Genomic DNA, 57,671 nt, shown 5'->3' with positions numbered 1-57,671 from the left:
GGTTTGCAATTGTGCGCGGTTCAGATCGATCTCCATGGTGAAGTCATCGGAAGCGGCATAGGCCGGAGCAGAGATAGCAGCAGCGGCGATGGCGATGGTGGTAATCGTGCGGATCATGGCAGGTATCCTTCTTGTGAAATATTTGAGTGATTAGAGAAAATTCGAGGGTGAAAGTCCGGCGCTGCGGGGTGGCAGGGGAGACCAGAGGCTCGCAGCGCCGGGAGAGGCCGGTTAGTGAGCTTCGCGGCGGGCGAAGCGGCGGCGGCGGCGAACCAGCAGGTTTTTGCGAACCTCCGCTGTGACATCATTCGCCGGCCGGCTCCGGAGGGTTGCCTCGCCTGTGAACATGGCCAAGGCCATTACACCTGCTGGGGCGGCGGTTTCGATGTCGCTCTGACGGGCGCGGGGGATCATGATTTTAATTCCTTCTAGCTGGTTGGTTGATGTCCTTGGCAAGTCATCTCTGCCGCCGACACAAACAATCTAGGTCAGGAATTATCGAAAATCAATAACTTTTTATCGAAAAATAATAAATTCTAGTCTTTTCAAAGTATTGTGGTTTGTTGAATATCGATATGGTGCCGCATGGCAAGGGATCAAGGCCAATTAAATCGACGTCACATGAAAAAATGAGCCGGGATTTTTCGGCTCATTCCGGCTCCAAATGGGTTCTGAGGTCAATTCTAGAGATCGAGACTCATCTGGCGGGGGGCTGATCTTGGAGGATCTGGGCGCAGGCGAGAGCTGGGCCAAGAAGACTCAGCTGGCCGGAAAGGCCGCTCATGGGATGCTTCCCTTATACTCGGGCGAGCGGAATTTGTGCGCACGGCTTTAGGGGCGAACCGGCTGCGTGCCTCCCGGGCAGCGGCCATATGGTCCACCATGCGCATGGGATATGTCTGGCCTAGAATGATGCCAGCCTCTGCGAGTTCGGACTTGGGTGAATCCCAAGGCGCATGGATATGCTTGTCAGACAAAGCCCCAAGCTCTGGCAACCAGCGCCGGATGAAATTGCCGTCTGGGTCCAGGGTCAGCGACTGACGGACAGGATTTGGGACATAGGCACCCTTATCCACGGCAATGCCGGGAAGTTTTCGGACCTTCGCATAAAAAGAGGCCGGGTCAAAATCGACGCAGAGCCTGGCCAGATGCCGGGCAGGCTCATCCGGGTGAAGCCATAGATGTGATGCTGTAAAGGAGAGCAGCAGCCCAAGGAGGCGAGGGTCCAGCCTGCCAGTCTCTCGCAAGCATCTCATGCTGGCGTCCAGAAGGGGGAAGCCTGTCCGGGCATGTAACAAGGCCTCCAAATGGGCGTTTCCAGCCCCGGCTTTCTGGCGGTCATAAGGATCGCCGGGCAGGAAGTGACGGTGCCCGCTTACACTGGTGCGCTCCAATGTTGTCTGAACATCTATGCTGCGCTGTCGAAGCGTGTCCGCATAAGCTGCCAAGGACATGGCAAAAACGCTGTCACCATCTTCCAGAAGGGCGTGGTGGCTTTGCGCAATACCTTGCCAGACCTCTCTGGCAGACAAGGTGCCGAAGGCAAGATGAGACGAAAGGCCGGGATCGCACGCCATGCGCTGCGATGCGGAGAGGTTCGGTTTGCCGTAATTTCTGCCGGTGCCTGACAAAAAACGCCTAAGATTGAGCACGCCTTGCGTTCTGCCGCCGGACGGGCGGTCAGGGCAGACATCTGCTGCAAGGCCAAAATCTTCTGCGTCTGGCCAGTCTTCTGATAAGATATTATGGGCAGAAAGCATGTCCGGTGCGGCCACGCGTTTCTGTCGCATGCTGGCGTCCCAAAGCGCCTGCCAATTGTCTTTCCGGCTCGCAGTGGCAGGCATGCCAGGGGGTGTTTGAATGCGCAGGGGAATGCCTGCTTTCAAGGCCCAAGCCTGCACCTGGCGATCCCGCGTGAGTTCTGCCTCCCTTCCAGTAACGTCGTGCGCGTGAATGGCGGCAATGCCGTGATGACGGTGAAGCTGTGAGAAGACTTCCGCGGCTGGGCCGGTGCGCAGACACAGCGAGCTGCCGCGTTTGCGAAGAGCGCTGTCGAGATCAGCGAGGCTTTCGAGAAGAAAGTCAAATTGCCGTGCGGAAGTCTCGTGAGGCGTCCATATATTGGGATCAAAGATATAGAGCGGCAAAACGGGGCCTGATCCTGCGTAGGCCGCGGCCAGGGCAAGATGATCATGAACCCGCAGATCGCGCTGAAACCAGATTACCTGTAGATCACTCATGGAACAAAAATAGAACATTTGTCCATTCTTGTCCAGTTCTATTGAAAAATACGCAATTCGTTACGCTTTCGAAACGAATTCAACTCCTGGTTTCTTGAGCCCTGTTCCTTTTCGGCTTTCTTGGGAAGATGGGTGCTGATGGATATGACATGATGGAGCCAGAACGGCTCCGTATCAGAGAGGGGTTGGCGGAACCGCGACCTGACTCTGCGCGGGCGGATGAGGCTGCCAATGGCTTTCCGGACCGCTTTGCGGGCATGTCGGCAAGGTCCGGCTTGACAGGCTGGCAACGCCAGACGGCGCGTCGGATATTCAGTGTTCTCGGAATAGGGGCGCTGGTCGCGCCGGGCCTTGTCTGGGCCGGGCTCAGTCTGGCAGGGCTGGCACTCTTTTGCGCTATCTTGTTGTACCGATTTGCGCTGGTCATCTATGGGCGTGGCCGGGAGCCAGAGGCGGACTATGCTTCCGCGTCGGAATTGCTGCCCGTCTATACGCTGCTGATCGCGCTGAAGGATGAGGCTGCGGTTGTTCCGCAGCTGGCACGGCACATTTGTCGGTTTGACTATCCGCAGCATCTGCTGGATGTGAAATTGCTGATTGAAACGGGGGATGAAGCCACGCGCGATGCAATCCGGGCGCAGATCTGGCCAAAGGGCACAGAGCTGCTTGTTCTGCCCCCAGGTATGCCACGCACAAAACCGCGCGCGCTGAATTACGGCCTCTCGCGTGCTCGGGGGGCTTTCGTAACTGTCTATGATGCAGAGGATAGACCAAGCCCCATACAATTGATCTCGGCCGTTCGGCGGTTCACACATGACCCGTCGCTCGCATGTGTTCAGGCGCCTCTTGTGGGCATCCCGAAGACGCCGACCTGGCTGGCGCGGCACTGGGCGCTGGAATATGCGATCCAGTTCAATCGCGTGATGCCGGCGTTGGCGAGGTTGGGCGCTCCCATTGCCCTGGGTGGCACGAGCAATCACTTTCGCCGGTCCGCGCTGGAAGAGGTTGGCGGATGGGATGCGTGGAATGTGACGGAGGATGCAGACCTTGGTCTCAGATTTGCGCGTCAGGGCAAAAGCGTGGGGGTCATTGCCCCGCCCACACTCGAGGCGCCACCTGAAAGGTTTTACATCTGGCTGGGCCAGCGCTCACGCTGGCTGAAAGGGTTTCTGCAGACCTGGCTGGTATTGATGCGCAACCCGGGTGCGGCAGTACGCGAAATGGGGCTCGGCGGCTTTGTCTCTATGCAGTTGACGTTGGGCGCATCCATCCTGTCGGCCTTCACGCATTTGCCTTGGTTGATCTGGTGCCTGCTTTGCATCGCGAGCCCTGCGCTGAATCTGGGGCCGGTTAGCTGGTCTATTCTGGTGGCAACTTATGGTGTGGGTGCTGTCTCTGCATGCTTGGTTCCGCGCGGTGTCATGCGGCTGCGATTTGTTGATGTGTTGACGCTCCCGCTCTATTGGCCGCTGCAGTCTGTCGCCATGGCGCGGGCGGTCTACAGTCTGATCAGAACTCCCCATCATTGGGTCAAGACGCCCCACGATTAGCGCGTCGCTTCCACGGGACCTCACTGTAGACCGAGACCTTTGTGTCGTAGGGTTAGCGCTTGGCGGGACCGTATCCTGGGCTTAAGGTCCAAGGGTGTTCCGACGCCTCTTCAGGAGACCGCTATGGCTTATGATGAATCTGTAGATCTGGAGCAATTCCGTGCTGAAACGCGTGAATGGCTTGAGAAAAACTGCCCCCCTTCAATGCGCACCCCCATGAAGGACGATGAAGTCGTCTGGGGCGGCAAGCGCGAGACATTCAAGAATCCAGATTCCAAGATCTGGCTGGAAAGAATGGCCGAAAAAGGGTGGACCGCGCCGCAATGGCCGAAGAAATATGGCGGTGGTGGTCTCAACCCCGCGCAGGCCCGCGTGCTGCAACAGGAAATGAGCCGCATCAAGGCGCGCCAGCCGCTGTTCTCGTTCGGCCTCTGGATGTTTGGTCCCGCGTTGCTGGAATTTGGCAATGAAGAGCAGAAGATGCGCTTCATCCCGGATATCGTCCATGGCCGCACGCGCTGGTGCCAGGGCTATTCGGAGCCGGGCGCCGGGTCTGACTTGGCTGACCTGCAAACCCGTTGCGAAGACAAGGGCGATCATTACCTGATCAATGGCCAGAAGGTCTGGACCTCCTATGCCGACAAGGCTGACTGGATCTTCTGCCTCGTGCGCACCGACACAAGCGTGAAGCATGAGGGCATCAGTTTCATTCTGTTCGACATGGAAAGCCCTGGCGTTGAAGCTCGCCCGATCAAGCTGATCTCCGGCGAAAGCCCGTTCTGCGAAACCTTCTTCAATGATGTGAAGGTTCCGAAAGACCAACTGGTCGGTGAAGTGAATGGCGGCTGGCAGATTGCCAAACGCCTGCTTCAGTTCGAACGTTCTTCCATTTCGGCTGGCGGATTTGGCGGCACAGGCGGCTCTGGTATTCTGGGGCCGGAAGAATATGCCAAGCAGCATATTGGCACCGACAGCGACGGGTGCCTGCTGGATGGGGATCTTCGCGCGCGCATCACAGACCACAAAATGTATGCCAAGGCGTTCAGCTTGACCGTTCAACGTCAGGCTGAGCAGGCCAAGGCGGGCCAGGCGGTCAGCCATACGGCGTCGATCCTGAAATATGGCGCGGCCAAGATGAACCAGGACCGCCATGAATTGCTGATTGAAGCGCTCGGCACGGAAGGTCTCGGCTGGGAAGGCGAAGGCTTTGACCCAGCGGCCAAGAAGGTCACGCGTCAATGGCTGCGTTCCAAGGGGAACTCGATTGAGGGTGGCACCAGCGAGATCAACCTCAATGTCATTTCAAAACGCGTTCTGGGTTTGAAAGACCACAAATAGCCATGTCGCCAGCACACGCTTCCCTGATCTATCTGGGGCTGCCCTTTCTGGCAGGGTTTGCTGTTCCCTTCTTCCGGGGACGGCCCCTGTTTCAGTACAGCCTCTGGATCGCGGCCTCTGCATTGACCATCACTCTGACTTTTCTGTGGGTGAGTGGGGCAGGGGCGCGCGCAGACATGATTGATCCGCTTACTGTGACTGCCGCGATTGCCTTCTGGGCGATTGCTGGTCTGGTGGGGGTTCTGGTCGGCAGGGAAGCCGCTGCGGTGCGTCGTGACGCCAAGAACACAATGGAAAAACGTAAGGCTTCGGAGATATTCAGATGACATTCCTTCTGACAGAAGACCAGGAAATGCTGCGGGAAACCGCAATGACTTTCGCGCGTGAAGAACTGCCGATCACGCATCTGCGCACGCTGCGCAACAAAGGCGCCAACGGGGTAGACCCCGAAACCCGCCAGAAGCTCGCAGAGCTCGGCTTCTTTGGTGTGATCATTCCGGATGAGCCGGGGGGTGAACATTTCGGACTGGTCGGTCTTGGCCAGATCCTGGAAGCGCAAGGTCGCACGCTTGCTGCCACGCCTGTCATGCAGACGGCATTGATCGCGGCGAGTGCGTTGCAATTGGGTGGCAGCCCGGCACAGCAGGCTGAATGGTTGCCCAAGATCGCGGGCGGCGAAACGACTTTCGCGCTGGCCATGGACGAGAGCGCACATTTCAATCCGCTTGGGGTTGCCACGGAAGCCGAGCGCAATGGTCAGGGCTACACGCTGAACGGCATGAAGCGGTACGTGCCTGACGCGCATCATGCGGACATGCTGATCGTCGTGGCGCGTACCTTTGGTGAGGCAGGCGACCGTCATGGTCTCAGCCTGTTCCTGGTGCCAGCGGATGCAAAAGGCGTCTCCATTCAGGCGCTGAATACGGTCGATTCCCATGGCGCCGCACATGTGACGCTCGAAGATGTAATGGTGCCGGAAGGTGCGTTGATCGGTGCCGCCGATCAGGGCGCTGATGTGCTGGAGCCGGTGCTGGATCGAGCCGCGATCGGTCAGGCCGCCGAGATGCTGGGCAGTGCGCAGGCGGCGTTCGAGATGACGCTGGAATATCTGCAGAGCCGTAAACAGTTCGGCCAGCTGATCGGTTCTTTCCAGGGGCTGCAGCATCGCGCGGCGAAAATGTTCACGGAACTGGAAATGACGCGGTCCTGCGTCGCCGCCGCGCTGTCGGCCGTCGATGAGGGCAAGGATAATGTTGCCGAACTTGCCAGCATCGCAAAGGCCCGTGCCAGCGATCTGGTGCACCTCGTCTCCAATGAGTGTGTGCAGATGCATGGCGGTATCGGCATGACGGATGAGGCCGACCCGGGGCTCTATATGAAGCGGGCCCGTGTGCAGGAAGCCATGTATGGCTCTGCCAGCTGGCACCGGGATCGGTACGCTCGCCTGAACGGGTATTGATCGGTATTGTTCCGTACAAAGAAAAAGCCGGGAAGACGTTGTCTTCCCGGCTTTATAGTATCTGATGGGTGCTTAGCCTTTCAGCACAGACCCTTTCTTCAGGGCCTTGGCGATCAGGTAGTACATCACCGGACGATGCTTTGCGCGCACAGACTTGCCATACTTTGCAACGGCGTCTGCGATAGCGGCATCGGCTTTCGCCTCATCCGTGACGCCCAGCTTTTTCGCAATGAAGCCCTTCTTGACGCGGGCCAGTTCTTCCTTGTCTGAGGCGGCAATCGTGGCCGTGTCAGATTTGTAGATGGTTGGACCGGACGCTTTCACCGCTGCTTCGAGCAGGGCCATGTCAGAACGGGTCTCGCCAACTTTCTCTTTCAGATCGGCGATATACTTCTCCATCAGAACTTCTTTGGGAGAAGGGGTCTTGGCTGGCTTTGCGAGTTTCGGTGCTGCGGCTTTCTTCGGCGCAGCGGCTTTTTTGGCTTTGGTTGCTTTTGCCATGGGAGGGTCTCCTCAATGGGCCCGACAGACGGGCGTGATTTTCATTTACGCAGCTAACAACACGAATCACTTTGAAACGCGCCCTGTACATTGCCTTGTTTTTCCACAGGGTGCCAACCCTTTTTATCCTGATGGTCTGTGTTGTTATATATCCGTGTAGGGAGTATAAGTGTGATTTAGGAAGAATAGGGCTTTTTATGGTCTCTTTTTTCAGCTTGGTCATTCATTGACCTTGGGCCGCATGTAGCTCACATCACGCTGAGCGATAATAAAGAATGAGGCTGATATGTTCCGGTATGTGCCCTGGTTGGTCATCTGTCTAATTGCAGTTATCTGCGCAGTCTTTTGGCGAGACTACATATGGCTTGTCTATATGGGGATTCCGGCGGGGGCGCTCGCCATTCTGGGCTTTTACGACATGGTTCAGCGCAGCCATGCGCTATGGCGGAACTTTCCGGTCATTGCGCGTATCCGGTGGATTGCGGAAGAGTTGCGGCCTTTCCTGCGCTCTTACATTGTCGAGAGTGAAACCGAAGGGCGGCCTTTCAATAATGAAGAGCGCGCCATGGTCTATCGGCGGGCCAAGGACGTAACCTCTGTTGAGCCCTTTGGCAGTCATCTGGATATTGACCGGCCGCCGTATGAATGGCTCGCCCATTCCATAGCCGCGAAGCATACGGAAAATAACGACCCGCGTGTTCTGATTGGGGCCCCGGGCACGCCGCAGCCTTACTCAGCCAGCATTTTCAATATCTCTGCAATGAGTTTCGGAGCCCTTGGCGCACATGCGATTGAAGCCTTGTCGAAAGGCGCGGCCATGGGCGGCTTTTATCACGATACCGGTGAGGGCGGCGTCTCGCGCTATCACAAGCGCGGCGGCGCAGACCTCGTATGGGAACTCGGCTCAGGTTATTTCGGGTGCCGTGCCAAGGACGGCGGATTTGATGCCGTGCGTTTTGAGGACACGGCGCGTGATCCGCAGATCAAGATGATCGAGATAAAATTGAGCCAGGGTGCAAAGCCGGGGCATGGCGGTGTTTTGCCAGGTGAAAAGGTTACGGAAGAGATTGCCGAGGCACGCGGCATTGAAGTGGGAGAGACCTGTGTATCCCCGCCAGCACATTCCGCCTTCAGCACGCCGATTGAAATGCTGGAATTTGCAGCAAAGCTGCGTGAGCTGTCAGGCGGCAAGCCTGTGGGGATAAAATTCGCGGTCGGGAACCGCTGGGAAACCCTGGCTATCTGCAAGGCAATGCTGGAGACAGGCCTGCGTGTGGATTTCATGGTTGTTGATGGTGGGGAAGGGGGCACGGGCGCGGCGCCGGCGGAATTTCTTGATCATGTCGGGGCGCCGCTTCGGCAGGGTCTGGTGCTGACACGCAATGCACTCGTAGGAACCGGTTTGAAAGATGACGTAAAACTCGGCTGCTCCGGCAAGCAGATCAGTGCGTTTTCCATTGCCTCCTCAATGGCGCTGGGGGCTGACTGGATCAACACGGCACGTGGCTTCATGTTTGCGCTGGGGTGCATTCAGTCTCTCAACTGCCATAACAATACGTGTCCAACAGGAATAGCCACATCCGACAAAAGCCGTCAGCGCGGATTGGTCGTGGATGATAAGGCCGTGCGCGTCCGGAATTTTCACCACAACACAATGAACGCCCTGATGGAGGTAGTTGGTGCAGCGGGATGTTCACACCCCTCTGAACTGACACCCCGTCATATCATGCACCGTGTAACAGAGGATATCATATATTCCGCAGAGAGAGCATACCAACTGGTCAAACCTGGGGAGCTTCTGGATGCACCGGAAGAGACCTCATTGGCGCATGAGTGGGATATGGCGCAAGCGCATACTTTTGTCCCCAGGGGCTTGAGGGCTGCAAGATGAAGAACGTGGCAGTCTTGTTGGCCCTGGGCTGCGCGGCGCTTTTGTTTGTTGTCGCCGTGGTCGCGAAACAGCCGCGGCATGACCGGGATTGGCAGCCGCACCTCTCGCGTCTTCCGCATGTTGAGATGGGGGAGGGGATATTCCAGGTCAGTCCTTACCGGGACTGGTCATACCCTGTTGGGAGCGGCCCTGTGCAGATATGGAAGCGCCTGCCGTCGCATCGTATCGAAGATGTCCGCCGCGCCTGGTTTGTTGTCGAACCGCATCCCGGCCAGCCCCTTATGGCGCACACGCTGGTTCTCTTTGAGTTCGCCGACGGAGACCTGATTGGTCTGACGGTTGAGGCGCGCAAAGAGGCAGGGGAGAAATACTCTGTTGTTCGCGGGGCGCTAAACGGGTTTGAGTTGATCTATCAGTGGGCGACGCCACGGGACTTGCTGGCGCGGCGCGCAGTATACCTCAACAAGGAATTGTATCTTTATCCATTGGTGCTTAGCCAGGAAGAGGTTGAAGCCTATTTGACGGCCTTGCTTCAGCGTACCGAAAGCATTGAGACGCATGCGCGTTTCTACAATACGCTGACGTCAAACTGCACGAATGAACTGGCCAAGACAGCAGGGCTCGATTGGGATTTTGCCTTTATCCTGACCGGCAGGGCGGACGCGGCACTCTACAGAATGGGGCGGATTGAAGGGCGAGGGCCTTTCGAGTCGGTACGCCAGTCTGCGCGTATTGATCCGGCAGTTCGCACTTTGGCGGATTTGCCGGATGCAGCGTTCAATGCAAGGCTGCTTTCTGATCGCAGAGGTGGAACCTGATGCGCGCGCACCTATTACTTATCGTATGACCATTAATCAGGCACGTCTGGTGTTTCTGCAGATCAGTTTTGCCGTCTGCTTGGGCATGGTTGGCCTGATAGGCTAGCTTTCAAGGGACAGGATGGGTAATGACAATAGATGATGAAAAACAAGGATCACGGCTGATTGCCGTGTCCAATCGCACGGCAGCGGGCCAGGAAAGCCGGGCAGGAGGTCTGGCGGTGGCGCTGTGGGATACGCTGGCAGATACGAATGGCTTATGGATCGGCTGGAGCGGCCGGATCATCGACTATCCCAGCAACCGGGCAAAGTCTTCCCATGAAGATGGCGTTGAATTCGCGATAACGGATTATTCGCGCCATCAGTATGATGGCTTTTATCTTGGATACTCCAACAGCGTATTATGGCCGGTCATGCACAACCGGATCGATCTGGCTGTCTTCGATTCCGAATATTTCCGCTTCTATGTCGAGATCAACGAGAAGTTCTCGGACATTGTGAGACGTAGGGCGCAGCCGAATGACATGGTTTGGGTTCATGACTACCACTTCCTGCTGCTGGGGGACATGTTGCGGGAAGATGGCTGGAACGGCCGGTGCGGCTTTTTTCTGCATATTCCGTTTCCGGCACCGGAAGTCTTCCGCGCCATTCCGGAACACAGGCGGCTGGCGCTTGGCCTGTGTGCCTATGATGTCGTTGGCCTTCAGTCCGGAAAGGACCTCGCCAATCTGGCCCAGTATCTGGAAGAGGAATTTGGCGCAGAGGAAATGCCGGATGGGCGGTTCCGGGTTGAGGGCAGAATCGTGCGGCTGCTACATTGCCCGATCGGGATTGATACCGAAGGCTTTGCCCGCGCCGCGCTTGAAGAACCGGCGAAGAAAGCGGCCAATAGCTTGTCCAAGTTTCTGGGCGATCGCGACCTGGTGATCGGCGTCGACAGGATGGATTATTCCAAAGGTCTGCCGCAGCGCTTCGAAGGCATGGCCGAGCTGTTCGACCGCTACCCTGAAGTACATGGCAAGATATCCTTCACGCAAATTGCGCCGCCATCGCGCTCTGTTGTGGAAGAGTATGCGCATCTGCGCCAACAGCTGGATGCCTTGTCAGGGCGGATCAATGGCGACTATGGGGATCTGGACTGGATTCCCATTCGCTATCTGGCGAGAGGATATGAGCGGGAACAGATTGCCGGCCTGTATCGTCTGGCCAAGGCGTGTCTCGTGACGCCGCTGCAGGATGGCATGAATCTGGTCGCGAAGGAGTTTGTTGCCGCGCAGGATCCGGAGGATCCCGGTGTGCTGATCCTGTCCCAGTTCGCGGGCGCGGCAGAGCAGATGAAGGAGGCCCTGATTATCAATCCATATGACAGTGCAGCCATTGCAGATGCCGTGAAGCGCGCCATCGACATGCCGGTGGGAGAACGCCGCGAACGCTGGCAGAGCTTGTACCGAAACCTTATTGAGCAGGACATCAATTGGTGGCGCGAGAGATTTCTGGCTGAATTCGAGGCGATACCTGCATGAACAAGACAGATATGGCGCCGCCTGCGCTGGGCCCTGATGCCGCCTTGTTCCTCGATTTCGATGGAACCCTCACGCCACTGCAGGATGATCCGGATGCGGTGTTTCTGCCAGATGGCATGGACCACGTAATTCTTGAACTGGCGGAGCAGTTGAAAGGCGCGCTGGCCGTGCTGTCCGGACGGGATTTGACGGATTTGTCCCGCCGGGTGCCGGAGGGGCTCTGGCGGTTTGGCAATCATGGCCTGCGCTCAGCAGAGCCCGGCGAGGCACCTGATGAAAATATTGCCGAGGCACCGGCCGATCTGGTCTCGGCCATCCGGCAAAGCATTTCCGCGCATCAGGGCGTGCGTCTTGAAATCAAGGGTCCGGTTCTGGCCATTCACTATCGCGCCGCTCCCGACAAGGGCGACGAGTTGACGACGGAGCTGGCGGAGGTGCTTTTGGGCTTTGACGACTATTCCCTGCAATCGGGGAAAATGGTGCTCGAAGCCAAACCGAAAGGCGCCAATAAAGGCATCTGCCTGGAGCGAGCCATGTCGCTCAAGGATTTTGAGGGCAGGGTCCCGGTCATGATTGGAGATGATCGTACCGATGAAGACGCCTTTGCTATGGCCGGAAAGCTGGGCGGCTGGTCTGTTAAGGTGGGAGAAGGCGCCACCTGCGCAGACTACAGGCTGACGACCTACCAGGATGTCATTACTTATTTGAAGAAAGAATTGGGGCAACCATGAGTCTGGACCTTGGGGTTATCGGCAATGGTACGATTGCCGGCCTGATCAATTCACGCGGCGACTATCAGTGGTTTTGTCTACCCAGATTTGACGGGCAGCCTGTGTTCAACCAGCTTCTGGGTGGTAATGGCAGGTTCAATGTATGGATGGAGGGACTGGCCAAGCGTAGCCAGGCCTATGACCGCAACACGGCTATCCTGCGTACAAGGATGGAATCCGAAGACGGTGCGATTGTTGAGATCGTGGACTTTGCGCCGCGCTTTGAACACAAGGGCCGTATGTTTCGTCCGGCCAGCGTCGTACGCAGGTTCGAGGTGATTGCAGGCTCCCCGCAGTTGCGCATCTCGATGCGGCCGGAAACAGATTGGGGTGGGCGGCAGCTTCGTCCTATTCGCGGTGTTAATCATGTCCGCTTTGTGGATGACGAGTTTGCCTTCCGCGTGACAACGGACGCGCCGGTTTCCTACATCCTTTCTGAAACCACCTTCATTCTTGACCGCGACACGACCTTCGTTTTGGGGGCGGATGAATCCCTGACGGACTCCCCGGGTGTCATTGCCCGGGACTGGGAGGAGCGCACGCGGCAATATTGGGCAAAGTGGGCGCGCAGCCTGGCTGTTCCGTTCGAGTGGCAGGAAGAAGTTATTCGCGCCGCGATCACCTTGAAGTTGTGTGTATTCGAAGAAACGGGCGGTATTGTTGCTGCCCTGACGACTTCTGTCCCCGAACATGAAGGGTCTTCCCGGAACTGGGACTATCGTTATTGCTGGATCCGGGACGCCTATTTCACGGTGACGGCTCTGAACCGGCTGTCCGGTATGGGGACGCTGGAACATTATATGCGCTGGGTGCGAAACATCGTGGCGCATTCAAAGGGCGGACATATACAGCCTGTCTATGGGATCGGGCTGGAGGCGGACCTATCTGAGGATATGGCGCCGAACCTGCCGGGGTTCCGCGGCATGGGGCCGGTACGGCGAGGCAATCAGGCGGCTGAGCATGTCCAGCATGATGTCTATGGCCAGGTTCTGCTGGGCGTTGCGCAATCCTTCTTTGACAAGCGTCTGCTATCACAGCCCGGTATAGCCGAATTCGAACAATTAGAGCCTGTCGGCGAACGCGCCTTCGCGGTCTATGACACGCCGGATGCAGGCATTTGGGAATTTCGCACCATTGCGCATGTGCACACGTCTTCCGCGATTATGTGCTGGGCCGCGTGTGACCGGCTGGCCCGGATTGCGGAGAGCCTGGGCCTGGAGGCACGACAGGAATATTGGAGCGAGCGCGCGAACATCATTCATGCGACCATTCTGGAGAAGGCGTGGAACCCTGAGATCGGTGCCTTCACTGCGGCCTTCGGGGGAGAGGACCTGGATGCTTCGGTTCTCTTGATGGCGGAGATCGGTTTCCTGCCAGCTTCCGATGAGCGCTATATAGGCACGGTCAATGCGGTGGACCGGGATTTGAGAGAAGGCAATCATGTCTACCGGTATAAGGTGGAAGATGATTTCGGAAAGCCGAAGACTGCCTTCACGGCCTGTACATTCTGGTTCATTGATGCCCTTTACAGGGTTGGACGCGTGGATGAGGCGCGCGCCATGTTCGAGTCCGTTCTGGCGGCTCGCAACCATGTCGGCTTGCTGTCTGAAGACGTCGATCCGGAGACCGGGGAGCTGTGGGGAAATTACCCACAGACTTATTGTATGGTCGGAATCATCAATTCTGCCGCTTTATTGAGCAAGCCTTGGGCAGCGGTCACATAAGTCTGCACGTAAATGCATAGCGCATATGGATAGAACGCGCCGCAGAATGCTTTGGTTGAACCTATCTGACAGCTGTGCGTTGGTGAGTAGATGGCCGGGAGTGATGATATTTTTTTCGATGAGATGCATGGAAAGGGAGAGGGCATTCGTGCGCCTTACTCCGATTACTGTGCGTGGTTGGAGAACAGAACAGCCAACGCCCTTCTGAAGAAGTCGCGCGATGCGCAGACCTTCTTTCGCAGGACGGGCATTACATTCAATGTATATGGCGAGACAGAAGCGGACGAGCGCCTGATCCCGTTTGACCTTGTGCCGCGTATTATCGGGGCAGGCGAGTGGGCGCAGCTCACCCGCGGCATTGAACAGCGGGTGAAAGCGATCAATGCCTTCCTGTATGACATCTATCATCGGCAGGAGATTGTTCGCGCCGGGCGTATTCCGGAGCATCTGATTAGTCAGAATGATGCGTTTCTTCCGCAGATGATTGGTTTTGATCCACCGGGCAGCATCTATACGCATATTGTCGGTATAGATCTTGTTCGCACCGGCCCGAATGAATTCTTTGTGCTGGAAGACAATGCTCGCACACCCTCGGGGGTCTCCTACATGCTGGAGAACCGGGAAACGATGCTGAAGATGTTTCCCGAACTGTTCTCTCAGGTTCAGGTTGAGAGAGTGTCCGGCTATCCCATGGCGCTTCGCAAGTCTTTGGAGCGGTCGGCCCCGGCAGTAACGCGCGACCGGCCGACTGTCGCGGTTCTGACGCCGGGCATACATAACTCGGCCTATTTCGAACACGCTTTCCTGGCAGACCAGATGGGGGTCGAACTGGTCGAGGGGCATGACCTTAGGGTCGTAAATGGCCGGGTCGCTATGCGCACAACGCAGGGCTATGAACCAATTGATGTGCTCTATCGCCGGGTCGATGATGATTTCCTTGACCCGTTGAATTTCCGGCCTGATTCCCTGTTGGGTGTCGCCGGCATTATGGACGCCTACAGGGCGGGAAGTATTGCCATTGCAAATGCTCCGGGTACAGGCATTGCCGATGACAAGGCGATCTACTCTTACATGCCGGACATTGTGGAGTTCTATACAGGCCAGAAGCCTCTATTGCAGAACGTTCCGACCTGGCGCTGCGCTGAAAAGGATGCGCTCGCTTATGTGTTGGAGCATTTGGAAGAACTTGTGGTGAAGGAGGTGCACGGTTCTGGCGGCTACGGCATGTTGGTCGGGCCTGCGGCCAGCAAGAAGGATGTTGCGGCCTTCCGTCAGAAACTGAAGGCCAAGCCGGCCAATTATATCGCGCAGCCAACACTTGCGCTGTCCACAGTGCCGGTTCTTACGCGGGGCGGCTTGTCCCCTCGCCATGTGGATTTGCGGCCATTTGTGCTTGTCTCTCCCGAAGGCGTGAACGTAACACCTGGCGGGTTGACGCGCGTTGCCATGAAGAAGGGCTCTCTGGTGGTCAATTCCAGCCAGGGCGGCGGAACCAAAGATACTTGGGTACTGAAGGGAGACTAGACCATGCTGGGCAGAACTGCCGCGGGTCTGTTCTGGATGGCCCGATATATGGAAAGAGCGGAGAATACGGCGCGCCTTGTCGAGGCGGGTTTCCGTATGGCGCTGACCCGTGCCGAGGCGGGAGAGGAAGAGTGGGGCTCCGTCATAACGGCGGCCGGGTGCCGGGACGCATATCTGGAAAAGCATGAAGTCATCCGAGGGGACAAGGTTGCTGACTTTGTCCTCAGGGACCGGAGTAATCCTGTGAGTGTTCTGTCGACGCTGCACACGGCGCGCGAGAATGCGCGGATGACCCGCACGGCCCTTACCCGAGAAATGTGGGAGTCGATCAATGATTTCTGGATAACGGCAAAGGAAGCCTTGCGCCGGGCACCGTCAGAGGCTGACTTGCCGGAAGTGCTGAACCTGATCCGTCAGCAGGGCGCGCAGGTGCGTGGTACGACGGCGGGCACAATGCTACGCAACGACATCTACAATTTCATATTTTTGGGTGTGATGATCGAGCGGGCCGACAGTACCGCCCGTATTCTGGACACGAAGTATTATGTGCTCCTGCCGTCCAGCGCATCGATCGGGTCTTCACTGGACAATGTTCAATGGGAGATGATCTTGCGGTCTGCATCAGCAGAGCGGGCGTTCCACTGGCTGAATGGTGGCAATATCACCCCCATGGCCATTGCGGACTTTCTGATATTCGACACGCGCCTGCCCAGATCGCTCGCTTATTGTTATGATACAATCAGTTTTCAGTTGCAGGGCCTGTTCGCTCAATATGGGCAGAGAATGCCATCGCATGATCTGGCAGAGTCTCTTGAGGCCCGCCTTACTGCCGCGTCCATCAAGAACGTTTTCCATGATGGACTGCATGAATTCCTGACGGACTTCATGGGCCGCAACGGCGCCTTGTCTTACCAGATCGTGCAAGACTACAGGTTCATGGAGTGAAGCAATGCGCCTGACTGTAGATCATACGACCACATATACTTATGAGCGCGGCGCGAGTTACGCGCTGCTGCAGGTGCGCAAGCGGCCACAGAACCTGCCGTCACAATCCATACTGTCCTGGGATCTTGTTCTTGATGGTGCCCGCAAGGAAGTCAGCTATTCCGACCATCATGGAAATCTCGTTGATCTGGTCTCTCTCGAGCCGGGTGCGGAGCGCGTGGCGATCACCTACAAGGGAGAGGTCGAAACGCATGATACCGCTGGCGTCTCTGGCGCGCATAACCAGCTTATCCCGCTCTGGCTGTATGAACGGGCGACCAAGCTGACCACGCCGGGAAAAGAGATCCGCGCCTTGGCAGACCGTTTCCCGGATGCCTCTCCAAAGGATGTGAATATTCTGCACGAACTGATGGGAGCGATCGGCGAGGCCATTATTTATGAGACAGATACCACTGATGCCGAGACCAATGCAGAGGAGGCGCTGAAACTGGGGCGAGGCGTCTGCCAAGACCATGCGCATGTGTTCATCGCCACGGCGCGGCTGCTCGGGTTCCCAACGCGTTATGTCAGCGGCTATCTGATGATGATGGACCGTGTTGAACAGGAGGCTGGCCATGCTTGGGCCGAGGCATGGGTCGATGGGCTCGGATGGACAGGCTTTGATGTCTCAAATCGCATCTGCCCGGATGCACGTTACATCCGCGTAGCAACGGGGCTGGATTATAGAGACGCGGCGCCTGTGCGGGGCCTTCTATATGGGGCCGAACGGGAAAATCTCGTAGTATCCATCCAAGTACAACAGTAAAGTGACAGCTGGTTTTCTGCGGAGGGATTCGGAGTGACGTATTGCGTTGCTTTACGGCTTGATCGTGGCCTTATCTTCATGTCGGACACGCGCACGAATGCGGGCGTCGACAACATCTCCAAGTTTCGCAAGATGTTTACCTGGGAAAAGCCGGGTGAGCGTGTGATCACAATTTTGACTGCAGGGAATTTGGCAACGACGCAGGCTGTGATCAGCCTTCTGGATGAGCGCCTCAAGGCACCCGAAGATCGTGATCCCAGCATCATGGCCGCAACCACCATGTTTCAGGTAGCCAATCTTGTCGGCGAGACCCTGAAGGAAGTGATCCGCACACAAGGGTCTGATGGTCCGGAATCTGAATCTCCCTTTGGCGCGACCATGATTGTCGGCGGTCAGATTGCGGGGATCGGCCCGCGCCTTTTCCTGGTCTATCCGGAAGGCAACTTCATTGAAGCCAGTGACGAGACGCCCTTCTTTCAGGTAGGGGAGACCAAGTATGGTCGCCCAATCATTCTGCGCGCCTATCGACCGGAGATGACCTTCGAAGAGGCGGTCAAACTGCTCTACGTGTCTTTCGACTCTACACTGAAGGCGAACTTGTCTGTTGGCATGCCGCTGGATTTGCAAACGATCGAGAGAGATACGTGCAAGGTTGCTGCCCAGCGTCGGGTAGAAGAGAACGATCCGTACTTCTCGACTATATCCTCACGTTGGGGCGATGCCTTGAAGCTCGCCTTCAATTCCCTGCCGGACTACGAATTCTAGCGAGGACCTAGACGACTTCCGGCACATTCTGGCGGTAAAGTTTGCGGGCAAGCTCAACGCGGGCCAAGGCGTCCATGCCCTCGGTATCTGCTTCCAGCGTCGCATTAAGTAGCGGGCGGATGCCGATACGGTTCGCAATCTGGATGGCGAGGCCAGGCCGGGCGTTCAGCTCCAGAAGCAGGGGGCCTTTGCCCTTGTCCAGTACGATATCAGCGCCGAGATAGCCGAGCCCGGTCACATCATAGGCCTTGGCGGCCATTTCCAGCATCGCGTCCCAGTGCGGCACCGAGAAATTCTTCAGTGGGTTGGCCGTATCGGGGTGAATGTCAGTCGTCTTGCCATTTTGCATACCGCTCAGCGTCTTGCCTGTGACAAGGTCCAGACCGACGCCGACGCCGCCCTTGTGGAGGTTGGCCTTGCCATCTGACTCTGCGGTCGGCAGTCGCACCATTGCCACAGCAGGTATGCCGCGCACCACAATGATACGAATATCGGGGACACCGCCAAACGAGATCGGATTGAATATCTCGTCAAATTTTACGCGGTATTCGAACATCGCCACATCCGGCTGGCCGCTGAGGCTGTACATGCCGGAGAGGATATTGTTCACGTGGAACCGGATATCCTCCAGAAGGGCGCGCTGGCCATTTGACCGGCGCCACCCGCCGCGCATCGGTTCCATAAGAACCTGAATGCCGTTGCCCTGTGAGCCATTGGCCGGCTTGATAACCACACCGTCCGGCTTGTCCAGATAGGATTCCAGATGGCGCATATGGAACGGGTTGGCGATTACGCCATACAATTCCGGTGTGGGAATCCCCGCGGCCATGGCGAGCCGCTTGGTTTCCCGCTTGTCGTCCACTAGACGGATCAGGCGGCGCGGATTCAGTTCATTGACGAGGCGGAGATTCCGCTCGTTAATCCCGAGCAATCCGGCGCGCCGCAATGCTCGATAACGCCCAATCATTTGCGCGTATCCAGTTCGCGGAAGCGGATCAGCTCGCTGAGACGCAGGCCGGTATATTTGCCCATCAGCAGGCAGATCGCCATGATCACGAGGAGCAGTTCAGGGAAGTTGAACATGAAATATTCAACTGTCTCATTGGTCATCACGAGATAAGCAGCGGATGCGACGAGCAGGCTGCCGAGCCCTTGCTTGATAGCATCTGTCGCAGAGTATTCTTCCCACACAATCGACATGCGCTCGATTGTCATCGTCAGGATGACCATCGGGAACAGGGAGATCGAAAGGCCAATGCGCTGCCCGGTATTTGACATCAGCTGTGCCACGACAGCCATACAGATGACAATGAAAACGACCACTGTTGCCAATCTCGGTACAAGTAGCAGCTTCAGTCTCTCAAGATAGAAGCGGACGGCAAGACCCAGAGCAATCAGGGCCGTGAACAGGATGATGCCGTTCAGCAAGGCGGTTTCCCGGAAGGCAATCCCGATCAGCACAGGCATGAAAGTGCCAAGTGTTTGCAAGCCGATGAACTGGCGCAGGAAAACCAGCATCAGGATGCCGACAGGAATGGTTACGATCACCTGATAGACAAGCTGTGTCGTGATGGGCAGGCGGTTGAAGCCGAACCATTGCATCGCAGACCCTTCATCGCGCGCGACGCGCTGGGCAACATCAGATACGGCTGCGTTTACAGGCTCAATGCTTACCTGCAAGTCCAGATCGGAAATGCCTTCGGCGCGGATGAAGTCATCCGTTCCGTGCCAGATCGTGAAAAACTCTTCAGGATCTAGGCCTGGGAAATACCGATGGTCGGCACCATCGGCATAATATTCCAGCCAGTGGTGAATCTCGGCGCGGCGACGAGCCTGGTCCAGATAGATACCATTTGCAACGCGTGCCGGAATACCTTGGGCGGTCAGGACATCGCGGGCCAGAGCCAGTCGGCTAATGGAGGATGGCAGGGTAGGCGAGAGCAGGGCCTCGACCTCATCAACGTCTTCATCCACGAAGATCTCCTGCAGGACGAGATCGGCAAGGGATTCATCATCGGCAGAGCGACGCCGCAGATCGGTCGACCAGACCAGAAAGGCCTGACGTTCAAGATCATTCTCGGTTTCTGGCGCAGCGCGTTGCAGCTTGCGATGCATGCCTTCCGGCAGCGGCGTGCTTTCGGTCTCCCCAACCAAGCGCGCGCGATAGCGCAGCACCTTGCGATCATTCGGATACCTGTAGGTCCAGATGGCGGTGCGACCTTCAGTGGATTTGGTATCCAGCCGCAGACCGAACGCGCCATTATAGAACTGTTCCTGGGAAACTCGGCGGCTCTCGCTATTGGAGGGAATGAAGGTTTCCAGCCGGACGGGCTGATTGTTGGTGTCGAAATCCAGATAAATTTCGAAATCCCACGTCGTTGTGCGGGCACCCGGCGACAGGGGGTAATCGTATCGCACAACTTTTGTGGCGAAGATGCTCAGCCCGATAATTGTCAACAGAAGGGCGAGCAGTCGGGTATGGGTGAAACTATTCACGGTCGTCTTTTTCGCAGCTGCCTTCGGCGGTGAAGGTCGATGCCGAGTCCACTAGAATACGGGAGGCCATGAATTCACGACCAACGAGGAAGTCATATTCGAAATCTTCACGATCCGCCAGATTGACCTCGGCGAGTCCCTTAACGCCGCCAATGCAAATAGGCAGGTGAATGACAGGCCGGCGAATCGTGCCGCCTTTCTTAAGCTTGATCAAAGCGAAGCGTCTTACATTCTGGTCGTAGCGAACCGTGCGCCCATTCTTCCCGATAAGACGGAAGCGGACCCAGTCATCCTTGCCAGACTTTTTGTAAATATGGACATCACGCGCGAAGACCGAACTGGAATCGGCACCGGTATCCAGCTTGCCTTTCATTTCCAGGCCCAATTTGCCAACATAGACGTTTTCGACAAATCCCATAACAGTGGAATCGCTGGTGCGGTCACTGCTGTCGGCGTATGCTGCCGTTGCCATCATGGGTGCTAGGGCCGCCGCAGCCAAGAGATGTTTCAAGTTCTTCACGCAGGCGTTTCCTTGTTACGTCGGTGTTCCGTTGGTGCGGCTTTTCCCGGTCACTAGCATGCCGGTTTGGGACACGATAGCCGAGTGGTTCACTAGGGGTTCCCAATAAGGGACGCAAGGGTGCTGGCAAGTTTCAAAAGCCGGATAATAATCCCTGCGAAATACCGATTTCATGGCAATACTAAGGTCAAGCTGAGGCCCCTCTGTGGTGCGCATCTTGCATGCACTTCTACAGAATGCATGGGTCGTACCTTCCCGGAAAAATGCACACGCAAAATAGATTTATGAAATAAATCCACTTTGGGTTGCTTTGTTGGCTTTGGGGGATAAGCTTCTGTTCAGAGCTGACTAATGGGTGGGCTTTGTTTGCAGAGATGTCACGCATTGTGGTGATTCTTGGGAGTATAGGGTCCACGATAGGTGATAATTGAGTCTAGTCTAGAGGATTCGAAGAATTCGAATCTGGTGTGAGCGAGAAGGCTTATGGGGTATTCAGGCGATCAATTTCTCTCCCGCTTGCGGGAAGAGGTCTGTGTCGATGAAAGCGGAATTCCGGTAAAGGCGGGGGAGGGGCGTACTTGCTTCCCTCCTATCTATCCCGAATGGTTGGGAGATCGGGCCTTTGCACAGGCGCATGGCGCTCGATTCAATTATGTCGTTGGTGAAATGGCAAGAGGCATTGCCACGCCGCGCATGGTGATCGAGGCAGTTCGGTGTGGCTGTGTTGGTTTTTATGGCAGTGCCGGACTGCAGCCTGATGCGATTGATGTGGGTCTGAAAGAGGTCAAGTCCGTGCTTGGGCCGGATCAGATTTCCTGGGGCGCCAATCTTATCCACTCTCCGCAACAGCCCGGATATGAAGCCAGAGTGGTCGACCTGTTTCTGGAGCGAGGTGTGCGCCGGCTGTCGGCCTCAGCCTATATGCGCCTGTCTCCAGAAATCGTGCGTTTTACCGCTTTGGGTTTGGCCCGCGCCAAAGATGGCAGCATCACACGTGCCAACCATGTTTTTGCGAAAGTCTCCCGCGCTGAGGTGGCTGAGCAGTTCATGGCACCCGCACCTGAAAACATTCTCAAGGCATTGGCCGCGGAAGGGCGTATAAGTGAGGCGCAGGCCGACCTGGCTGCGCAGGTTCCGGTCGCGCTGGATATCACGGCCGAGGCTGATAGCGGCGGCCATACGGATAATCGGGCTGCGGCCCCGCTCTTTTCATCCCTGTGTCTCGCACGTGACCGTGTGATGGAGCGGTCAGGAATCGACGCCAACATGATCCGCATTGGCCTGGGCGGCGGCATTGCAACTCCGCACGGGGTCGCTGCAGCTTTCCAGATGGGCGCGGCTTATGTGCTGACAGGCTCAGTCAATCAGGCAGCGGTCGAGTCCGGACTGTCGGAGCGCGCGCGTCAACTGCTTGCGAAAGCGGGCCCGGCAGATGTGACCATGGCACCCGCCGCAGATATGTTTGAGCAGGGCATTGAGGTTCAGGTGCTGAAGCGTGGAACCCTTTTTGCGATGCGAGCGCGCAAGCTCCATGCGTTTTACCGGGCAGGTGCATCTTACGAAACAATGAGTACGGAAGATCGCAAATGGCTGGATGGCGTGTTGGGCGAGTCATTTCCTGCGGCCTGGCAAAAGACGCGTGCCTATATTCAGAAGGCAAACCCCAAAGAAGCCTCACGTGCCGAGACAGATGGCAACAAGCGCCTGGCATTGGTGGCGCGGCGGTATCTTTTCATGGCGGCTCAATGGGCGCGCGACGGTGAGGAAGACCGCGTCTCGGATTACCAGATCTGGTGTGGTCCGGCACAGGGCGCGTTCAATGAATGGGCTGCGGGGACATTTCTTGAGCCGATCAATAATAGAACAGTTCGTCAGATTGCCCTCAATCTGATGGAGGGGGCGGCGCATCTTTCCCGCGCAGGACAGATGCGGGCCTGTGGGGTTGCTGTTCCGCCGACAGAGTTTTCTTTCAAGCCGCGGCATTTCCTGTGACGCGCAAGGGTGATGAGGAACACACTAACATGACATCCAGGTCTGCCATTCCTGTCGCCATTGTAGGCATGGGCGCGATCTTTCCGGGAAGGGGAGACGTCACCGGCTTTTGGCGGGATATTATGGAAGGACGGGACCTGTTATCAGATGTACCCGCCAGCCACTGGCTGATTGAGGATTACTATGATCCTGATCCGAAGGCGCCAGACAAGACATATGGGCGGCGCGGCGGATTCATTAATCCGCTGGCTTTTGACCCCGTAACCTTTGGCATTCCGCCCAAGGCCATGCAGGGGACGGATTCCGCCCAGCTATTGGCCCTGATTGCTGCGCAGATGACGCTGGAAGATATTGAACGCGACAGCAAGGGGCTGATTGACCGTAGTCGGACCAGTGTCGTTTTGGGTGTCGCCTCTGCGACGGAGCTGACCGCGCACATGGCAGGCCGTCTTCAGCGCCCTGCTTGGGTCAATGCTATGCGGGATGCTGGCGTGGTTGAAGATGAGGTTCAGGACATCGCAGGCCGCATTGAGGCGCATTACGCCGAATGGCAGGAGGCGACATTTCCGGGCCTGCTGGGGAATGTTGTTGCGGGACGGATTGCGAACCGTCTGGATTTGGGTGGCAGCAATATGGTGACGGATGCGGCCTGTGCGTCCAGTCTCGCGGCACTACAGATCGCCATAAATGAGCTGCGCCTTGGCGACAGTGATATGGTGCTGACCGGCGGGGTCGACGCGCTGAACGACATCCTTATGTATATGTGCTTCTCCAAGACGCCGGCGCTGTCTCCAACGGGAGATTGTCGGCCTTTCTCAAATGAGGCCGATGGCACGATGTTGGGGGAAGGCGTCGGCATGCTGGCCCTGAGGCGCCTTGAAGATGCCGAACGTGATGGCAATACGATCCATGCGGTTATTCGTGGGATTGGCGCATCGTCAGACGGTAAGGGCACGGCAATTTATGCGCCTGTTCCTGAAGGTCAGGCAAAGGCGCTGAGGAGGACTTATGAGCAGGCGGGGTATGGTCCGGATGCGGTCGACCTTGTCGAGGGGCATGGCACGGGCACACGTGCCGGGGATAAGGCCGAGCTCGACGGCCTGCATCTTGTCTTCGGGGAAGGCGCCGAAACCCCATGGTGCGCGCTGGGCTCCATCAAATCCCAGATAGGACATACAAAGGCCGCGGCGGGCTCGGCCAGCCTGGTGAAAATGGTCAATGCGCTGAGCCGCAAAGTGCTTCCGCCCACCATCAAGATTGAAGAACCCGCCGATGTTATCAAGGACAGCAAGGTCTTCTATCTGAATACGGAGCCGCGTCCCTGGATCAGCCCGCCAAAGCGGCCGCGACGTGGGTCAGTCAGTTCCTTTGGGTTTGGCGGCAGCAATTTCCATGTGACCCTTGAAGAGTATGTCGGCGCGCGTGCGGTGCGGCCATATCGGGTTTTGCCGGCAGAGCTGTTCCTGTTCTCTGCAGAGACGCCTGAGGAACTGGCGGCGTCGATCAAATCCGTGTGCTGTGAAGTGCCCGAAGCCGATCTCGCGCTACGTGCCTGCCGTACGCATGAGGGGTTTGACGCTAGAGCCGGGGCAAGGGCCGCGATCATAGCAGAAAACCCGGCTGATCTGATTGGCAAGGGCGCTGCGCTGGCTGGCCAGATTGAGGCCCGAGAAGTTGGCAAGCGGCCACTTAAGCAGGATTGCGCAGCGTCTCTCGACCCGCCGGTTGAGGGTAAAGTGGCTTTCATGTTCTCGGGGCAGGGCAGCCAATATGTCGGAATGGGGAGCGATCTTGCAATGGCTTTCCCGGCTGCGCGTGAGATTTGGGATCGTGCCGCAGGTCACAAGAGGACGGGTGACCTGCGCCTTGACCGACTGGCCTTTCCGCCCAACGCGTTCGACCAGTTGGATTTCGGAACGCAGACCCAGCGGCTGACAGAAATGCAGCATGCTCAGCCCGCCATCGCTGCTGTGGCGCTGTCGCAGCTTGCGCTGCTGGATACCCTGGGCCTGCAGCCGGACATGACAGCCGGACACAGTTTTGGTGAGATCATGGCTCTGCATCAGGCTGGTGTCATGGATGTTGATACGGCCCTGACCGTGTCTGCAGAGCGCGGTGCGCAGATGGCTGTGGCGGCCAGTGCATCTGAAGGCGCGATGTTGGCCGTGCAGACCGATGCGGACACAATCAATGGGCTGATTGAGAAAACCGGGCTGTCCGTCGTGCTGGCCAATGACAATGCACCAGACCAGATTGTGTTGTCAGGTACTGTCGAGGAGATTGAGACTGCGCAACAGGCTTGTGACGAGGCTGGCTTCAAGGCGCGGCGCTTGCCAGTGGCCACAGCCTTCCATTCGGAAATTGTTGCAGAGGCTGTTACGCCGTTCGCCAAGCTTTTGGCGAAGCAGAAACTGCGAAGCCCGAAACTGGATGTCTATGCGAATGCCACCGCGAGAAAGTATGCGTGCAAGGTGGCTGAGTTGCCAGACTTCATTGCCGGGCAATTGGTGCAGCCCGTGCGCTTCCGGGAACAAGTCGAAGCGATGCATGCGGCAGGCGCGCGGATCTTCGTTGAAATTGGTCCGGGCTCTGTTGTGTCAGGTCTTGTGGGAAATATCCTGCAGGACAAGGAGCATCTTGCTGTGTCGCTGGATCACAAGCGACGCAATGGTGTGAACCAGTTCCTGGCAGCATCCGCGACGCTAGCCGTCTCAGGAGTCTCCTTGGACTTTGTGAAGCTGTTCGAGGGGCTTCCGCCTCAACCGGAAAAACCAGCGCCATCAAAACATGCCGTGATGATCTCAGGCGCCAATTACAAGAAACCTTATCCTCCTGAAATAGGTGCGGCTGGAAAGGCTGCGCCGAATATTCACAAACCGGTGCGTGAAGCTGTACCGGCTCCCAAAACTGCCCTTCCAGAACAGACAGGCTCTCCTCTCATGACAAAAGATACTCCTCCTGCTCATTCCATATCTGCCTCCGGCGAACCGGCCATGAGTGCTGCGCCTGCAACCGTTTCAGATCGGATCATTTCAGAGATGTCCCTGCGGCATTCTGAATACATGTCGGTAATGACAAGCGCGCACACAGCTTTCCTGAATGTGGCAGGGCAGATTGCTGGCGTGGCCGGACATCAGCCTTCAACGCCGCCGCGGCCTCCTGCGGCACTTCCTGCGCCAGTGGTCCCGCACGCACCAGCGCCTGTGCCAAGCGGACGCCCGAATGGAAGCTATACCTCTGTGCAGCCACCCGTGCCTGCTAAACCAGCGGCACCGGCCGAGCCGGTTGCGAAGCCTATAGCCCGCGCACCTCAGCCCGCTGCTGTGCAAGCAATCAAAAATGTCTCGAATGATGACTCGTTGGGTCTGGTAAGAGGTATCATTGCGGAGAAAACGGGGTATCCGGAAGATATGCTGGAAGCCGATATGGATCTTGAAGGCGAGTTGGGTGTAGATTCCATCAAACAGGTCGAAATTCTGTCGACAATTCGCGAGCGCATTCCGGCGCTTCCGGAAATCGATCCTGAGCAATTGGTCGAATTGCGCACCATCGCCGCAATCGCCGAGATGATTGATGGCGCAGGCATTGGTGCTTCGTCGCAAAAAAACGGAGCCGCGGAGCCCTCTATCATGGCGCCGGTCTCTAATGCGTCCGCGCCGGTTACGGGCGGTGTAACGGCTGATTCAGTGCGTGCGCTCATTGCGGAAAAAACAGGCTATCCGGAGGATATGCTCGAAGACGACATGGACCTTGAAGGCGAGCTGGGTGTGGACTCCATCAAGCAGGTCGAGATTCTGTCATCCTTGAGAGATCAGTATCCGGAATTGCCAGAGGTGGATCCGGAAGAGCTGACGGAACTTCGAACGATCCGGGCGATTGCCGATTTTTTCAGATAAGGGACGGCGGAACGCCGCCTGCGTTCTCCCGTCCCCTTGCGGATGCACCGACTGAACCAGAGTATCAAAGCCGTGTGAGAGTAGTTTCGCTTCAGCCTTGCAGCGCTATAGGGCAAGGCCATCCCATGCAAGAGCTGGGGATAATCTCTGTCACCGAGGGTGCGCCTGAGCTGGCTTCTGGCCTTGTTCAGACACTGCGGGATGCAGGCGCCACAGCTTGTCTGCAAGACAGTGCCCAAGCGGTGAATGCGGCATATGTTATCATGACCGAAGGATTGAGCGAGGAGCCGATTACAGAGCGCCATTGGCGGGTTCTCGAGACCTGTCGGCGACTGCAACATGAAGGGCGTAAGCTGATCCTTCTTGAGCGAGCGCAGGCCGATGAGCTGACGCACCTCTCGGGTTTGCAGGGGCTCTCCAGAACCCTCTCGCAGGAATGGCCGGGTACGGATATTGTGACCTGGTCGCTTGAGGGGCGTGGAGACGCTGACTTCCCCGGCATTCTTCAGGCGCTGTCTTCGGGGTTTGGAGATGTCATCTTTGCGGGACAGCATGCGTATGAGCTGAAAGTCTCGGGCGCTTCTCTCCAGTCCCGATGTGCGCAGAGTGACCGAAATGTCTGGTTCGTGTCTGGGGGGGGCAGGGGGGTTACAGCTTCTTGTGTCAGCCGTCTGGCGCGAATGCAGCCCGATTCGGTCTTCCTGTTGGCTGGGCGGTCTCCGATTGTGGAGTGGCCTCAGCATCTGCCCGTGATGACGGATATCAAGTCACTGCGAATGGCCCTGATACAGGATGCAAAGGCGCGGGGTCTGAAGCCTGCATTACCAGACATAGACAGGCAGGCAAAAGTCTTGCTGGCCAGCGCTGAAATCCGGCAGACCCTTAATGCCATTGAAACAGCGGGAGCCGAGGCGGTTTATCTGAGGACGGATGTATCCGATGCCGATGGGCTAAAGCATGCCATGCAGGATGCCGTTGCGCAATATGGTCCGGTTACGGGGCTCATCCATGGGGCCGGCGTCCTGGCGGATAGTCTCGCCGACAAGAAGACACCGGAAGACGTGCAACGCGTCTTCCTCCCGAAAGTCGAGGGCTTGTTGAGCATTCTGGCTTGCCTGGATATCTCCCGGCTACGGCATGTGGGCCTTTTTTCATCTGCTGCGGCTGTATTCGGCAATGTGGGTCAGAGTGATTATGCCATGGCCAATGCCTGGCTGAATGCGGTGGCGCGTGAGCTGTCCCATCAGCTGTCGGATGCCATTGTGAAGAGCTTCTGCTGGGGGCCATGGGAAGGCGGCATGGTGGATGACACATTGGCGGCGCATTTTGCCCAGCGCGGCATTCAACTGATCAGTCTGGAAGACGGGGCCCGAATCTTTGCCGATCAAATCCTGTTCGGTGAGCCGAGTGAAACAGAATTGGTTATCGGAGACGAGTGGACATCATGACAGGCACTTGCCGGTTTGAACCCATCGCAATCGTTGGTCAGGGCTGTGTACTGCCTGGTGCGTTGACGCCTGATGCCCTCTGGCAAATTGTACGTGACCGGCAGATCGTCTATGGGCCTGTGCCTGCGCGGAGACTAAAAGGCGCGTCTGCAGAGCGAAATGAGGGGTATGTTTCTGGTCTGGTCGAGGGGTTTGAGAGTGTTTTTGACCCGGAGCGTATTCCGGAAGCTTATCGCACATCTGTCGTGTCTGACCCCGTCTGCGCATGGCCTGTCCATGCGGCGATAGAGGCATGGGAGGATGCGCGGGTTGCACGCTCGCGGCGTGCCAAAACGGGCGTGTTCGTGGCCAATCTCTCTTATCCCAGTGCAGCGCATGCGGCATATGCCGCGTCTGTCTGGTCAGGGGAAAATTCTGGCGCACCTGAAAGTGCCTTTAATTCTGCGCTGCCGGCCCGCTTGATCTCCCAGGTTTTGGGGCTGGGCGGACCGGCATTCTCGCTGGACGCGGCCTGTGCCTCATCGCTCTATGCGTTGGAAACTGCCTGCCGTCGCTTGCAATCGCGTCAGCTCGATTATGCCGTTGTTGCGGCCGTGAATGCGGCAGATAATCTGATCCTGCATATCGGCTTCGATGCCCTAAAGGCTCTTAGCCCGACGGGAACATCGAGACCTTTCGTGCAGGGGGCGGATGGCCTAGTCCCGTCAGAGGGCGCTGTTTCAGTCGTACTGAAACGGCTGAGTGACATTACGCGCCGCGATAAGGTCTACGGAGTTATTCGCGGGGTTGGCCTGTCGAATGATGGACGCAGGAAAGGCCTACTGGCCCCATCAAGGGAAGGGCAGCTGGAAGCAATGCGTCAGGCATATGCCATGTCCTGTGTGTCTCCTGACAGCGTCTCATATCTTGAATGTCACGCAACCGGCACACCAACAGGAGACAGTGTGGAATTACTCGCCTCTGCGCAGATGTTTCAGCGGGGTGATGCACTTTCCATCGGGTCGCTGAAAGCGAATACGGGTCATTTGATCACCGCTGCAGGCCTCGCCAGCGTTCTTAAGATGACGTCCGCTTTCGAGCACGGAGTTTTGCCTGCCACCCCCATAGATGGGAGCCTGATTGAGCCAGCCAGTGCATCGGGTTTGAGAGTCATTCAGCAGGAAGAAGTCTGGCCTGAGGGGCCGCGTCTCGCAGGCATCAGCAATTTTGGATTTGGCGGAAACAATGCGCATTTGATTCTTGAGCAATACAGCCCAGCCGAAAAGCAGTTCCAGGTGAGACTGCCAGAGCCCTATGACGGGGACATAGCGCTCGTCGCAACGGGGCTGCTCGCGGGTCAGGATAGGGGGAGTGAGGCGGTGCTCCGCCGGCTTATGAATCATCCTCTGAAGCCGTCCGAACCCTGTCAAAATATTGGCGCGGATGCCATCAGTGCCCGTACCCCCCCAAGGGACCTTGCAGAGGCAGAACCTCAGCAATTGGCCATTCTGGATGTTGTGCAAGAGGCTCTGGCGTCGGCAGGGGATGTCGATCAGGGGCGCACAGGCGTTTTTACGGCCATAGGGTGCGCCGCGGATTCTGCTCGCTGGCTGCTGCGGGAACGGCTTGCTGGTCTGGTCGGCGGCGCTGCGGGTGCGGCTAGGCTCGCCGAAATGCAGAATCGCATTGCGCCTTTCTTAAGTGCAGCCACGGTACTCGGCGCGATGGCCAACATGACGGCAAACCGACTGACCTATGCCAAAGACTATCACGGCATGGGCTTTTCCGTCTCGGCGGATGCGGCATCAGGGTTGGCGGCGCTGGATCTGGCGATTGAAGCCTTGCGCAATGGGACCATCGACACGGCCATTGTTGCCGCCGCTGATTTTGCCACCGAGCCTGTCCGGGCCATGGCCTTGTCTAATATGGGGTTGACGGAGTGTCCGGGGGATCAGGCTGCGGCCCTGATCCTGAAACGTGTGGAGGATCTTCCCGATTCTGACTCGTCACATTTGGGAATTGTACCGGGTGTGTTCTGGAAGGCGACACCGGCCAGTCGACCGACATCCCTCCAAGATGCCTATGGATATGCGCCCTGCGCAGACACTGTTTTCTGCATGGCTGTGGAAGCTCTGGCGTCTGCACGCGGATTGAAGATTTCGGATGACGGCGCGATGCCGGATCTGGGTAGTTCAAAGAAAACTCTGCGAATTGGTGTGGCGGAGACGGCGGTCAATTCCGCAGGCTATGCCGAGTTCCTGCCTGCATCGCCGCGGACTGTCGGAGATCCCCTCAGGCCCGCGCCGTATTTGTTCTGGGCTGCAGGCAAGGACAAGGATGCGCTGGCAACGAAAGTCGCATCGGGCAAAACCGGCGGACGAGGTGCCTGTCGCATCGCATTGCTGGCGTCCTCCGCAGAGGAACTGGAAGCAAAGAAGACAGAAGCGCAGATATATCTGTCGCGCGGTGAGGCGCCTTCCGGAGACGGCGTACACTTTGGCGAAGGCAAGGCCAAAGGGGAATTGGCCTTCATGTTCACCGGCTCTGCCGCCGTCTATCCCAGGATGGGGCGCGGTCTTTTGATGGCTTTCCCGGACCTGCGCCAGAAACTGTCCGGTTTGGACAAGGCGCAGGAGATTGCTCCATTGCTGATGCGCTCCAGCCTCAGCGAGTTTGAGCAATTATGTGCGGGTACACTGATCAGTCAGGCTCATGCGTTCTTGCTGATGGGCATATTAGGTATCAAACCACAGGCGGCATTGGGGCTGTCGCTGGGCGAGAGCAATGCGCTGTTTGCATTCGGCTTTTGGGATGATCCGGGCGCTCTGCTGGATGAGATTTCTGATGCGGCAATGTATGAGCGCCATCTTGGTGGCGACTTTGAAACAGCACGAGAGGCCTGGGGCCCAAATGTTCCCTCTGACTGGAGCAATTGGCGCGTGCAGGCATCACTGGAAAATGTGCGTAGAGAGATTGCCCGCCAACCCGGCGTGGAAATTACGATCATTTATTCCGACCGCGACTGTATGATTGGCGGCCCTTCAGAGGCCTGTCGCAGCGTGTGCGATGCGTTGGGGCGTGGATCTGGCGCTAAGATGCACCAGAATTTGATCGTGCATGCAAAAGCCATGAAGCCGTTTGAGGAAACCTGGCGCAGATTGCATACGCGCAAAGTTCATTCTGGCCCTAAAGTGCGCCTGTATGCTAATGCCGTGAATGGGACCTACACACCAGATAGTGAGACGGTCGCGGACATGCTGACCCGTCAGGCTGTCGATACGGTCGACTTTCCCAAGACGGTTCTTCAAGCCTGGCAGGATGGTGTACGGACATTTGTTGAGTTGGGGCCTCGCGATACGCTGACCCAGTCCTTGCCGTATATCCTGAAAGACAAGCCTTTCACCGCTGTTGCCACAGACAGGATTGAGTCTTCTGATCTTGCTCAGGTGGCGGAACTGGCCAGCGTACTGTTTGCTGAAGGCCGTCAGGTGCGAATGAAGCGGGTAGAAGAAGCCTTGGCCGAAGCCCGGTCCAATGCGTTGCCGCGACCAGAGAAATGGTCTGTCACGCGGGAGGTGCCCTATGCGCGCCCCGTGGTTCCGCAGTTGGCGCATTGTGCTGTTTTGCGGATCGCGCCACAGCAGCCGTCTTGCTGCTATCCGAAAGCCAAGCCTGTTTCTCACTTAGAAGGTTTAATTGCCTTTCCACCGCCCCCAAAGGATCGGCCATTGCCGGATCCGAAAAAGGTGGTGAGTGGGGGAGAGCCCTTGTTGCAGCGCTCGCCCTGTGGACCCTCTTGGGAATATGAGGCGATTGAGGCGTCCACCCGCGGGAAAATGTCTGACTTTTTCGGAGAGCAGTTCCGTCAACAAGATGCGTATGCCCGTCAGGTGCGTTTGCCTGCGCCGCCCTTGCTACTGGTGGACCGTATCACCGGGATAGATGCAGAGCCCGGCATTGAGTCAAAGGGCGTTATCTGGACTGAAACAGATCTGAGTGCTGATCAGTGGTTCATGCATGATGGGCGGATAAGGCCGGGGCCGCTGATTGAGTGCGGTCAGGCAGACCTCACTCTTATTGGCTGGATGGGCGCTGACTTTCGCAATCAGGATGAGCGCGTTTACCGACTTTTGGGGTGTGAGATCACCTTCCATGAGGGCGGATTTCCGGAGCCCGGCGATACACTGCGCTTCCAGATCGAGATTACCGGCCATGCCACACTGGCGGATGTTCGCATGTTTTTCTTCCAGTATGACTGTTGCATCGGCAACAGACCTGTTTTCTCGGTCCGCAACGGTCAGGCAGGCTTTTTCAGTGATGCAGAGCTGGCGGCAGGAAAAGGTGTTGTCTGGTCAGCTGAGCGGGATGGTCCGCCCACGGTAGAGGTAAACCCTTTCCCTGCGGAGCAGGCTAGCCGGAAAAAAGCTTTTTCGCCGGCGGATCTCGATGCCTTTCGCCAAGGGGATATTTATGCCTGCTTTGGGGAGGGGTTCGAACTTGCGGCTGCGCAGTCGCGCCCTGCCTGTCTTCCGGATGGCAAGCTGGAATTGTTCGATGATGTCGAAATATTTGATCCAAAGGGGGGGCCTTGGGGCAGGGGGTATCTGAAGGCGCGCGCAGCGGTGCCTGCCGATATCTGGTTCTATCAAGGCCACTTCCATGAAGATCCCTGCATGCCCGGAACCTTAATGGCCGAGGCAGCGGTTCAGGCCATGGAGTTTTACGCGGCGGCGGCAGGGCTAACGCTTGAGCGTGATGGATATGTTTTTGAGCCTGTGCCTGGGCATACGGCGCAATTCATTTGCCGGGGGCAGGTTATTCCAGACCAGGTCCATGATCTGGCATATGAAGTTTTCATTGATGAAATTATTGATGGAGATACGCCGGAAATCTATGCGACGTTGCTGGCGAGTTCAGACGGTAAGAAAGTGTTCCACTGTCCCCGTTTCGGATTGCGTCTGAGGCGCACCTGGCCTGCTCCAAGACAGAACAGGCAACCCCGCCGCATTGGGCCACAGCAGGAAAGCCGGGGAGACTATGCGGCTCTGCTGGATTGCGCGAATGGTGCGCCGTCGGCTGCCTTCGGAGACATGTATACGCGGTTTGATCATGAGGGGATCGTGCCGAGGCTTCCGCAGCCACCTTATCACATGATGACGCGCGTCATGGAGGTCTCCACACGACCCGGCGTGCAGGAGGTCGGCGCGGCGGTGCGCTGTGAGTATGATATTCCTCCGCAGGCATGGTATTTCCAGGACAATGGCAATGGAGCTATGCCATTTGCGGTGTTGTCGGAAATTGCCCTTCAGCCATGTGGCTGGTTGGCCAGTCACTGCGGATTTGCCCTGTCTGGCGCATTGAAATTCCGCAATCTTGAGGGCAATGGCCATCTCTACAGGGAAGTTTTTCCAGGGGACAAAACGCTCGTCATCGAGAGTAGTCTGTCGGGTTTCTCACGGGTCGGCCCTATGACAATTGTGTCCTTTGACGTCACTGTGTTGTGTAAGTCAGGGGAGAGAGTGCTGGATCTGAAGACGCAGTTTGGTTTTTTCCCGTCGGGAGCATTGGCCCGTCAGGCGGGACTGTCTAACAAGCCGCATTTCAGTTCAGCTTACGCTCTGCCTTCCAAAGTTGTTGTCGTGGAAGACGATCAAGCCTTGCTGGCAAAGGGGCAGCTTTGCATGCTGGATGATGTTGATTATTTTGACGCAGAAGGCGGTGAGGCGGGGCTTGGCTTGATCCGTGGACGTCAGGCCGTCGATCCTCACGCCTGGTACTTCAAGGCTCATTTCTATCAAGACCCGGTGCAGCCTGGTTCTCTTGGGCTGGACGCGCTCGCGCAATTGCTGGCTAGGGCCATGCTGTTGAAAGGTCTGCACAGCAATATAGCCAAGCCGAGATTCGAGACACTTGCCAGCGATCACCCTGTGCAATGGAGCTATCGTGGTCAGGTCACGCCTGACAAGAAAGAAGTAGTCACCGTGATAGAAATCACCTCAATTGAGCAACAGGAAGACCGCGTCGTTGCGACAGCGCGCGGTAGCCTCTGGCGGGATGGCCTCCGAGTCTATGAAGTTGCAGAGATGAGCCTCGCCCTCGTCGACGCATCCTGACCCTTGAAAGACCCGTAAAAAAGAGGACGACGCCAGGCGGATGGTTTCTGCCATACGATCCCGCCTCTGTCGTCTACACTATGATACGGAGTGTTCACAAAAGATACGTGGCATATCTTATGACAAGATCATTATGTCTGAAGATGGCATGATATTTAGCCTGCCGAGGAAAAGACAAAGTTGAGAGAATAAAAGGGCGCTAGGTGACCAAGACTGTCCAGACACATGCCGCGGGCGAAAAGGTGGATGGACGTCGCCAGCGTAGCGAAAGAAGCCGGGCGCAAATTATCGAAGCCATGTTCGCCCTTATTCAGGAAGGGGATATCTCCCCAAGCGCAGCGGGTGTGACAGAGCGCTCCGGTGTAGGTCTCAGAACAGTGTTCCGCTATTTTGAGGATATGGATAGCCTGTATGGCGAGACGTCAGAAATTGTCACTGCGGAACCATGGCGAAAGCAAAGGCCCCGTTCACGGCACCTGACTGGAGGGGAAACCTGTCTGCTCTGATCAGTTGGCGTGCCGAAATTTATGAGCAGATTTTTCCATGCGTGTGTCTGCCAATCTTCGGCGCTTTCAATCACCCTTCCTGATGGAGAAATACTACGGTACGCTGGAAATGGAGCGCGTAACGCTCCAGGTCATGCTGTCGGAAGCAATTGTGAAGGATAAGATCCTTTTTGCTGCTGTGGAAGCCACCGTAGCTTTCTAGACATGGTGGCGCCTGCATCTCGATCAGAAGCTTGATGTGTAGGACGCAGAGAAAGTGATGCGGCGCATGACGGATGCGCTTTTGGTCGATTACTGGTCTGGTGCCAGTGACGCCAAGGATATCGGTTTGCCCAGCAGACATATTCATCCCCGTCTACGGTAATCTCGGCCCCCGTTCCCCCGTACGCACTGAACAGCAAGGTACTTCTCAGCCTTTATAGGAGGGCGTTTCAGAACAATCAGGCAGCTCCCCTGATATCCTCCTGCTTGCTGTTGCCCGGTTTGCCGGGGTGCTTCCAGCGAGGATCTGCTGGAATGAGCAGAATGCACAAAAAGCTTATGGGATTTCCCGTTGACGCCACCGGGAACAGCCTATACATCGGCGCCTTCCGATCCCGTGCCCAGATGGCGGAATTGGTAGACGCGCTACGTTCAGGTCGTAGTTCTCGCAAGGGAGTGGAGGTTCGAGTCCTCTTCTGGGCACCAGGGATTTTCTCGCCACTATGGCTTGAGAACATTTTTTCAGGCGTTCCTGTTCATGGGCTTGGCTTGCCGGGCCATAAAGTGCGTCTGTTATGTACATCGGTCAGGTGAATCCGCTAAAAGCCCCCGCAAGGTGCTCCCGTTATGTCGCACTGTTACGCTTGAGTCCTGAAATACCGGGGAAATATGAAACAAGATCAGGTTTACAGGTTCTCCGTCGCCCCCATGATGGACTGGACGGATCGGCACTGCCGGTCGTTTCACCGGTGCCTGTCCAGGCGCGCGCTGCTCTGGACGGAGATGGTAACCGCTGATGCGGTGATCCATGGAGACCGCGAACGTCTGATCGGATTTTCAGAATCGGAGCATCCCTTGGTACTGCAGCTTGGGGGAAATGAGCCATCAAAGATGGCCGAAGCGGCCAGCATTGCCGAAGCCTTTGGCTATGATGAGGTCAACATCAATTGCGGTTGCCCGTCAGATCGTGTGCAGTCCGGCGCTTTTGGGGCCTGTCTCATGGCTCAGCCGGATATGGTGGCGGAATGTGTCAGCGCGATGCACGCTAGGGTTTCCATTCCCGTAACGGTGAAGTGCCGCATTGCAATTGACGATCTGCCTGCAGAAGAAACCCTGTTCGGTTTTGTTGAGAAGGTCAGCGCAGCGGGGTGCGATGTGTTTACCGTGCACGCGCGGAAGGCTTGGCTCAAAGGGCTCAGCCCCAAGGAGAATCGTGAAGTGCCTCCGTTGGATTATGGTCTTGTTTCAAAGCTGAAGGCCGCGCGGCCGGATCTGACCATTCTGCTGAATGGTGGCATTACGACACTCGAAGCCTGCCAGCAGCATTTGGAAGAATTTGACGGCGTCATGCTGGGGCGGGCCGCTTATCAGACGCCGGCGATTCTCGGCGAAGTTGACGCCACTCTGTATGCGGATGGCGAGCCTGTTTCGCCTTTTGACGCCATCGAAACCTACCGGCCTTATATGGCGGCGCGGTTGCAGGAAGGTGTGGGACTGCATGCGATGACACGGCATATGCTGGGCCTGTTCAATGGCCGGGCCGGCGCGCGGCTTTGGCGGCGTACCTTATCCGAACTGGCCCCAAGGGCCGGGGCGGGGCTGGATGTTCTGGACAAGGCGCTGGAAGCGGTATCTCTTCAGCGCGCATAAGGCCTATTTCAATTTTTTGATATTTTTGTTCTTTATTTGTTCGAATTTAATTGTTAACCTCTGGTTTAGACGAACTGGGGTTGCGATGGTCTGCCGGGTTACAACATTTGCGTTTGAAGGCGTTGAGGCCCAGCCTGTCGATGTGCAGGTGCAGATGACTAGCGGGAATCCGGCCTTTCATGTCGTTGGCTTGCCGGACAAGGCGGTGGGGGAAAGCCGTGAGAGAGTTCGCGCCGCCTTTGCCTCTCTCGGCCTCGCCATGCCACCCAAGCGCATCATCGTCAATTTGGCGCCTGCCGACCTGCCCAAGGAGGGCAGCCATTACGACCTCGCCATAGCATTGGCCATTCTCGCAATGATGGGGGTTGTGCCTGCCGATCAACTGGAGGGGTATGCGGCGATTGGCGAACTCTCGCTGGATGGCACATTGGGGGAGACGCTGGGTGTTTTGCCCGCAGCCATGGCTGCTGAGGCAATGGATTTGCAATTGATCTGCCCACAGATATGCGGTGCGGAGGCGGCTTGGGCTGGCGGCGCGGTCATCGCGGCGCCGGGTCTGATTGCCCTGATCAACCATTTTACCGGCCGGGCTGTGATTGCGCCGCCCAAGCCGGGGGAACTTGCGACAGATACGACTGGTCCTGATTTGCGTGATGTCAAAGGACAGGAAGGTGCCAGGCGTGCCTTGGAAATCGCGGCTGCGGGGGGGCATAATCTGCTGTTTTGCGGGCCGCCAGGGTCGGGCAAGTCCATGCTGGCGCAGCGTCTGCCTGGCTTGTTACCTCCACTTTCTGCGCGAGAGTTGCTCGAGGTATCACAGATACAATCCGTGGCCGGATTGCTGCAGCGCGGTCGCTTGTCCAGAAAGCGACCTTTCCGGGCACCACACCATTCGGCCTCCATGGCGGCGTTGGTTGGTGGGGGCATCAAGGCGAAACCGGGAGAGGTTTCACTGGCGCACCATGGCGTTTTGTTTCTGGATGAGTTGCCGGAATTTTCGGCCACGGTTCTCGATAGCTTGCGCCAACCGCTTGAGGCAGGGGAGGCGGTTGTTGCGCGGGCAAATCGTCATGTGCGCTATCCCGCCCGGTTCCAACTGGTCGCTGCCATGAATCCTTGTCGATGTGGGGGAGGCCTTGGCGCCGCAGCATGCCGCCGGGGACCTCGATGTGCACAGCAATATCAGGCGCGCTTGTCTGGTCCGTTTCTGGACCGGATCGACATCTATTATGATACGCCGCCGGTCACGGCTGTTGACCTGACCCTGCCAGCGCCGACAGAAGGTACTGAAGAAGTGCGTAAAAGGGTCAGTAGGGCTCGCGACATTCAGTTCGAAAGGTTCAGTGAGGTGGTCAGTGACACGTGCCGACCGGTGAACGCCGATGCGCCATTGCCGGAATTGGAGCGGCACGCAGTACCGGATGACGCTGGTGTTGCCTTGTTGCGGCAAGCGGCAGAGCGTCTTCATCTTACGGCCAGGGGCTATAGCCGCGTTCTGAAAGTGGCGCGTACCATTGCTGACCTGGAAGGGGCGACAGCTGTGCGGAGATTACATGTAGCCGAAGCGCTTTCCTACCGCCACAGGCCACCGGCCTTGCCGGAGGCTACTGTCACTGAGGCAGCCGTAGCAATATCTGCAAACACTGCCAGTTAAATGAATGCTAAAGGCTTTGGAATAGGCCTTTGTCGATATGACAGACACGCCAAATTCCTCTCCACCTGCCTCAAAGCCGGAAGATACTTTTCTGGCCACGGCCAGCCATGAGATTCGCACCCCACTGAATGGTATTCTTGGGACAGTCTCTCTTCTGCTTGAAACAGATCTTGCGCCAGCCCAGCGTGAATATGCCGAGGCGATCCGTTTGAGCGGAGCCCGTTTGCTGGAGCTGTTGAACAATGTACTCGACTATGCGCGCCTTGATGCGTCTGCGGTCGAATTAGAGCGCGAGAGCTTTTGCCCGGCTCGTCTTGGCCGGGAAGTGATTGAACTGCTGAGCCCGCGGGCGCATGCCGCCGGGCTGGACCTTGCCGCGCGTATCCTGCCAACGCCTATGCCGACCTATGTGGGGGATACTGGGCGCATTCGTCAGATCCTGTTCAATCTGGTTGGGAATGCGCTGAAATTCACACGGCAGGGTGGTGTGCTTCTGGACATCAAGTCACTGGATGACGGTCTGGAGTTCCGCGTCATAGATACCGGACCTGGGATCGCCGAGGCGGACCGCCAGCGCCTGTTTGATGCTTTCCATCAGTCGAGTACGAAAGACGCCTACAAGGATGGCGGCGTTGGTCTCGGCCTTGCGATTGTGAAGCGCTTGACCGAATTGCTCCGCGGACGTGTCGATGTCACGGGCCAACTGGGTCTTGGCACGGCCTTTTCGGTGTTCCTGCCGCTCGAGCGGGCCGACATGCCACCGACCCATGATTTGCCAGAGCTGGGTGTCACGGTCGGGCTAGTGGGTTTGCCCCCGGCCACAACACTGTCGACATCTGTCGCGCTGGCGGCTGCATCTGCGCGAGTATTGCTGGTTGATCCCAGTGGCGGGGAAGTTGCTCCAGAGATAGATATCCTGCTGATTGGCGCTGATGTGCGCGAGGCATTGGTCAAGTCCTTTGCGCGGCAAAAGCCTTCTCTGGTTGTTCTGCGGCCGGAGGACAGGGGAGCCATCGGTCGTTTTCGTGATTTGGGGTGTGCGGGTTGGCTGGTTCGTCCCTTGCGGGCGTCTTCTGTGGCAGAACGTATCTATGTCGTGAAATCGGGCGAGCAGGCCATTGATGAGCCGGAAACCGAAACCGGCGCTGGCCTTGTCCTGATTGCAGACGATAATCCAGTGAATGCGCTGATCGCACGGCGTGCCTTGGAATCGGCTGGTTTTGCCGTCACAGTCGCGTCGACTGGAAGCGAAGCAGTGGAGGCCGCCATGGACATGAATCCTGTGCTGATCTTGATGGATTTGAGGATGCCGATCATGGATGGCTTTGAAGCCATGCGTCGCATTCGTGAGACAGGGTCTGATGTGCCCATGATTGCCGTCTCTGCCGAAATCAATCCTGATATTGAGCGCCAGGCGCTGACATCAGGTGCCAATGCTGTGGCTGCCAAGCCGCTGGATGCGGAAGCTCTGCGTACACTTGCCCTGAACTGGACGCGCGTACAGCCGCATGAAGGCGCTGCATGAGCGAGACACCTGCGACGCAGCCGCCGATCAAACAGCCCCCGCGTGCCGTGCGTGCTCTGAAGGCGATGAAGGATCGCCGGATGGTGGCGATGACCCTGTTGGCTTTTGCAGCCGGCTTGCCCATGGGGGCGACCTTGGGTCTGCTGAATGCCTGGTTAACGGAGGTGGGCATCACGCCGGCCACGATTGGTGTGCTCTCTCTCGTTACGCTGGGCTATGCGTTCAAATATCTTTGGGCTCCCCTGTTTCAGGACCCGCGCCCGTTTCCATTTCTGGAGCGTCTAGGCGCGCGGCGGTCATGGCTTCTCGTGTTGCAAATTGCCCTTGCGGCCTTGCTCGCGCTGTTTGCCTTCTCAGACCCTACACAAAATATGGCGCTGGTTGCCTTTGGCGCTTTTCTCATCACATTGCTTTCGCCTACGCATGATTTGCTTCTGGATGCTTGGCGCATCGAAGTGGCAAGGTCTGATGTCGACAAGGACATGATGTCGGCGCTCTACCAGCTTGGTTACAAATCTGCGGGTTTCGTGACGGGCTTCTTTGCATTGCTGATTGCGGAACATGCCGGCTGGGTCATCGTCTTTCTGATGGTTGCTGGCTTCATGTTGCTATCGGTTGGCGGAACGTTGCTTGCCCCAGAGCCGGAATCTTCCCGTGTGCGCAGCGAGACGCGGGAGACGTTCTACAAGAGCCTGCCGCAGAAAGTGACCCTGCCTGCCATCATGATCATCGGGATCGGATGGCTGATCGCCTTCGGCATGATCATGGTGTTTGTGATCCAGGCCTTCAGTCCGGAAGGGGCATCGGGCTCTGCCTTTGTGCGCAATGAAGGGCCATGGATTGTTGCTTTCACGGTCGTCCTGCCGGCGCTGGTCTCTGCGTTCCTGATCTTTCGCAAACAGGCGCATCCTCAAACGGTTGCCATTCAGGCTGGGCCGGAAACGAAGTTCCAGGCGCTCCAGCGCATTCTGTTCCGCTCCATCTTTGACCCCATGATGGATCTGATATTTCGTCTGCGTTGGGGCGCTCTGCTCGTGCTCTTGCTGGCGCTGACCTATCGTTTCACGGATGCGGTCTGGGGCTCCTTTGCCTATCCGTTTTATCTTGGCGAAAACTTCGGGGCACTTGGTCACTCCCTCGCGGATGTTGCCATTGCCTCCAAATTGTTCGGGGTTATCGCCACTATTCTGGGCTCCCTGATGGGCGCCGTCCTGATCGGCGTGATCGGCAGGATGCCCGTTTTCTTTCTGGGTGGCGTCGTCGCTGCCGTTACGAATTTGCTTTACGCAGACCTTGCAGCGGGTGCTGTGGCGGTCGACTCCTTCCTTGCCTTTACGCGCCTGGATGCGCCACTCATTGCTCTTGCTGACTGGGGCTCAACCCTTTCGGCCAGCACGACAGAGGCAGACCATGGCCAGCGCATGGCGCGACTCATGGTGACTATTTTCGCTGAAAATATCGCGGGTGGCCTCGCGCTTGTGGCGATCACGGCTTATCTGACATCTGTGGTGAACCCGCGCTTTGCGGCGGTGCAGTATGCCTTGCTCGCGTCCCTCACGATGCTGATCGGCACGCTTGGCAGGCCATGGTTGGGAGAAATGATTGAGAAGCATGGTTTCTACCACGTCTTCATCATCACATTCTGGCTGGGTGGCGTCGCGGTTGTGCTCAGTATCATTGAATGGGTGCGCCAGGCCAGGTTGCCAGAGGATGATGAGGAGCAGGCATCCGCCTAGAAATCACCTTGGGTCGGCCTTGCGCTATTCATCTTTCCCTCTCTGACTTGGCAGAACCAATCGAACCGGGCAAAACCGCAAGGCTTTGACTTTGGGAGACGGGACGGGACGACCAATGGGACGCGCGACACTCGATATGGAAACTAACAATTCTGCGCTCGAAGGCGCGATTGAGCAGCCCTGGTTCCTGCGTACAATCATTTCGCTGATCATCCTGAATGCGGTCATTCTGGGAGTTCTGACGTATCATGCCACACTGCCGCCAGACCTTGTTTCGGTCCTGGAGTTTGTCGACCAGGGCATCACCTATGTTTTTGCTGCCGAGATCCTGCTGAAGCTGATCGTTTACCGGTTCCAGTTCTTCCGGTCGGCTTGGAACTGGTTTGATTTTGTCGTGGTTGGAGTGTCTCTGGTGCCAGGAGGTTCGGCATTCAGCGTCTTGCGGGCCCTTCGCGTGCTCCGGGTGCTACGCTTGCTGCACGTCGTGCCGATGATGCGCCGCATCACGGAGGCTTTGATGAAGGCTCTGCCAGGCATGGGCGCCATCTTTGCAGTGCTTGCTCTGGTTACCTATGTGGCGGCGGTCATGGCCACCAATATGTATGGCAATACGGACAATGAGGAGGTGGCGCTTCTGTTCGGTGATCTGCCGAGTTCGGCTTATTCGTTGTTTCAGGTCATGACGATGGATGGGTGGCGGTTTGAGGTTGTGCAGAAAGTCATCGATGACGGCCACCCCTATGCCTGGGTCTTCTTCCTAGTCTTCATCTTCATCGCCAGCTTTGCCATTCTCAACCTGTTCATTGCGCTGGTCGTGGATTCGCTGGCAGCAGAACAACAGGCCATTCTGGAGGAAGGGCTTGAGGAGATAGAGGATGATCTGGAGGAGGAACTGGAGACAGCTGAACTTGCACGGTCGAGCATCCTGCGGGCGATTCAGGAAATGCGCGCGGAGCTTTTTGAGCTGCGCTCAGCTGTTGAAAGACAGTCCAGAGACTAGCCCGATTTTCCCTGTTTCTCACGAGAAAAAGCTCGAAGCTTTGAATTTCAAGTGAATTTCATGCATCCGAGTGTGAGTATATCTTCACGAAACTGTCAGCGTGACGCGCTCCCATATTCCTGAAAATCGGGTATATGGGGAATAGACATGTCTCTCTGGGCTAGACTTCTTGAGGGCGGACGGCGCTTGTTCGACCCTGATGCCACCTCTGGCGAAGTCGCCAGTGGGGAGTTTGCGTGTGCGCCGGACCCGAATGATGTAGGCTTTACTGCAGCCGTTGTGGGGCTAGGGGCAAAGATGGCCGCTGCCGATGGCAATGTTTCCGACAAGGAAATCATGGTCTTTTCGCGCGTCTTCCGTGCCGCGCCGGAAGATGCTGACAGTGTACGCCGCGTGTTCAACATCGCACGCCAGACTGTGCGCGGGTATCAGGGCTATGCCCGCAAGATCGGTCGCAAGTATCATGATCGCCCTTGCTTGCTGGAAGGTGTGCTGGATGGCCTCTTCCAGATTGCCGGGGCAGATGGCGTCGTGACCGCGGATGAAATGGAGTATCTGGAAACCGTTTCGCAGGCCTTTGGCTTTGACGAGGCCACCTTCCGGCGGATCCGTGCCAGCCATTTGGGGCCTGAAAAGGAAGATCCTTATTTCATCTTGGGTGTACAGCATGATGCAGCATTTGACGACATCCGGGCCGCCTACCGCCGTTTGATGGCGGATAACCATCCGGACCGCGTTGTGCAGATGGGGGCACCGCGAGAGTTTGAGAATGCGGCCCATGCCAAGGCGGCAGCTATCACGGCCGCCTATGCTCAGATTCGCACCGAACGCGGTCTTTTGGTGCGACCGGATTAGCCCTCTGAGAGGGCGGATGGGCTATCTTACAAGTATTTGAGGTGACTTCTCATTGACGTAAGGCCCTGATGACGCCATCTTTTGATGGAACAAGAGGAATAAATGACCCGCACAGCTTCCCAATCGCCTCGTATGAACCTGTCAGACGCCCTTTCAGGCGTTATTGGTGTATTCGCGCAATTGGGTATTGGAATGCTACTTGTTCTGTTTGCTGGCTTGCTGGCTGTCATGACAGCGATTGCGGGCGTTCTTCTGGCATTCGCTGCTTTGGTCATGCGCTTTGCCAATCACCGCAGGGCATCTCCGATTACGCCATCGGGCGAGTCTGATCCGATGACGCTTGAGGCCCGCCGCACCCCGAGAGGCTGGACGGTCGAATAGGCCCTGCCACTCCTGACTTTATCGGAAACAAATAGGCCGGAAGAAATTCTGGATGACTTCACTTGACACACTTGCGCTACATATGTAGCGTAATGGCGACGATGATAGTGAGGTCGCCATGTCACAACCCAATCCCTCCGAACTTGCCGTTCTGAAACATCTCTGGTCCAGCGGCGCGCAAAGTGCGCGGGAGGTGCACGACGCCATCGGGACTCAGCAGGGCTGGAAGCCCTCGACGACGCGCACCGTGATCGCCCGGATGGAAGACAAGGGCTGGGTGACGCGCCAGGATGTTCACGGCATGGCGGTTTTTACGGCCAAGCTGGACCGCACGGCTACGCTGGGCGGTCTCGTGAGGCATCTGGCCCGGCAGGTGCTGGATATGGATGGCCCCATTCCGGCAGCCCTCTTTGCCGAGAGCCCCCATCTATCAGATGCTGAGCTGGACGAGTTGGACGCCATTATAAACGCGGCAGAGGATGAGGCGTCGGACAAGAAGGGCGGTGAATGATGAGTCCGCTCGCTCTTGTTCTTCTCGCTCTGATTTGGAGTGCTATCGTTTGGGCGGGTGCCAGTCTCATCTGCCGTATGCGGCCATCCCCGGTAATGGCGCAGGCGACATGGCGCGGCGCGGCCTTTCTGTTCATCGCGCCTTTTGCGGCGTCAGTCTGCGTGCCGGCTTTGCCTGTTCTTGCTGACGCACCTCTGGCAGACCTGCCCATGCTTGAGCCGCTCGCTATCATGCCGGAGACGAAGGATGAGGTCGTGGCGCAAGGACCCGCGTCGCGAATGCCTGATATCGGTATGCTGACGATCATCATGCTGGCGCTTGGATGGGGCTTCCGGGCTCTACTCTGGGGCATCAGTCAGGTCCGGCTGCAGCGCCTGAAGTCGTGGGCCCGGCCGGCGAGCCGTCCCATAGGGCATTGGGCCGAAGCCCTGGGCCTCTCCCAGGTGCCTGATGTGCATGTCATCCCGCGCGGTGCGCCATTCCTGGCGGGAATTATGAAGCGCAGAGTGTATGTCCCGGCAGCCCTGATTCGCAGGGAAGGGGCCCAGCAGGTGATCGTTCATGAACTGGTCCATCTGAAGCAAGGAGACCTACTGACCCGTCCGGTTGAACGGCTTATTGCTGACCTTTTCTGGTTTTCTCCCTTTGCCTGGTTGATACGAGGGCAGCTCGACTTTTGGCGAGAGGCGGTCGTTGATCAGAAAACGGTCGAGCTGACAGGAGACCGGATCGCCTATGCAAAAGCCCTGACATCTGCTGCGCGTGCTTCGCGCGATGAGGCGGTGCTGCCTGTTGCAGCATTCATCTTGCAGAAGAAAGGAAACCTGAAGATGCGTCTCACCGAACTCCTTACCGAGAAACCACGCCCGCGCCGTCTGGGGCTAGTCGTGGCCGCAGCGTTGGCCTGTGCCGCCCCGCTTGCCATTGCACAAGGTGTACTGATCAAGGGCGCCGCCGCGGCGCCGGGGGCTGAGATTACCTATAGCCATGCCGTGCTGGACAAGGCTCGCCTCACCAGCACCTTCGGCAATCGAAAGCATCCTATCACCGGTAAGATGAAGCAACATGATGGTGTCGACCTAGCAGAGGCTGAAGGCGTGCCGGTCTATGCACCGGCAAATGGTGTCATCACCTTGGCAGCGGAGAAAGGCGCCTATGGCAATCTGGTTCTACTGCAAGCAAGCGAGGAGACGAGTATGCGCTTCGGCCAGCTGCAGAGCATGGCGGTCAAGGCAGGTGATATTGTCAAAGCGGGAGATGTGATCGGAACGCTCGGTCAGTCTGGCCGGGCAACTGGGCCGCACCTGCACTTTGAAGTCTGGCGCGCGGGCATTGCAGTTGATCCGCAGGCGGAGACCGGATTAGTTCTGGCGAGCGAGCTGTCAGTGCCTGCGGGTCTTGAGAAGAAGGTGCCTGCCCGCTAAGACATCGCATGGAATGAGACTTCGGCCTTCCTCCAACAAAAAACCCGCAGCCTGGCTACGGGTTTTCTTTTTGTGGTCTTGCTGCTCTCAGCGCTCGAATAGTTTCGAGACGCTTTCCTCATTGGCGATGCGGCGGATCGCTTCGCCTAGAAGAGGGGAGATCGGCAGGATGCGGATGGATTTGGACTTGATCGCATCCTGAGACGGTTGGATCGAATCCGTCATCACCAATTCGTCGAGGACCGATTTTTCGATGCGCTGAACGGCATTGTTGGAAAGCACACCATGGGTCACATAAGCGGAAACGGATTTTGCACCATGCTCTTTCAGGGCCGCTGCGGCATTGGCCAGCGTGCCGCCGGAGTCACACATGTCATCCAGCATGATGCAGCGTTTGCCGTTAACGTCGCCGATGATGTTCATCACTTCGGACTTGCCAGCTTCGGGACGGCGCTTGTCGACAATGGCGAGGTCTGCTTCCAGGCGCTTGGCGAGGGAGCGGGCCCGCACCACACCGCCAACATCCGGAGAGACGACGATCAGATCAGCTTTGCCATAACGTTCCTTGATGTCATCCACCATGACGGGGCTGCCGAACAGATTGTCGGTCGGAATGTCGAAGAAGCCCTGGATCTGGCCTGCGTGCAGATCCACAGTCAGAACGCGGTCGGCGCCGGCAGAGTGGATCAGGTTCGCCACCAGTTTTGCGGAGATCGGTGTGCGGCCATCGGTTTTGCGGTCCTGCCGTGCATATCCGAAATAGGGAATGACGGCCGTGATGCGGCGTGCGGAGGCCCGTTTCAATGCATCCATGCAGATCAGAAGCTGCATCAGATTGTCATTGGCGGGATAGGAAGTGGACTGGATCACGAAGACATCTTCGCCGCGGACGTTTTCGTCGATACGGACGAAGATTTCCTGATCGGAGAATGTCTTGACCTCTGAGCGCGTCAGGCGCGTGTCCAGATAGTCGGCAATGGCTTCCGCCAATGGCCGATTTGCATTGCAAGAAAGCAGTTTCATATTTGGAGTGCCCGTGCTGCCCGGATTGGTGTCGCTTTTGTAACAGCTGGGCGCGAGTCGCAACCGGACTCTGTCGTGTTTTTCAGAAAATTACACTTCGAGCATGATGACGGAGCCATTCCGGCCGTAATCCGGCTCACCGTGATGGTTGCGGCGCCGGTTTGAGAAGTAGCGGTCTTCCAGCGCGCAGGTGTCGAGGCCGGTATTGTGAATATCCTTCAGGCCGAGCTTTTTCAGGCGCTGGTGACAAAAGCCGGGCAAGTCAAAATGATAGCGGTCGCCATGCCCTTGTGTGAACAGGGCTGCGCTGCCCGGCGACTGGGCGAGGAAAGTCTCCCGGAATTCGGGGCCAACTTCATAGCTTGCCTGCTGGATGGTGGGGCCGATGGCGGCTGTGATGCGGCCAGCCTCTGCGCCAAGCAGCGTCATGGCTGCGACCGTCGCGTCCAGAACGCCGCCAATTGCGCCTTTCCAGCCTGCATGCGCTGCGCCGATGATCCTGGCTTGGGCATCTGCGAACAGAACCGGGGTACAATCGGCCGTCAGGATGCACAGGCCGATGCCTTGTTCTGTCGTTACCATGGCATCGGCTTCCGGCCGGGCATCCCATGCCTCAGTCACATGCACCACATCGGCAGAATGGGTCTGGTAGCAGGAGAGCAGCGCGTCTGCCTGCATGGCGGCCCGGACGCGCTCACGATTTGCGGAGACATCTCCCGGCGCATCGTTTGAGCCGGTGCCGACATTCAAACTGCTATAGAGACCTGTGGACACACCGCCCTGTCGACCGAAAAAGCCATGGCGGATGCCGGGTAGGGGAGAGAGATTAGGGGCTTCCCCATGAGGCAGTGAGGTAGCCATGCCGGGTCAGTCTCCTTGCGCAATGGGCCGGGCGGGTACGGGAAGCGTACAGATATCGACGACTTTTGGCGGTTTCACGACAAAGGCGTCATAGATTCCGTAATTGCGCTTTTCGGCTTTCCGCGCCTTCCATTCCGGGCCTTGTGTGGTCATCACTTCCCAATGCGGGCGAAGGGCTTCCGGCATGTCGGCGGCAAGGCCGACAGAGATGATTTCATTGCCTTTGAGACGCTTGGCCCGTTCCGCCATTTTCTGCGCCGCCGTTGCGGGATCAGCAAAGCCGGGCACATCCTCGTCGTCCACAGGGTCAACGCGTTTCAGGCGGTTGATATGTTCCATGCCAGCGATGACCCGGCCAAAGACCGTGTAATTGCGGTCCAGATAGCGTCGGGGCGCAAGCGGTATGAAAAACTCGGTTGAGCCCGTGCCGGGATCATCATCCCGCGCCATGCCTAGGGCACCGGGACAATTGAGCAGCCATTCCTGGTCGCCCTCACGCCCAGCGGCGAAGCCTTCGCGGTGCCCGACTGGATCGGCAAACAGGTCTGCATTGCCAAAAGTGTCAAACCCGTCGGTGCTGACCGTGCGCTCGGCTTCCAGTGGCAGAAGCGGCCAGTCTTCCAGGTGATGTTCAAACTCCAGGCCCGCTTGTGCCACATGGCCATCAATCACGCGGTAGAAATACTCGCCATTATAGAGATTAGCCCGGATGGCTTCGCGAAATTGCCGGACATGTTCCGGCGCGGCCTCTTCGGCCAGTTCGATGATGGCTTCGCCGGTCCGGGTTTTCAGGATGACAAGATTTTCCGGCGCCACCGGCCGCCAGGATGCGTCTGATATTGCAGCAGGGGGCGGGGCAGGGATCGCAGCTGGAGTCTGACAGGCCGACAAGGCGAACAGACATGCGGCGGTAACTATCAAAGCAGTGCGCATGATTTTCTCCTTCTTCCCAAGTCTGCGCAGTCCTGCTAATCGCCGCGGCATGTATCAGATAAGTGCAAGGGGCGCACGGGCGCCAGTAGAAACTGCGTGGGATGCGCTCGCCTGGGCGGATCCATCCCCTGCGGGTGCCGTGGATGCCAAGGAAGATGGCCGAAGCGTCTGGCGTCTCGATGCTTTCGCCGAAACCCATGAAGAGGCCGAGGCCTGCGTCTCGATCATTGAGGATGTCGCGCCCGAGCTGACGGCTCGCATTGAGGAAGTCATTGACCGTGACTGGGTAACCCTGTCGCTCGAAGGACTGCCGCCGGTTGAGGCAGGGCCATTCATAGTCGCGGGCAGTCATGCCCTGACGCGCCAGTCTCCTGGCCGTATCTCCGTTCTGATCGAGGCAGGCCCGGCGTTCGGGACAGGCCATCATGGCACGACGCTTGGCTGCCTCATCGCGCTGGATGAAGTGCGCCGCAACCGGCCGATCGGCAAGGTGCTGGATCTGGGGACGGGGTCAGGTGTGCTGGCTATCGCGGCCATGAAGGCAGGCGCGACCTCAGCAATCGGCACGGATATTGATCTCGACAGTGTGCTGGTGGCGAATGAGAACGCGCAAAAGAATAATGTGACCGGCTTCACTGCAATGCATGTCACAGGGGCGAACACGCCGCGTATCCGGCGGTCGGCTCCCTATGACACGGTGTTTGCGAACATTCTGATGCGGCCCCTGATCGGTCTGGCCCCGGATATTGCAGCGCTTACGGCCCCGGGGGGCACGATTATTCTGTCAGGCCTGTTGCACCATCAGGCTCCGCCAGTGCGGAATGCCTTTGCGGCGCGGGGGCTCGATTTCCAGAAACGTATTCGCGAAGACGGCTGGTCGACGCTGGTATTCCAGAAACCAGCTGGTTGATCTGAGGATCAGTAAGCTGAACGGCGGGCCCAACGGGCTGTACGGCGTTCCAGAATGTGCGGACGGGCCAGCTCGGCTGCCTTCAAAAGGCTGGCTGCGGCAGGTGCGGTCAGCTCATTGACCATTGGCATACGCAGATCGTTTTGCATCACGCTGTTTTCGGATGCAGCAAGGTTGATATGAGGTTTCATTCTATTCTTTCCCTTTGGAAATTTTATTGTGCACTGCACAAATTTTTTGCGAGCGCGCTATGTAAGGGAAAAGCGTCAATAAAAAAGCATAGATATGCAGAAATATCGCCTTAAAAATGCATAGCTATGATGCGGCTTTCAATGGCCAAAACGCTCCATTCGCACTACATAAGGCGCATGAGACAGACATTTGATATTAAAGGTGGCCCGCAAGATGGGCGAGCCCACCTTCCGCCAGTTCGCGACCAGCTCAAGGCGCAGGGCCTCGATGGCCTTTACGTGCCTCATGAGGATGAATATCAGAACGAATATTTGCCGGATGCGAATGAGCGTTTGGCTTGGGTCAGCGGCTTCACGGGTTCTTTCGGCTCCGCCTTCGTGTTCACGGATCGCGCGGTGATCTTTGCCGATGGCCGTTATACACTTCAGGTTGTGGATCAGACTGACCCGAACCTCTGGGAGATTCAGAACGTGCCGGAGCCTGGCCCATTTGGCTGGCTGAGGTCACAGAACATGTCCGGCAAGAAGATCGGCTATGACCCGAAACTGATGAGCCCGAACGACGTAGCTGCGATGGAGAGCGCTGCGAAAATGGCGGGCGCGGAACTGGTCGCCGTTGATCAGAACCCGATCGATCTCGCCTGGGAAGGCCGCCCGGAGCAGCCTTCTGCGCAGGTCGTCCCGCATGACGTTAAATATGCCGGCGTCGCCCATGATGAGAAGCGCCAGCAAATCGGCAAGGATCTGAAGGCTGAGAAGCTGGACGCAGCGATCATCACGTCGCCTGCTTCCATCGCCTGGGCATTCAACATTCGCGGCGGAGATGTGAGCTGCACGCCGCTGCCGCTTGGCCGGGCGATCCTGTTCGCTGACGGCTCTGCGGAACTCTATCTGGATGAGGTGAAAGTTTCTGACGCGCTTCGCCAGCATCTCGGCAACAGCGTGACACTTCGTCCGCTGTCGGAGCTTGAGGCAGGCCTTAAAGGCCTAAAGGGTAAATCCGTCAGCGTTGATCCAGATGTTGCTTCCGCCTGGTTCTTTGACCAGCTTGAGCAGGCGGGCGCCAAGGCCATTCGCCAGAGAGATCCCGTGGCCCTGCCGAAGGCCTGCAAGAATGAGGCGGAACTGGCCGGCACATCTGCGGCACACATTCGTGATGGCATTGCGCTGACGCGCTTTCTGCACTGGCTCGACACTGAGGCCCAGAGCGGCGAGGTGACAGAGATCGACGCCGCCATCAAGCTGGAAGAGTTCCGCGAAAGCTTGGGCGGCCTGGATGATCTGTCCTTCCCGACAATCTCCGGGGCCGGACCAAATGGCGCGCTTCCGCACTATCGTGTCTCCACTGCCTCCAATCGCAAGCTGGAGCGTGGTAGCCTCTATCTGGTCGACAGTGGCGGCCAGTATCTGGACGGCACGACGGATGTCACCCGCACGGTTCCGATTGGTGATCCGAGTGCGGATATGCGCCGGCACTATACGCTGGTTCTAAAGGGCCATATCGCGCTGGCCGTGGTCCGCTTCCCGAACGGCACGACCGGTACGCATCTTGATGTGCTGGCGCGGCACGCACTTTGGCAGGCTGGCCTCGATTATCAGCACGGCACTGGCCACGGCGTTGGCGTGTATCTCGGTGTTCATGAAGGGCCGCAGCGCATCGCCAAGGCCTGGAACGCGGTGCCACTGGTCGAGGGGATGATCGTGTCCAATGAACCGGGCTATTACCGCGCAGGCCAATACGGCATCCGCATCGAGAATCTGCAATATGTGACCCCCGCTACGCAGATCGAGGGCGGCGAGCTGGATATGCATGGCTTCGAATGCCTGACCTTTGCACCGCTCGCGCGTGACCTCATCGATCTGACCCTGTTGACAGAAGACGAACGTGCTTGGGTCGATGCCTATCATGCGCAGGTCTACGAGCATCTGGCGGACGGTCTGGACGGGGACGCAAAGGACTGGCTGCGGGCCGCCTGCATGCCCCTCTAAATAGAGACGCGTGAAGAATCACGCTTGTTCTCTTTTTGTTCCAATGATAAATCATGGCCAGTAACTCTTCTGGGAGACTGGCCATGATCTTGTCATTGTCGATACGCGATTTCGTTCTGATTGACCGCCTGGATATTGAGCCCGGCGCCGGTTTCACCGCGCTCACAGGTGAAACCGGCGCGGGAAAATCCATTATTCTTGACGCCCTGTCACAGGCACTGGGGCAGCCTGCCGACCGGTCCATGATCCGGGCATGGCAGGATCAGGCAAGCGTGGCGGTGGAGTTTTCGCCGTCTGTGCACCATCCCCTCTGGAGAGCTTTGACGGAGGCGGGGATTGAGGCCTCGCCGGACGAGACGGTCACGTTCAAGCGCATTATTCGCAAGAATGGCCCGGCACGCGCCTTTATCAATGACCAGCCGGTCAGCGCAGCGCTGCTCTCCGATCTTGGGGAGTTGCTGGTAGAGATCCATGGCCAGCATGCGGCCTCCTCTCTGATGAGGCCGTCCATGCACCGCCATTTGCTGGATCTCTTTGCCCGGAATGAAAGCCTGCTGGAGGCGTGTGCCAAGACATATGCCCTGATGGAAGAGGCTGTAGAAAAACGTGAAGCGCTGGAAGCGGCCCATGCTGAAGCGATTGAACAGCGCGACTGGCTGATCGAGGCTGTCGAAGACCTTATGCGCCTAGCCCCGCAAGAGGGGGAGGCGACTGTGCTGAGCGAGCGGCGGACGCTTTTGATGCAGTCAGAGCGTGTGACCGAAGCGGTCAGCGAGGCGGAAAAAGTGCTCGATGGCACGGGCATTGAGGAGGCGCTCGCCAAGGCGGCCCGGGCGACAGGCCGTATTTGTCATCTTCCCGGTTTTGAAAACTCGGACGACGCGCTGCCTGTTGCGGCGCGCGCAGCTGCGGAGGCGGTCGAACGCGCGTTGATAGAGATCAAGGAAGTCATGGGCTCCATCTCTCAGCTGGAAAGCCTGGTCGATCATGACACAAGCGAACTGGAGGCCTCCGAGGCGCGTCTGTTTGCCCTGCGCGCAGCAGGCCGGAAGCATAATTGTGATCCGGACATGTTGCCGGACATGCGGGATGCCTTGCAGGGACGCCTCGATCTGGTTGAGGCGGGAGAGGATGCGTTGATCGCAGCCCGCAAGGCAGAGGCTGATGCACGCGCCAAATGGCATCAGGCCGCTGGCAAACTCAGCGATGCGCGCAAGGCGGCGGCGGGCCAACTCGACAAGGCCATTGCGAAGGAGCTTGGTCCCCTAAAACTCGGCCGCGCGGTGATCAAGGCGTGTGTTCATCCTCTGCCGGAAGGCGAAGGCGGAGCGTCCGGGATAGACCGGATCGAGTTCGAAGCCGAGACCAATCCCGGCGCGGGCTTTGGCCCGCTCCGCAAGATCGCGTCGGGTGGGGAATTGGCACGGGTGTCGCTTGCCCTCAAATGCGCGCTGGCTGAGGCTGGCTCTGCCATGACGCTGATCTTTGATGAGGCCGATCAGGGCGTTGGCGGCGCTGTGGCGGCGGCCATCGGGGAGCGCCTTGTCTCCCTCGGTCAGGACCGGCAGGTCTTTGCCATTACGCACAGCCCGCAGGTCGCGGCGTCTGCAGCGGCTCAATGGCTTGTGGAGAAGGGTGCCGGAAAGACTGGCGGGACTCAGATTCGCGGGCTAGATGACAGCAGCAGGCAGGAAGAAATTGCCCGAATGCTGTCAGGTGCTGAGGTGACTGCCGAGGCCCGCGCTGCAGCAGGGAGGCTGTTGGAGGATGCATGAGCGAGGCAACCCCGGTTGAAGATCTGACGCCTGAAGAGGCTGCGGTTGAACTCGAACGTCTGGCGTTTCTGATCGCCGAGGCAGATGCGGCCTACTATCAGGAAGATGCGCCGGTTCTGACGGATGCCGACTATGATGCCGCGCGCCAGCGCAATCTTGCCATTGAAGCCCGCTTCCCGGACCTGAAACGCGCAGACAGCCCGTCAGACCGCGTTGGCGCTGTCGCTCATGAAGGCTTCAGCAAGGTGGCCCATGCCGCCCCCATGCTGTCGCTGGACAATGCGTTTTCCGATGACGATGTGGCGGAGTTTGCTGCCCGCATCCGGCGCTTTCTGGGTCTTGGTGAAGAGGACGAACTGGTCCTCACCGCAGAGCCCAAGATTGATGGTCTGTCCCTCAGTCTGACCTATGAAAAGGGACAGCTGGTTCGCGCCGCAACACGCGGCAATGGTCAGGTCGGTGAAGACGTCACTGCCAATGCCCGTACGCTGAAGGACATTCCGGTGTCCCTGAAAGGCAAGCGCTGGCCAGACTTCATCGAGATCCGCGGCGAGGTCTATATGAGCCATGCCGATTTTGCCGCCCTGAATGCGCGCGAAGAGGCTGCTGGCCGCAAGACCTTTGCCAATCCGCGCAACGCCGCGGCCGGCAGCTTGCGCCAACTCGATACCGAGATCACCAAATCCCGCCCGCTGAAATTCTTCGCCTATGCCTGGGCGGCCGAAAGCGCGCCTTTCGCCGAGACTCAATCGGGAGGGGTTGAGGCATTCCAGGCATGGGGCTTTGACACCAATTCCCTGATGAAATCCGCTTCAGATGTGGACGCTCTGATCGCGATTTACCGAGACATAGAACAGCAGCGCGCAACGCTCGGCTACGATATTGATGGTGTTGTCTACAAGGTAGACCGGCTAGACTGGCAGCAGAGGCTTGGTTTTGTCAGCCGCGCGCCGCGCTGGGCCATTGCACATAAATTTCCCGCCGAAAAGGCGACAACCCTTTTGGAAGAGATCGACATCCAGGTGGGCCGCACCGGCTCGCTGACGCCGGTTGCGCGCCTGAAGCCTGTCACGGTGGGGGGCGTCGTGGTCTCCAATGCCACACTGCACAATGAGGACGAGATCGCCCGCCTTGGCGTAAAGCCGGGCGATACGGTGGAGATCCAGCGGGCAGGGGATGTCATTCCGCAAGTGTTGCGCGTTGTCTCAGTCGGCGAGGGCGAGCCTTGGCACATGCCGGATGAGTGTCCGGTCTGTGGCTCCGCCGCCGTGCGCGAGATTGATGACAAGGGCGAGGCCGATGTGCGCCGCCGCTGTACGGGCGGGCTCGTCTGCCCGGCACAGGCCGTGGAGCGTCTGAAGCATTTCGTTTCCCGCAAGGCGCTGGACATTGATGGCCTTGGTGCAAAACAGGTGCAGCTGTTTTACGAGAAAGGCGTCGTCGCCGCGCCGCAGGACATTTTCCGCCTGCCGGCGAAGATTCAGGCGGCGGGTCTGCCACCGCTGGAAGAGTGGGATGGTTTCGGTAGGGCGTCTGCGAAAAAGCTGCTGGATGCAATTGATGCGCGGCGCACCGTGCCATTTGCGCGCTTCCTGAACGGGCTGGGCATTCGCCATGTCGGCCAGACCACCTCCCAGCTTTATGCGCGCCACTTCCTGAGCTGGGATGCATTTTGGAGCACTGTGACGCGCGCCGAAGCAGAGGGACTTGAAAGCGAGGCCTTTGCAGAGCTGACCGGCATTGACGGGGTGGGCAAGGCTGCCGCAGGCGCACTCGTGGATTTTGAATCCGAACCACACAATCGCGATATGCTGAACGCCCTGCTGGAAGAGGTGAGTGTTGAGGCGGAAGAAGCCGCCGCTACGGACAGCCCGGTCGCTGGCAAGACCATCGTCTTCACTGGCACGCTGGAGCGCATGACGCGCGATGAGGCAAAGGCCCGTGCAAGTGCGCTTGGCGCGAAAGTGTCCGGCTCCGTCTCGGCAAAAACGGATATTCTGGTTGCAGGCCCGGGCGCAGGCTCAAAACTCAAAAAGGCGGAAAGCCTCGGCGTCAGAACCCTGACCGAGGATGAGTGGTTCGAGCTGATAGTAGAAGGGCAGGGCTGATCTGCAATCGGCCCTGAGGGCCCACCTTATTTGCCGCCCGGCAGAATGCGCTGCAGCCAGCTGCGTCGAGTTTTCTCGTCTACGGCTTCCGGGTCCACGCCTTCTTCCGTCAGAAGACGATAGCTCATCTTGTACCAGTCGCTATTGGGATAGTTATACCCAAGCGTTGAGCCGACAGCGAGCGCCTGATCGCGCAGGCCGACGGTGAGATAGGCTTCGACAAGACGGTGCAGGGCTTCCGGCGTATGGGATGTGGTGTCGTATTTCTTCACCACGGTGCGGAAGCGCTTGATAGCAGCCAAGGTCTGGTTGTTGCGCAGATACCAGCGACCAACTTCCATGTCCTTGCCGGCCAGCTGGTCGCGAACCATGTCCAGCTTCACGCTGGCATCGCGAGCATACTGGCTCTCAGGATAACGGCGCACCACATCCATCAGCGCGTCGCGCGCCTGTTCCGTGATGGCTTGGTCACGGCCGACATCGGTGATCTGGTCGAAATAGCTGACGGCGATCAGATAGTAGGCATAGTCAGCTTCAGAGCCGCCCGGGTGTAGCGACAGATAGCGGCGAGCCCCTTCAATAGCTTCGTCATAATTGCGCGCCTGATAATGGGCAAAGGCCGTCATCACCATCGCGCGCCGGGCCCATTCGGAATAGGGGTGCTGGCGCTCGACCTCGTTGAACAGAAGTACGGCCTTGTCATAGGAGCGCTTGTCCAGCTCGGTCGAAGCCTGATTGTACAATTGCTCAACAGGGCGTTCCACATAGGCCAGTTCTTGCTGGCGGTCGCGGCGTGATTGGCAGGCTGTCAGGGCAATTGCTGCGGTTGCAACCAGTACAATCGAATAGGCTTTGGTGAAACGCATGGCAGGGCGGACGCTTTCAGCTGTGAGTGTCAGACAGACTGCTTAGCGCGAACCCTGCCAGTTTTCCAAGAAGGTTTCTCAGGCATTCATCCTATTGGCGGGGTTAAATCTCGTTCAGATGGCGGCACTTGTACGGGACGCGACAAGGCTCTGGTTCATTTCATCGCTTTCCCAGCACCATGCAGAGGGGGTGTCGAGCAGCTTGCGGACAAGCAAATTATTGATGGAGTGGCCTGGCTGAACGGCGTCATAGCGCCCGGCAATCGGCGCGCCTGCCAACATAAGGTCGCCCACAGCGTCCAGCATCTTGTGGCGCACAAACTCGTCTTCCGAGCGCAAGCCTTCCGGATTCATGACTTCGCCATTGTCGACCACAACGGCATTTTCCAATGAGCCGCCACGGGCCAGACCCATGGTGCGTAGCATGTCCACGTCCCGGGCAAAGCCATAGGTGCGGGCAAAGGCCAGATCACGTGCAAACATACCGGGGGCAAGGCGCAGCGCCATTTGCTGAACGCCGATCAGCGTGTCGTCATATTCAATGCGTGCGCGCAGCGTTAGCAGATTGTCTTCAGAAGGGGAGAGGCTGGCGCGCTTGGGGCCATCCTCGATCTCGATCTTTTCCAGAATGCGGATGCGGCGGCGCGGCGCGGCCTGGCGGCGCAGACCAGCCTGCATCAGCAATTCGCAATACACCGCAGAAGAACCATCCATGATCGGCACTTCAGGGCCGTCGATCTCGATGAGCAGATTGTCGATTCCTACGCCTGCCAGTGCGGCCATCAAATGCTCTACCACAGCCACCGAAACGTCGGCTTCATTGGTCAGCGTGGTGCCAAGCTGGGTGTCGGAGACATATTCGGCAGAGGCGGGGATCAGCGTGCCTGGGCCGGAAATATCGGTGCGGCGGAAGGAGACGCCTGTGCCGGCGGGCGCAGGTTTCAGCACCAGCCGGGCTTTCTCCCCGCTGTGTACACCAATGCCTGCGCATACGGCGGGGCGCTCAATCGTCTGCTGAAATTCTATACTACCGGACAATATACTCGCCTCCAGATTCGCATATCAGAATGGCGACTATGGCCTGAAGATACAAAACACGGCTTGTTTCGGCGTGTTACAAAAAGGGCCGAAGCGTGCGCTCCGACCCTGTAATTATTGGGAATTATATGTAGCGAATCTGCGCTTATATATGCCGGTTCCTCTGCAATTTCAGTGATTGGCAGACCGGCGCAGAAATGCCGGGATTTCAAGGTCGGCATCATCGAAAGGCGCAGG

General features: G+C 57.7%; 46 protein-coding genes and 1 tRNA gene (2 of these 47 running past the window's edge). 33 read left to right on the top strand and 14 right to left on the bottom strand.

Annotated elements, in window-relative coordinates:
- From HY2_RS01025 to HY2_RS01015, 3 genes are all read right to left on the bottom strand, one after another.
- Window positions 1-117: the 5' portion of a UrcA family protein gene (locus HY2_RS01025; RefSeq protein ID WP_034823746.1), read on the bottom strand. It extends 186 nt beyond the left edge of the window; the window shows 117 of its 303 coding nt (coding positions 1-117); its start codon is at window positions 115-117; its stop codon lies off the left edge, out of view.
- Window positions 118-231: 114 nt separating this feature from the next.
- Window positions 232-414 (bottom strand): hypothetical protein, encoded by a 183-nt coding sequence (locus HY2_RS01020; RefSeq protein WP_034823744.1) that lies wholly within the window; start codon window positions 412-414, stop codon window positions 232-234.
- 269 nt (window positions 415-683) lie between these two features.
- A complete protein-coding gene (locus HY2_RS01015) occupies window positions 684-2,240 on the bottom strand; it encodes an FAD-binding domain-containing protein (RefSeq protein ID WP_162173271.1) in 1,557 nt (518 codons plus the stop codon).
- Window positions 2,241-2,368: 128 nt separating this feature from the next.
- Here HY2_RS01015 and HY2_RS01010 point away from each other — a divergent pair, with 128 nt between their 5' ends.
- The 4 genes from HY2_RS01010 (at window position 2,369) to HY2_RS00995 (ending at window position 6,587) form a co-directional block, all read left to right on the top strand.
- Window positions 2,369-3,790, top strand: coding sequence for a glycosyltransferase family 2 protein (locus tag HY2_RS01010; protein ID WP_081814853.1), 1,422 nt, complete (start codon window positions 2,369-2,371; stop codon window positions 3,788-3,790).
- A 123-nt stretch (window positions 3,791-3,913) separates the two neighbouring features.
- Complete coding sequence (locus HY2_RS01005; protein ID WP_034823741.1) at window positions 3,914-5,128, top strand: acyl-CoA dehydrogenase family protein; 1,215 nt, start codon at window positions 3,914-3,916, stop codon at window positions 5,126-5,128.
- Window positions 5,129-5,130: 2 nt separating this feature from the next.
- Window positions 5,131-5,454: a hypothetical protein gene (locus tag HY2_RS01000; RefSeq protein WP_034823739.1), complete on the top strand. Its 324-nt coding sequence runs from the start codon at window positions 5,131-5,133 to the stop codon at window positions 5,452-5,454.
- A complete protein-coding gene (locus HY2_RS00995; protein ID WP_034823737.1) occupies window positions 5,451-6,587 on the top strand; it encodes an acyl-CoA dehydrogenase family protein in 1,137 nt (378 codons plus the stop codon). The genes HY2_RS01000 and HY2_RS00995 overlap by 4 nt, the downstream gene beginning before the upstream one ends.
- Window positions 6,588-6,659: 72 nt before the next feature.
- Here HY2_RS00995 and HY2_RS00990 read toward each other — a convergent pair whose 3' ends face one another.
- Window positions 6,660-7,088 carry a DUF2853 family protein gene (locus tag HY2_RS00990; protein WP_051594580.1) on the bottom strand — a complete coding sequence of 143 codons (429 nt, stop codon included), beginning with the start codon at window positions 7,086-7,088 and terminating at the stop codon, window positions 6,660-6,662.
- A 373-nt stretch (window positions 7,089-7,461) separates the two neighbouring features.
- Here HY2_RS00990 and HY2_RS00985 point away from each other — a divergent pair, with 373 nt between their 5' ends.
- The 9 genes from HY2_RS00985 to HY2_RS00945 all read left to right on the top strand — a co-directional run bounded on the left by HY2_RS00985 (window position 7,462) and on the right by HY2_RS00945 (window position 17,853).
- Window positions 7,462-8,979 carry an FMN-binding glutamate synthase family protein gene (locus HY2_RS00985; protein WP_233346265.1) on the top strand — a complete coding sequence of 506 codons (1,518 nt, stop codon included), beginning with the start codon at window positions 7,462-7,464 and terminating at the stop codon, window positions 8,977-8,979.
- Window positions 8,976-9,797, top strand: a complete 822-nt coding sequence (locus HY2_RS00980; protein ID WP_034823734.1) for a lipoprotein N-acyltransferase Lnb domain-containing protein — start codon at window positions 8,976-8,978, stop codon at window positions 9,795-9,797. The genes HY2_RS00985 and HY2_RS00980 overlap by 4 nt, the downstream gene beginning before the upstream one ends.
- 128 nt (window positions 9,798-9,925) lie before the next feature.
- The gene (locus HY2_RS00975) at window positions 9,926-11,320 is read left to right on the top strand and encodes an alpha,alpha-trehalose-phosphate synthase (UDP-forming) (RefSeq protein WP_034823732.1); all 1,395 of its coding nucleotides are present in this window, start codon (window positions 9,926-9,928) and stop codon (window positions 11,318-11,320) included.
- The gene (gene otsB, locus HY2_RS00970; protein WP_034823730.1) at window positions 11,317-12,051 is read left to right on the top strand and encodes a trehalose-phosphatase; all 735 of its coding nucleotides are present in this window, start codon (window positions 11,317-11,319) and stop codon (window positions 12,049-12,051) included. The genes HY2_RS00975 and otsB overlap by 4 nt, the downstream gene beginning before the upstream one ends.
- Window positions 12,048-13,814, top strand: coding sequence for a glycoside hydrolase family 15 protein (locus tag HY2_RS00965; RefSeq protein ID WP_034823727.1), 1,767 nt, complete (start codon window positions 12,048-12,050; stop codon window positions 13,812-13,814). Before otsB ends, HY2_RS00965 begins: the two co-directional genes overlap by 4 nt.
- A gap of 90 nt (window positions 13,815-13,904) precedes the next feature.
- On the top strand, window positions 13,905-15,338 hold the full coding sequence (locus tag HY2_RS00960; protein ID WP_034823725.1) for a circularly permuted type 2 ATP-grasp protein: 1,434 nt from the start codon (window positions 13,905-13,907) through the stop codon (window positions 15,336-15,338).
- Window positions 15,339-15,341: 3 nt separating this feature from the next.
- Window positions 15,342-16,283 carry an alpha-E domain-containing protein gene (locus HY2_RS00955; protein WP_034823716.1) on the top strand — a complete coding sequence of 314 codons (942 nt, stop codon included), beginning with the start codon at window positions 15,342-15,344 and terminating at the stop codon, window positions 16,281-16,283.
- 4 nt (window positions 16,284-16,287) lie between these two features.
- On the top strand, window positions 16,288-17,088 hold the full coding sequence (locus tag HY2_RS00950; RefSeq protein WP_034823714.1) for a transglutaminase family protein: 801 nt from the start codon (window positions 16,288-16,290) through the stop codon (window positions 17,086-17,088).
- Between the two features lie 33 nt (window positions 17,089-17,121).
- Window positions 17,122-17,853 (top strand): proteasome-type protease, encoded by a 732-nt coding sequence (locus HY2_RS00945; protein WP_034823713.1) that lies wholly within the window; start codon window positions 17,122-17,124, stop codon window positions 17,851-17,853.
- A 7-nt stretch (window positions 17,854-17,860) separates the two neighbouring features.
- Here the strand turns inward: HY2_RS00945 and HY2_RS00940 are convergent, their stop codons facing one another.
- Genes HY2_RS00940 through HY2_RS00930 form a run of 3 tightly spaced genes read right to left on the bottom strand, consistent with a single transcriptional unit; the run spans window position 17,861 to window position 20,824 of the window.
- Window positions 17,861-18,820 (bottom strand): alpha-L-glutamate ligase-like protein, encoded by a 960-nt coding sequence (locus HY2_RS00940; RefSeq protein ID WP_034823712.1) that lies wholly within the window; start codon window positions 18,818-18,820, stop codon window positions 17,861-17,863.
- On the bottom strand, window positions 18,817-20,349 hold the full coding sequence (locus HY2_RS00935; protein ID WP_051594579.1) for a UUP1 family membrane protein: 1,533 nt from the start codon (window positions 20,347-20,349) through the stop codon (window positions 18,817-18,819). Before HY2_RS00935 ends, HY2_RS00940 begins: the two co-directional genes overlap by 4 nt.
- The gene (locus tag HY2_RS00930; RefSeq protein ID WP_034823711.1) at window positions 20,342-20,824 is read right to left on the bottom strand and encodes an ATP-dependent zinc protease family protein; all 483 of its coding nucleotides are present in this window, start codon (window positions 20,822-20,824) and stop codon (window positions 20,342-20,344) included. The genes HY2_RS00935 and HY2_RS00930 overlap by 8 nt, the downstream gene beginning before the upstream one ends.
- Window positions 20,825-21,352: 528 nt before the next feature.
- On the opposite strand from HY2_RS00930, the gene HY2_RS00925 reads away from it, so the two are divergent.
- The 16 genes from HY2_RS00925 (at window position 21,353) to HY2_RS16510 (ending at window position 45,740) form a co-directional block, all read left to right on the top strand.
- Entirely contained in the window at window positions 21,353-22,861 is a 1,509-nt protein-coding gene (locus HY2_RS00925) for a PfaD family polyunsaturated fatty acid/polyketide biosynthesis protein (protein ID WP_081814852.1), read from the top strand.
- A 29-nt stretch (window positions 22,862-22,890) separates the two neighbouring features.
- A complete protein-coding gene (locus tag HY2_RS00920) occupies window positions 22,891-26,757 on the top strand; it encodes a type I polyketide synthase (protein WP_051594578.1) in 3,867 nt (1,288 codons plus the stop codon).
- Window positions 26,758-27,020: 263 nt separating this feature from the next.
- Window positions 27,021-28,205: an SDR family NAD(P)-dependent oxidoreductase gene (locus HY2_RS16520; protein ID WP_158533965.1), complete on the top strand. Its 1,185-nt coding sequence runs from the start codon at window positions 27,021-27,023 to the stop codon at window positions 28,203-28,205.
- Entirely contained in the window at window positions 28,202-34,297 is a 6,096-nt protein-coding gene (locus HY2_RS16515; RefSeq protein WP_051594576.1) for a type I polyketide synthase, read from the top strand. The genes HY2_RS16520 and HY2_RS16515 overlap by 4 nt, the downstream gene beginning before the upstream one ends.
- Before the next feature lie 203 nt (window positions 34,298-34,500).
- Window positions 34,501-34,803 carry a TetR/AcrR family transcriptional regulator gene (locus HY2_RS17080; RefSeq protein ID WP_081814851.1) on the top strand — a complete coding sequence of 101 codons (303 nt, stop codon included), beginning with the start codon at window positions 34,501-34,503 and terminating at the stop codon, window positions 34,801-34,803.
- Between the two features lie 37 nt (window positions 34,804-34,840).
- Window positions 34,841-35,005, top strand: a complete 165-nt coding sequence (locus HY2_RS17245; protein ID WP_155836532.1) for a hypothetical protein — start codon at window positions 34,841-34,843, stop codon at window positions 35,003-35,005.
- A gap of 398 nt (window positions 35,006-35,403) precedes the next feature.
- A tRNA-Leu gene (locus tag HY2_RS00895) sits at window positions 35,404-35,490 on the top strand.
- Window positions 35,491-35,673: 183 nt separating this feature from the next.
- On the top strand, window positions 35,674-36,654 hold the full coding sequence (dusA, locus tag HY2_RS00890; RefSeq protein ID WP_034823710.1) for a tRNA dihydrouridine(20/20a) synthase DusA: 981 nt from the start codon (window positions 35,674-35,676) through the stop codon (window positions 36,652-36,654).
- Between the two features lie 85 nt (window positions 36,655-36,739).
- Complete coding sequence (locus tag HY2_RS00885; RefSeq protein ID WP_034823709.1) at window positions 36,740-38,308, top strand: YifB family Mg chelatase-like AAA ATPase; 1,569 nt, start codon at window positions 36,740-36,742, stop codon at window positions 38,306-38,308.
- A 37-nt stretch (window positions 38,309-38,345) separates the two neighbouring features.
- Window positions 38,346-39,833, top strand: a complete 1,488-nt coding sequence (locus HY2_RS00880) for an ATP-binding protein (protein WP_034823708.1) — start codon at window positions 38,346-38,348, stop codon at window positions 39,831-39,833.
- The gene (locus HY2_RS00875) at window positions 39,830-41,569 is read left to right on the top strand and encodes an MFS transporter (RefSeq protein ID WP_034823707.1); all 1,740 of its coding nucleotides are present in this window, start codon (window positions 39,830-39,832) and stop codon (window positions 41,567-41,569) included. The genes HY2_RS00880 and HY2_RS00875 overlap by 4 nt, the downstream gene beginning before the upstream one ends.
- Window positions 41,570-41,684: 115 nt before the next feature.
- Window positions 41,685-42,569: an ion transporter gene (locus tag HY2_RS00870; protein ID WP_051594575.1), complete on the top strand. Its 885-nt coding sequence runs from the start codon at window positions 41,685-41,687 to the stop codon at window positions 42,567-42,569.
- A gap of 147 nt (window positions 42,570-42,716) precedes the next feature.
- Complete coding sequence (locus HY2_RS00865; RefSeq protein ID WP_081814850.1) at window positions 42,717-43,424, top strand: TerB family tellurite resistance protein; 708 nt, start codon at window positions 42,717-42,719, stop codon at window positions 43,422-43,424.
- A gap of 102 nt (window positions 43,425-43,526) precedes the next feature.
- The gene (locus HY2_RS00860; protein WP_146617132.1) at window positions 43,527-43,805 is read left to right on the top strand and encodes a hypothetical protein; all 279 of its coding nucleotides are present in this window, start codon (window positions 43,527-43,529) and stop codon (window positions 43,803-43,805) included.
- Window positions 43,806-43,923: 118 nt separating this feature from the next.
- Window positions 43,924-44,316, top strand: coding sequence for a BlaI/MecI/CopY family transcriptional regulator (locus HY2_RS00855; RefSeq protein WP_034823698.1), 393 nt, complete (start codon window positions 43,924-43,926; stop codon window positions 44,314-44,316).
- Window positions 44,313-45,740 (top strand): M23/M56 family metallopeptidase, encoded by a 1,428-nt coding sequence (locus tag HY2_RS16510; protein ID WP_051594574.1) that lies wholly within the window; start codon window positions 44,313-44,315, stop codon window positions 45,738-45,740. Before HY2_RS00855 ends, HY2_RS16510 begins: the two co-directional genes overlap by 4 nt.
- Window positions 45,741-45,827: 87 nt before the next feature.
- Here the strand turns inward: HY2_RS16510 and HY2_RS00845 are convergent, their stop codons facing one another.
- The 3 genes from HY2_RS00845 to HY2_RS00835 all read right to left on the bottom strand — a co-directional run bounded on the left by HY2_RS00845 (window position 45,828) and on the right by HY2_RS00835 (window position 48,557).
- The gene (locus tag HY2_RS00845; RefSeq protein WP_034823697.1) at window positions 45,828-46,763 is read right to left on the bottom strand and encodes a ribose-phosphate pyrophosphokinase; all 936 of its coding nucleotides are present in this window, start codon (window positions 46,761-46,763) and stop codon (window positions 45,828-45,830) included.
- A gap of 90 nt (window positions 46,764-46,853) precedes the next feature.
- Entirely contained in the window at window positions 46,854-47,624 is a 771-nt protein-coding gene (gene pgeF / locus HY2_RS00840) for a peptidoglycan editing factor PgeF (protein ID WP_034823695.1), read from the bottom strand.
- Window positions 47,625-47,630: 6 nt separating this feature from the next.
- Window positions 47,631-48,557, bottom strand: a complete 927-nt coding sequence (locus tag HY2_RS00835; protein ID WP_034823693.1) for a peptidylprolyl isomerase — start codon at window positions 48,555-48,557, stop codon at window positions 47,631-47,633.
- 49 nt (window positions 48,558-48,606) lie between these two features.
- On the opposite strand from HY2_RS00835, the gene HY2_RS00830 reads away from it, so the two are divergent.
- Window positions 48,607-49,467 (top strand): 50S ribosomal protein L11 methyltransferase, encoded by an 861-nt coding sequence (locus tag HY2_RS00830; RefSeq protein ID WP_034823828.1) that lies wholly within the window; start codon window positions 48,607-48,609, stop codon window positions 49,465-49,467.
- 8 nt (window positions 49,468-49,475) lie between these two features.
- Here HY2_RS00830 and HY2_RS00825 read toward each other — a convergent pair whose 3' ends face one another.
- On the bottom strand, window positions 49,476-49,658 hold the full coding sequence (locus HY2_RS00825) for a hypothetical protein (RefSeq protein ID WP_034823691.1): 183 nt from the start codon (window positions 49,656-49,658) through the stop codon (window positions 49,476-49,478).
- A 177-nt stretch (window positions 49,659-49,835) separates the two neighbouring features.
- Between HY2_RS00825 and HY2_RS00820 the strand changes: the two genes are divergently transcribed.
- From HY2_RS00820 to ligA, 3 genes are all read left to right on the top strand, one after another.
- The gene (locus tag HY2_RS00820; protein ID WP_034823689.1) at window positions 49,836-51,647 is read left to right on the top strand and encodes an aminopeptidase P family protein; all 1,812 of its coding nucleotides are present in this window, start codon (window positions 49,836-49,838) and stop codon (window positions 51,645-51,647) included.
- Between the two features lie 83 nt (window positions 51,648-51,730).
- The gene (locus HY2_RS00815; RefSeq protein WP_034823687.1) at window positions 51,731-53,422 is read left to right on the top strand and encodes a DNA repair protein RecN; all 1,692 of its coding nucleotides are present in this window, start codon (window positions 51,731-51,733) and stop codon (window positions 53,420-53,422) included.
- Entirely contained in the window at window positions 53,419-55,530 is a 2,112-nt protein-coding gene (gene ligA / locus HY2_RS00810) for an NAD-dependent DNA ligase LigA (protein WP_034823684.1), read from the top strand. The genes HY2_RS00815 and ligA overlap by 4 nt, the downstream gene beginning before the upstream one ends.
- 26 nt (window positions 55,531-55,556) lie before the next feature.
- On the opposite strand, the gene HY2_RS00805 is transcribed toward ligA, so the two are convergent.
- The 3 genes from HY2_RS00805 to ftsZ form a co-directional block, all read right to left on the bottom strand.
- Complete coding sequence (locus HY2_RS00805) at window positions 55,557-56,396, bottom strand: outer membrane protein assembly factor BamD (protein WP_034823682.1); 840 nt, start codon at window positions 56,394-56,396, stop codon at window positions 55,557-55,559.
- Between the two features lie 114 nt (window positions 56,397-56,510).
- The gene (gene lpxC / locus HY2_RS00800; RefSeq protein WP_034823681.1) at window positions 56,511-57,434 is read right to left on the bottom strand and encodes a UDP-3-O-acyl-N-acetylglucosamine deacetylase; all 924 of its coding nucleotides are present in this window, start codon (window positions 57,432-57,434) and stop codon (window positions 56,511-56,513) included.
- Window positions 57,435-57,605: 171 nt separating this feature from the next.
- Window positions 57,606-57,671 carry the 3' portion of a cell division protein FtsZ gene (gene ftsZ / locus HY2_RS00795; protein ID WP_034823680.1) on the bottom strand. It continues 1,389 nt past the right edge of the window, so the window shows 66 of its 1,455 coding nt (coding positions 1,390-1,455); its start codon lies beyond the right edge, outside the window; the stop codon is at window positions 57,606-57,608.

Source organism: Hyphomonas pacifica, from assembly GCF_000682675.1.
GTDB lineage: Bacteria > Pseudomonadota > Alphaproteobacteria > Caulobacterales > Hyphomonadaceae > Hyphomonas > Hyphomonas pacifica.
The sequence above is the reverse complement of the archived record's forward strand: the minus strand, read 5'-3'. Positions and strand labels throughout refer to the sequence as shown.

Bases quoted from the DNA above. Each gene is read 5' to 3' on its own strand.
- HY2_RS00870 (WP_051594575.1), top strand. From the start codon at position 41,685: ATGGGACGCGCGACACTCGATATGGAAACTAACAATTCTGCGCTCGAA.
- HY2_RS00940 (WP_034823712.1), bottom strand. From the start codon at position 18,820: ATGATTGGGCGTTATCGAGCATTGCGGCGCGCCGGATTGCTCGGGATT.
- HY2_RS00990 (WP_051594580.1), bottom strand. From the start codon at position 7,088: ATGGCAAAAGCAACCAAAGCCAAAAAAGCCGCTGCGCCGAAGAAAGCC.
- HY2_RS00835 (WP_034823693.1), bottom strand. From the start codon at position 48,557: ATGCGCACTGCTTTGATAGTTACCGCCGCATGTCTGTTCGCCTTGTCG.
- HY2_RS00885 (WP_034823709.1), top strand. From the start codon at position 36,740: ATGGTCTGCCGGGTTACAACATTTGCGTTTGAAGGCGTTGAGGCCCAG.
- pgeF (WP_034823695.1), bottom strand. From the start codon at position 47,624: ATGGCTACCTCACTGCCTCATGGGGAAGCCCCTAATCTCTCTCCCCTA.
- HY2_RS01000 (WP_034823739.1), top strand. From the start codon at position 5,131: ATGTCGCCAGCACACGCTTCCCTGATCTATCTGGGGCTGCCCTTTCTG.
- HY2_RS00815 (WP_034823687.1), top strand. From the start codon at position 51,731: ATGATCTTGTCATTGTCGATACGCGATTTCGTTCTGATTGACCGCCTG.
- HY2_RS00805 (WP_034823682.1), bottom strand. From the start codon at position 56,396: ATGCGTTTCACCAAAGCCTATTCGATTGTACTGGTTGCAACCGCAGCA.
- HY2_RS00960 (WP_034823725.1), top strand. From the start codon at position 13,905: ATGGCCGGGAGTGATGATATTTTTTTCGATGAGATGCATGGAAAGGGA.
- HY2_RS01015 (WP_162173271.1), bottom strand. From the start codon at position 2,240: ATGAGTGATCTACAGGTAATCTGGTTTCAGCGCGATCTGCGGGTTCAT.
- HY2_RS00820 (WP_034823689.1), top strand. From the start codon at position 49,836: ATGAGACAGACATTTGATATTAAAGGTGGCCCGCAAGATGGGCGAGCC.
- dusA (WP_034823710.1), top strand. From the start codon at position 35,674: ATGAAACAAGATCAGGTTTACAGGTTCTCCGTCGCCCCCATGATGGAC.
- HY2_RS00880 (WP_034823708.1), top strand. From the start codon at position 38,346: ATGACAGACACGCCAAATTCCTCTCCACCTGCCTCAAAGCCGGAAGAT.
- HY2_RS00845 (WP_034823697.1), bottom strand. From the start codon at position 46,763: ATGAAACTGCTTTCTTGCAATGCAAATCGGCCATTGGCGGAAGCCATT.
- HY2_RS01005 (WP_034823741.1), top strand. From the start codon at position 3,914: ATGGCTTATGATGAATCTGTAGATCTGGAGCAATTCCGTGCTGAAACG.
- HY2_RS00995 (WP_034823737.1), top strand. From the start codon at position 5,451: ATGACATTCCTTCTGACAGAAGACCAGGAAATGCTGCGGGAAACCGCA.
- HY2_RS00830 (WP_034823828.1), top strand. From the start codon at position 48,607: ATGTATCAGATAAGTGCAAGGGGCGCACGGGCGCCAGTAGAAACTGCG.
- HY2_RS00985 (WP_233346265.1), top strand. From the start codon at position 7,462: ATGGGGATTCCGGCGGGGGCGCTCGCCATTCTGGGCTTTTACGACATG.
- otsB (WP_034823730.1), top strand. From the start codon at position 11,317: ATGAACAAGACAGATATGGCGCCGCCTGCGCTGGGCCCTGATGCCGCC.
- HY2_RS00825 (WP_034823691.1), bottom strand. From the start codon at position 49,658: ATGAAACCTCATATCAACCTTGCTGCATCCGAAAACAGCGTGATGCAA.
- HY2_RS00965 (WP_034823727.1), top strand. From the start codon at position 12,048: ATGAGTCTGGACCTTGGGGTTATCGGCAATGGTACGATTGCCGGCCTG.
- HY2_RS00955 (WP_034823716.1), top strand. From the start codon at position 15,342: ATGCTGGGCAGAACTGCCGCGGGTCTGTTCTGGATGGCCCGATATATG.
- ligA (WP_034823684.1), top strand. From the start codon at position 53,419: ATGAGCGAGGCAACCCCGGTTGAAGATCTGACGCCTGAAGAGGCTGCG.
- HY2_RS00980 (WP_034823734.1), top strand. From the start codon at position 8,976: ATGAAGAACGTGGCAGTCTTGTTGGCCCTGGGCTGCGCGGCGCTTTTG.
- HY2_RS00975 (WP_034823732.1), top strand. From the start codon at position 9,926: ATGACAATAGATGATGAAAAACAAGGATCACGGCTGATTGCCGTGTCC.
- HY2_RS00950 (WP_034823714.1), top strand. From the start codon at position 16,288: ATGCGCCTGACTGTAGATCATACGACCACATATACTTATGAGCGCGGC.
- HY2_RS00855 (WP_034823698.1), top strand. From the start codon at position 43,924: ATGTCACAACCCAATCCCTCCGAACTTGCCGTTCTGAAACATCTCTGG.
- HY2_RS00860 (WP_146617132.1), top strand. From the start codon at position 43,527: ATGACCCGCACAGCTTCCCAATCGCCTCGTATGAACCTGTCAGACGCC.
- HY2_RS00925 (WP_081814852.1), top strand. From the start codon at position 21,353: ATGGGGTATTCAGGCGATCAATTTCTCTCCCGCTTGCGGGAAGAGGTC.
- HY2_RS00930 (WP_034823711.1), bottom strand. From the start codon at position 20,824: ATGATGGCAACGGCAGCATACGCCGACAGCAGTGACCGCACCAGCGAT.
- HY2_RS00920 (WP_051594578.1), top strand. From the start codon at position 22,891: ATGACATCCAGGTCTGCCATTCCTGTCGCCATTGTAGGCATGGGCGCG.
- HY2_RS01020 (WP_034823744.1), bottom strand. From the start codon at position 414: ATGATCCCCCGCGCCCGTCAGAGCGACATCGAAACCGCCGCCCCAGCA.
- HY2_RS16520 (WP_158533965.1), top strand. From the start codon at position 27,021: ATGACCGAAGGATTGAGCGAGGAGCCGATTACAGAGCGCCATTGGCGG.
- HY2_RS17245 (WP_155836532.1), top strand. From the start codon at position 34,841: ATGCGTGTGTCTGCCAATCTTCGGCGCTTTCAATCACCCTTCCTGATG.
- HY2_RS00875 (WP_034823707.1), top strand. From the start codon at position 39,830: ATGAGCGAGACACCTGCGACGCAGCCGCCGATCAAACAGCCCCCGCGT.
- HY2_RS01010 (WP_081814853.1), top strand. From the start codon at position 2,369: ATGGGTGCTGATGGATATGACATGATGGAGCCAGAACGGCTCCGTATC.
- HY2_RS00865 (WP_081814850.1), top strand. From the start codon at position 42,717: ATGTCTCTCTGGGCTAGACTTCTTGAGGGCGGACGGCGCTTGTTCGAC.
- HY2_RS16515 (WP_051594576.1), top strand. From the start codon at position 28,202: ATGACAGGCACTTGCCGGTTTGAACCCATCGCAATCGTTGGTCAGGGC.
- HY2_RS16510 (WP_051594574.1), top strand. From the start codon at position 44,313: ATGATGAGTCCGCTCGCTCTTGTTCTTCTCGCTCTGATTTGGAGTGCT.